The 56682-nt window shown below is 68.3% G+C and carries 52 protein-coding genes and 1 pseudogene (2 of these 53 cut by a window edge); 28 read left to right on the top strand and 25 right to left on the bottom strand.

From position 1 onward, the window contains the following. Nucleotides 1-592: the 3' portion of a helix-turn-helix domain-containing protein gene (locus SK854_RS23055; protein WP_319977839.1), read on the top strand. 92 nt of this gene lie to the left of the window's left edge; 592 of the gene's 684 nt are visible here — the last part of the coding sequence; the start codon falls outside the window, past its left edge; its stop codon occupies nucleotides 590-592. Nucleotides 593-599: 7 nt separating this feature from the next. On the opposite strand, the gene SK854_RS23050 is transcribed toward SK854_RS23055, so the two are convergent. Then, nucleotides 600-4103 carry a tetratricopeptide repeat protein gene (locus tag SK854_RS23050; RefSeq protein ID WP_319977161.1) on the bottom strand — a complete coding sequence of 1168 codons (3504 nt, stop codon included), beginning with the start codon at nucleotides 4101-4103 and terminating at the stop codon, nucleotides 600-602. A 99-nt stretch (nucleotides 4104-4202) separates the two neighbouring features. Here SK854_RS23050 and SK854_RS23045 point away from each other — a divergent pair, with 99 nt between their 5' ends. Next, nucleotides 4203-4694: a hypothetical protein gene (locus SK854_RS23045; RefSeq protein WP_319977160.1), complete on the top strand. Its 492-nt coding sequence runs from the start codon at nucleotides 4203-4205 to the stop codon at nucleotides 4692-4694. A gap of 135 nt (nucleotides 4695-4829) precedes the next feature. Beyond that, nucleotides 4830-5924, top strand: a complete 1095-nt coding sequence (locus SK854_RS23040) for a hypothetical protein (protein ID WP_319977159.1) — start codon at nucleotides 4830-4832, stop codon at nucleotides 5922-5924. A 28-nt stretch (nucleotides 5925-5952) separates the two neighbouring features. Here the strand turns inward: SK854_RS23040 and SK854_RS23035 are convergent. The 3 genes and pseudogenes from SK854_RS23035 to SK854_RS23025 all read right to left on the bottom strand — a co-directional run. Continuing rightward, nucleotides 5953-6071: pseudogene (locus tag SK854_RS23035) on the bottom strand (IS481 family transposase); the annotation flags it as partial. A gap of 23 nt (nucleotides 6072-6094) precedes the next feature. Continuing rightward, a complete protein-coding gene (locus SK854_RS23030; protein ID WP_319977158.1) occupies nucleotides 6095-6874 on the bottom strand; it encodes a DUF7662 domain-containing protein in 780 nt (259 codons plus the stop codon). A gap of 263 nt (nucleotides 6875-7137) precedes the next feature. Further along, entirely contained in the window at nucleotides 7138-7899 is a 762-nt protein-coding gene (locus SK854_RS23025) for a DUF2637 domain-containing protein (RefSeq protein WP_319977157.1), read from the bottom strand. Nucleotides 7900-8472: 573 nt separating this feature from the next. Here SK854_RS23025 and SK854_RS23020 point away from each other — a divergent pair. The 4 genes from SK854_RS23020 to SK854_RS23005 are packed head-to-tail and all read left to right on the top strand — an operon-like array spanning nucleotide 8473 to nucleotide 12254. Continuing rightward, nucleotides 8473-8949, top strand: coding sequence for a PTS system mannose/fructose/N-acetylgalactosamine-transporter subunit IIB (locus SK854_RS23020; protein ID WP_319977156.1), 477 nt, complete (start codon nucleotides 8473-8475; stop codon nucleotides 8947-8949). A gap of 6 nt (nucleotides 8950-8955) precedes the next feature. Then, nucleotides 8956-10563: a PTS system mannose/fructose/sorbose family transporter subunit IID gene (locus SK854_RS23015; protein ID WP_319977155.1), complete on the top strand. Its 1608-nt coding sequence runs from the start codon at nucleotides 8956-8958 to the stop codon at nucleotides 10561-10563. Nucleotides 10564-10572: 9 nt separating this feature from the next. Continuing rightward, complete coding sequence (locus SK854_RS23010; RefSeq protein WP_319977154.1) at nucleotides 10573-10959, top strand: PTS sugar transporter subunit IIA; 387 nt, start codon at nucleotides 10573-10575, stop codon at nucleotides 10957-10959. After that, on the top strand, nucleotides 10956-12254 hold the full coding sequence (locus tag SK854_RS23005; protein WP_319977153.1) for a hypothetical protein: 1299 nt from the start codon (nucleotides 10956-10958) through the stop codon (nucleotides 12252-12254). Before SK854_RS23010 ends, SK854_RS23005 begins: the two co-directional genes overlap by 4 nt. Here SK854_RS23005 and SK854_RS23000 read toward each other — a convergent pair. Then, the gene (locus SK854_RS23000) at nucleotides 12218-13057 is read right to left on the bottom strand and encodes a GntR family transcriptional regulator (RefSeq protein ID WP_319977152.1); all 840 of its coding nucleotides are present in this window, start codon (nucleotides 13055-13057) and stop codon (nucleotides 12218-12220) included. The two genes, SK854_RS23005 and SK854_RS23000, sit on opposite strands and share 37 nt — an antisense overlap. A gap of 79 nt (nucleotides 13058-13136) precedes the next feature. Here SK854_RS23000 and SK854_RS22995 point away from each other — a divergent pair, with 79 nt between their 5' ends. From SK854_RS22995 to SK854_RS22970, 6 genes are all read left to right on the top strand, one after another. After that, the gene (locus SK854_RS22995) at nucleotides 13137-14036 is read left to right on the top strand and encodes a cellulose-binding domain-containing protein (RefSeq protein WP_319977151.1); all 900 of its coding nucleotides are present in this window, start codon (nucleotides 13137-13139) and stop codon (nucleotides 14034-14036) included. 75 nt (nucleotides 14037-14111) lie between these two features. Beyond that, nucleotides 14112-14879 (top strand): hypothetical protein, encoded by a 768-nt coding sequence (locus tag SK854_RS22990; protein WP_319977150.1) that lies wholly within the window; start codon nucleotides 14112-14114, stop codon nucleotides 14877-14879. Then, nucleotides 14876-15781 carry a sugar kinase gene (locus tag SK854_RS22985; RefSeq protein WP_319977149.1) on the top strand — a complete coding sequence of 302 codons (906 nt, stop codon included), beginning with the start codon at nucleotides 14876-14878 and terminating at the stop codon, nucleotides 15779-15781. Before SK854_RS22990 ends, SK854_RS22985 begins: the two co-directional genes overlap by 4 nt. Continuing rightward, nucleotides 15778-16605 carry an SMP-30/gluconolactonase/LRE family protein gene (locus SK854_RS22980; RefSeq protein WP_319977148.1) on the top strand — a complete coding sequence of 276 codons (828 nt, stop codon included), beginning with the start codon at nucleotides 15778-15780 and terminating at the stop codon, nucleotides 16603-16605. The genes SK854_RS22985 and SK854_RS22980 overlap by 4 nt, the downstream gene beginning before the upstream one ends. Nucleotides 16606-16662: 57 nt before the next feature. Then, on the top strand, nucleotides 16663-17277 hold the full coding sequence (locus tag SK854_RS22975; protein WP_319977147.1) for a ClpP family protease: 615 nt from the start codon (nucleotides 16663-16665) through the stop codon (nucleotides 17275-17277). Beyond that, on the top strand, nucleotides 17274-17864 hold the full coding sequence (locus SK854_RS22970; protein WP_319977146.1) for a ClpP family protease: 591 nt from the start codon (nucleotides 17274-17276) through the stop codon (nucleotides 17862-17864). Before SK854_RS22975 ends, SK854_RS22970 begins: the two co-directional genes overlap by 4 nt. Here the strand turns inward: SK854_RS22970 and SK854_RS22965 are convergent. Continuing rightward, the gene (locus tag SK854_RS22965) at nucleotides 17861-18220 is read right to left on the bottom strand and encodes a helix-turn-helix domain-containing protein (protein WP_319977145.1); all 360 of its coding nucleotides are present in this window, start codon (nucleotides 18218-18220) and stop codon (nucleotides 17861-17863) included. The genes SK854_RS22970 and SK854_RS22965 overlap by 4 nt on opposite strands. Before the next feature lie 147 nt (nucleotides 18221-18367). Between SK854_RS22965 and SK854_RS22960 the strand changes: the two genes are divergently transcribed. Together SK854_RS22960 and SK854_RS22955 are read left to right on the top strand one after the other, a co-directional pair. Beyond that, entirely contained in the window at nucleotides 18368-19171 is an 804-nt protein-coding gene (locus SK854_RS22960; RefSeq protein ID WP_319977144.1) for a calcium-binding protein, read from the top strand. A gap of 99 nt (nucleotides 19172-19270) precedes the next feature. Next, a complete protein-coding gene (locus SK854_RS22955) occupies nucleotides 19271-20002 on the top strand; it encodes a hypothetical protein (protein WP_319977143.1) in 732 nt (243 codons plus the stop codon). Here SK854_RS22955 and SK854_RS22950 read toward each other — a convergent pair. Beyond that, entirely contained in the window at nucleotides 19974-22958 is a 2985-nt protein-coding gene (locus SK854_RS22950; protein ID WP_319977142.1) for a BTAD domain-containing putative transcriptional regulator, read from the bottom strand. The genes SK854_RS22955 and SK854_RS22950 overlap by 29 nt on opposite strands. Before the next feature lie 110 nt (nucleotides 22959-23068). Between SK854_RS22950 and SK854_RS22945 the strand changes: the two genes are divergently transcribed. Together SK854_RS22945 and SK854_RS22940 are read left to right on the top strand one after the other, a co-directional pair. Continuing rightward, nucleotides 23069-23860, top strand: a complete 792-nt coding sequence (locus SK854_RS22945; protein ID WP_319977141.1) for an SDR family NAD(P)-dependent oxidoreductase — start codon at nucleotides 23069-23071, stop codon at nucleotides 23858-23860. Nucleotides 23861-23870: 10 nt separating this feature from the next. Then, complete coding sequence (locus SK854_RS22940; protein WP_319977140.1) at nucleotides 23871-24461, top strand: TetR/AcrR family transcriptional regulator; 591 nt, start codon at nucleotides 23871-23873, stop codon at nucleotides 24459-24461. Here SK854_RS22940 and SK854_RS22935 read toward each other — a convergent pair. From SK854_RS22935 to SK854_RS22925, 3 genes are read right to left on the bottom strand one after another with little or no spacing between them, the layout of a single operon-like run. After that, nucleotides 24458-25954 carry a tripartite tricarboxylate transporter permease gene (locus tag SK854_RS22935; protein WP_319977139.1) on the bottom strand — a complete coding sequence of 499 codons (1497 nt, stop codon included), beginning with the start codon at nucleotides 25952-25954 and terminating at the stop codon, nucleotides 24458-24460. The genes SK854_RS22940 and SK854_RS22935 overlap by 4 nt on opposite strands. Beyond that, a complete protein-coding gene (locus SK854_RS22930; protein WP_319977138.1) occupies nucleotides 25947-26438 on the bottom strand; it encodes a tripartite tricarboxylate transporter TctB family protein in 492 nt (163 codons plus the stop codon). Before SK854_RS22930 ends, SK854_RS22935 begins: the two co-directional genes overlap by 8 nt. Beyond that, on the bottom strand, nucleotides 26435-27385 hold the full coding sequence (locus SK854_RS22925) for a Bug family tripartite tricarboxylate transporter substrate binding protein (protein ID WP_319977137.1): 951 nt from the start codon (nucleotides 27383-27385) through the stop codon (nucleotides 26435-26437). The genes SK854_RS22930 and SK854_RS22925 overlap by 4 nt, the downstream gene beginning before the upstream one ends. Before the next feature lie 181 nt (nucleotides 27386-27566). On the opposite strand from SK854_RS22925, the gene SK854_RS22920 reads away from it, so the two are divergent. After that, a complete protein-coding gene (locus SK854_RS22920; protein WP_319977136.1) occupies nucleotides 27567-29123 on the top strand; it encodes a sensor histidine kinase in 1557 nt (518 codons plus the stop codon). Beyond that, nucleotides 29120-29791 (top strand): response regulator, encoded by a 672-nt coding sequence (locus SK854_RS22915; RefSeq protein ID WP_319977135.1) that lies wholly within the window; start codon nucleotides 29120-29122, stop codon nucleotides 29789-29791. Before SK854_RS22920 ends, SK854_RS22915 begins: the two co-directional genes overlap by 4 nt. Here SK854_RS22915 and SK854_RS22910 read toward each other — a convergent pair. After that, a complete protein-coding gene (locus SK854_RS22910; RefSeq protein WP_319977134.1) occupies nucleotides 29776-30918 on the bottom strand; it encodes an FAD-dependent oxidoreductase in 1143 nt (380 codons plus the stop codon). The genes SK854_RS22915 and SK854_RS22910 overlap by 16 nt on opposite strands. Next, on the bottom strand, nucleotides 30918-31505 hold the full coding sequence (locus SK854_RS22905) for a PadR family transcriptional regulator (protein WP_319977133.1): 588 nt from the start codon (nucleotides 31503-31505) through the stop codon (nucleotides 30918-30920). Before SK854_RS22905 ends, SK854_RS22910 begins: the two co-directional genes overlap by 1 nt. Nucleotides 31506-31614: 109 nt before the next feature. On the opposite strand from SK854_RS22905, the gene SK854_RS22900 reads away from it, so the two are divergent. The 4 genes from SK854_RS22900 to SK854_RS22885 are packed head-to-tail and all read left to right on the top strand — an operon-like array spanning nucleotide 31615 to nucleotide 33910. Continuing rightward, complete coding sequence (locus SK854_RS22900; RefSeq protein WP_319977132.1) at nucleotides 31615-32145, top strand: DUF4232 domain-containing protein; 531 nt, start codon at nucleotides 31615-31617, stop codon at nucleotides 32143-32145. Beyond that, nucleotides 32145-32615 (top strand): GNAT family N-acetyltransferase, encoded by a 471-nt coding sequence (locus SK854_RS22895; RefSeq protein ID WP_319977131.1) that lies wholly within the window; start codon nucleotides 32145-32147, stop codon nucleotides 32613-32615. The genes SK854_RS22900 and SK854_RS22895 overlap by 1 nt, the downstream gene beginning before the upstream one ends. A 58-nt stretch (nucleotides 32616-32673) precedes the next feature. Then, the gene (locus tag SK854_RS22890; protein ID WP_319977130.1) at nucleotides 32674-33282 is read left to right on the top strand and encodes a LysE family translocator; all 609 of its coding nucleotides are present in this window, start codon (nucleotides 32674-32676) and stop codon (nucleotides 33280-33282) included. 19 nt (nucleotides 33283-33301) lie between these two features. Beyond that, the gene (locus tag SK854_RS22885) at nucleotides 33302-33910 is read left to right on the top strand and encodes a LysE family translocator (RefSeq protein WP_319977129.1); all 609 of its coding nucleotides are present in this window, start codon (nucleotides 33302-33304) and stop codon (nucleotides 33908-33910) included. Here the strand turns inward: SK854_RS22885 and SK854_RS22880 are convergent. The 4 genes from SK854_RS22880 to SK854_RS22865 form a co-directional block, all read right to left on the bottom strand. Further along, complete coding sequence (locus tag SK854_RS22880) at nucleotides 33907-36069, bottom strand: ATP-binding protein (protein WP_319977128.1); 2163 nt, start codon at nucleotides 36067-36069, stop codon at nucleotides 33907-33909. The genes SK854_RS22885 and SK854_RS22880 overlap by 4 nt on opposite strands. Before the next feature lie 64 nt (nucleotides 36070-36133). Further along, complete coding sequence (locus SK854_RS22875; RefSeq protein ID WP_319977127.1) at nucleotides 36134-38584, bottom strand: DUF2156 domain-containing protein; 2451 nt, start codon at nucleotides 38582-38584, stop codon at nucleotides 36134-36136. Then, complete coding sequence (locus tag SK854_RS22870) at nucleotides 38581-39873, bottom strand: alpha/beta hydrolase-fold protein (protein ID WP_319977126.1); 1293 nt, start codon at nucleotides 39871-39873, stop codon at nucleotides 38581-38583. The genes SK854_RS22875 and SK854_RS22870 overlap by 4 nt, the downstream gene beginning before the upstream one ends. Nucleotides 39874-39964: 91 nt before the next feature. Beyond that, complete coding sequence (locus SK854_RS22865; RefSeq protein ID WP_319977125.1) at nucleotides 39965-40903, bottom strand: maleylacetate reductase; 939 nt, start codon at nucleotides 40901-40903, stop codon at nucleotides 39965-39967. A 101-nt stretch (nucleotides 40904-41004) separates the two neighbouring features. On the opposite strand from SK854_RS22865, the gene SK854_RS22860 reads away from it, so the two are divergent. Continuing rightward, nucleotides 41005-42855, top strand: a complete 1851-nt coding sequence (locus SK854_RS22860) for a Xaa-Pro dipeptidyl-peptidase (protein WP_319977124.1) — start codon at nucleotides 41005-41007, stop codon at nucleotides 42853-42855. A gap of 39 nt (nucleotides 42856-42894) precedes the next feature. Further along, nucleotides 42895-44874, top strand: a complete 1980-nt coding sequence (gene recQ / locus SK854_RS22855; protein WP_319977123.1) for a DNA helicase RecQ — start codon at nucleotides 42895-42897, stop codon at nucleotides 44872-44874. 5 nt (nucleotides 44875-44879) lie between these two features. On the opposite strand, the gene SK854_RS22850 is transcribed toward recQ, so the two are convergent. From SK854_RS22850 to SK854_RS22840, 3 genes are all read right to left on the bottom strand, one after another. Beyond that, entirely contained in the window at nucleotides 44880-45578 is a 699-nt protein-coding gene (locus SK854_RS22850) for an RlpA-like double-psi beta-barrel domain-containing protein (protein ID WP_319977122.1), read from the bottom strand. A 52-nt stretch (nucleotides 45579-45630) separates the two neighbouring features. Continuing rightward, nucleotides 45631-47667, bottom strand: a complete 2037-nt coding sequence (locus tag SK854_RS22845; RefSeq protein WP_319977121.1) for an NACHT domain-containing protein — start codon at nucleotides 47665-47667, stop codon at nucleotides 45631-45633. Between the two features lie 98 nt (nucleotides 47668-47765). Beyond that, the gene (locus SK854_RS22840) at nucleotides 47766-47966 is read right to left on the bottom strand and encodes an antitoxin (RefSeq protein WP_319977120.1); all 201 of its coding nucleotides are present in this window, start codon (nucleotides 47964-47966) and stop codon (nucleotides 47766-47768) included. Between the two features lie 241 nt (nucleotides 47967-48207). Between SK854_RS22840 and SK854_RS22835 the strand changes: the two genes are divergently transcribed. After that, nucleotides 48208-48390, top strand: a complete 183-nt coding sequence (locus SK854_RS22835) for a hypothetical protein (protein ID WP_319977119.1) — start codon at nucleotides 48208-48210, stop codon at nucleotides 48388-48390. Nucleotides 48391-48449: 59 nt separating this feature from the next. Beyond that, complete coding sequence (locus SK854_RS22830; RefSeq protein ID WP_319977118.1) at nucleotides 48450-49145, top strand: peptidylprolyl isomerase; 696 nt, start codon at nucleotides 48450-48452, stop codon at nucleotides 49143-49145. Here the strand turns inward: SK854_RS22830 and SK854_RS22825 are convergent. From SK854_RS22825 to SK854_RS22800, 6 genes are all read right to left on the bottom strand, one after another. Beyond that, complete coding sequence (locus tag SK854_RS22825; protein WP_319977117.1) at nucleotides 49142-49684, bottom strand: TetR/AcrR family transcriptional regulator; 543 nt, start codon at nucleotides 49682-49684, stop codon at nucleotides 49142-49144. The two genes, SK854_RS22830 and SK854_RS22825, sit on opposite strands and share 4 nt — an antisense overlap. 103 nt (nucleotides 49685-49787) lie before the next feature. Beyond that, complete coding sequence (locus tag SK854_RS22820; RefSeq protein ID WP_319977116.1) at nucleotides 49788-50948, bottom strand: acyl-CoA dehydrogenase family protein; 1161 nt, start codon at nucleotides 50946-50948, stop codon at nucleotides 49788-49790. Between the two features lies 1 nt (nucleotide 50949). Then, nucleotides 50950-52035 carry a CaiB/BaiF CoA transferase family protein gene (locus SK854_RS22815; RefSeq protein ID WP_319977115.1) on the bottom strand — a complete coding sequence of 362 codons (1086 nt, stop codon included), beginning with the start codon at nucleotides 52033-52035 and terminating at the stop codon, nucleotides 50950-50952. Then, nucleotides 52032-53150, bottom strand: a complete 1119-nt coding sequence (locus tag SK854_RS22810) for a Glu/Leu/Phe/Val family dehydrogenase (RefSeq protein WP_319977114.1) — start codon at nucleotides 53148-53150, stop codon at nucleotides 52032-52034. The genes SK854_RS22815 and SK854_RS22810 overlap by 4 nt, the downstream gene beginning before the upstream one ends. 8 nt (nucleotides 53151-53158) lie before the next feature. Continuing rightward, nucleotides 53159-54256: an NAD(P)/FAD-dependent oxidoreductase gene (locus SK854_RS22805; RefSeq protein WP_406601830.1), complete on the bottom strand. Its 1098-nt coding sequence runs from the start codon at nucleotides 54254-54256 to the stop codon at nucleotides 53159-53161. A 43-nt stretch (nucleotides 54257-54299) separates the two neighbouring features. Continuing rightward, a complete protein-coding gene (locus SK854_RS22800) occupies nucleotides 54300-55784 on the bottom strand; it encodes an aldehyde dehydrogenase family protein (protein WP_319977112.1) in 1485 nt (494 codons plus the stop codon). An 81-nt stretch (nucleotides 55785-55865) separates the two neighbouring features. Between SK854_RS22800 and SK854_RS22795 the strand changes: the two genes are divergently transcribed. Further along, nucleotides 55866-56682, top strand: the 5' portion of a protein-coding gene (locus SK854_RS22795; RefSeq protein ID WP_319977111.1) for a LysR family transcriptional regulator. The gene runs 116 nt beyond the window's last position; 817 of the gene's 933 nt are visible here — the first part of the coding sequence; the start codon lies at nucleotides 55866-55868; the stop codon falls past the right edge of the window.

Below are 56682 nucleotides of genomic sequence, written 5' to 3'. Positions count from 1 at the left end.
TCACATCGCCGTAGTCGACCCGCTGCCGATGTTCCGGCAGGGGGCTGCCACTGTGCTGGCGGCAGCCGGACATGTGGTGGAGATGCCAGGCGATGTCGTCAAGTGGCTGGATCGAGCTGAGGTATCGCTCGTGTTGCTGAGCGTTGTGGACGAGCAGGACTGGGACCTCTTGGCGAGCCTTGCCGCCCCGGCTGCACGCCACCTGATCATTGCGCTGCTTGAGGACGAGTCACCGGTCCCGGGAATGCGAGCCTTACGTGCTGGGGCGAGATCGGTGCTGCCTAGAGATGTTGACGCGGCGACGCTGACGGTGACGGTGGAGGCGACTATCAAGGGCAGGGCTGTGCTGCCGTCGGTGGCTGTGGCCGCGCTGGTGGCGGGCGGTGGAGCACTCGCGCATCCTGTGCCGTCTGCCGATCAGCTGTCGTGGCTGCGCCGGCTGGCGGCAGGGGTGACCGTGGCGAAACTCGCCGACCAGGCCGGTTACTCGGAGCGTGCCATGTTCCGGATGCTGCAGGCGCTATACCGGCAGTTGGGCACGCACAACAGGATCGAGGCCATCCTGCACGCACAGGCGCGTGGCTGGCTGTGAGGCGTGCTCAGTCGAGCACTTCGAGCGCGGGTTTCAGTTTCTCGGCCTCGTTCAGCTGCGCGACCAGGAACCTGATTCGGCCGGCGAGCACTGCGGACGGCGGTGTCAGCGCCCGCCCCCTGCGGAACGATGCCACCGCTTCCTCGAGGCTGCCGGATCGGTGCAGATGCAGGCCGCAGATCGCCAGGCCGCGGAGGTTCCAGGCAGCGAAGTCGTCCGCGTCCGTGGTCGTCCGGGCAGTCGACTCGTCGAACAAGCGTTGGAAGCAGTCCGGTGCGGTCACGTTCTCCCTCTGATGGGCAGCCAGCGCGTGGAGAGCCAGAGCGAGCAGCGATCGATGTTTTCTGCGTAGCCTCTGCACGCTGTCGATCTCGCTCCAGGCCTCTTCGGGCTTGCTCAGCCTCAAGCAGATCATGGCCAACGTTGTCCGCGCCTGCAGCAGCACCGTCTCGTTGTGCACGTTCTCGGCCAGAGCCACGGCTCTCATCGCGACCTGTTCCGCTTCGTCGAACCGTTCACGGTCGAACAGCAGGTCTGCTTGGCCGTCAAGGCAAGAGGCCAGCAACCAGTCGTTCGGGCGTTCCGTCGTGATGGCCAGCGCGGCGTTGATCATGAGTTCGGCTTCGTCGGCCCTCCCGAGCTCGCCGTAGCACCGAGCAAGCCACAACGAGATCGCGACACGACGAGTGACCGCGAAGGTCTGTGCCCTGGGCGTGTCGGGGAAGCGCGGGTGCTCGGGGAGCGAGAGCGCGGGCTCCACGGTCTCAGCGGCCAGCTCGTGGTGGCCGCGGCGGCGCAGGCACTTGGCGACACCTTCCAAGGCGCCCATCAACGCCATCGGCTGATCGAGTTCCACGGCGAGTTCCTGCGCTCGCTCGAAGTGCCTGATCGCGTCATGGATGTTGTCCCTGACCCAGTACATCTCCGCGAGGTTCACGTAGATCTTGATGCTGTCCTCGTGCCGTCCGAGCCCGTCGGCCAGCCTCAGCGCAGTCAGGTACTCATCGGCGGCCCGAGAATCGTCGAGCCACAGGTAGATGTGTCCGAGTGCGTTGTGGTTCGACATTTCGTAGAGTTTGTTCTGGAGCTTGCCTTTCACCAGCTCGCGTTGGTCGAGCAGGAGATGTGCGCAGTTCCACCGCTTCAGGATGTCGTGCGTCAACTCGATCATCTCGTACGCGGTGCTGTGATGACCTGCGTTCAGCAGCGCGTCGAGCTCCGCGAAGTGCACTCGCAGATCCTTGACGCTGCGGGGATCCGGGTGGTGCAGCTCAGTGAGTTGGGTCGCTGCGAGGAAGTAGAGCGAGCGGGTGGCGTCCGAAACCGGCTCCAGAATCAGTCGCGCATCCTGGGGCGGCACACCGTACTTGTCCTTGCCGACCTTGTCGATGACTCCATGCTTGGCGAGAACTTCCAGCACTCTGGTCACCTGAGCCGGTGCCCTCTCTGGAACCAGACCGATCACCGCGGAGGCTTGGACGGGAGTGCCGAACGCCGCAAGCGCCCTGATGACCTGCTTGCTTACCTCGCTCAGGCCGGAGAACAACATACGGGTGAGAAAGTCGTGCACGTCCCTGTTCTTCAGCTTTTGCAGTCGACTGGTGAGTGACCGCAGGTCGAGGCCGGCTTCGCCGGTGCTGACTATGACGCTGGCGAGTCGGGCCAGCCGAGGGTTTCCTTGCAGCTTGCGGTAAAGCTCGTTCCACACGTCTTCGGGCAGCTCGTCCGGGTCGCAGGTGCCATTGTGGTCGATGCTCTTCATGTACTGCCTGAGGTCCGGAGAGCGGAACTTGGGCAGCCCGATGGACTCCTCCGCCGCGGGCCACGTGCCCTTCCCTGGAGATACCATCCGGTCGCTGCTCACCAGCAACACTGTCACTCGGTGATCGTCCTCGGTGGCGAGGATCTCCAGAGCCTCGTCCAGGTAGGGGTCAGTGAGCAGTCCCGTGGCCGGATCCAGGAGGTTCTCGGCACTGTCGACCGCGATCACGACCGGAACGTCACCGAGCGACTTCAGGGTGACCTGGAGCCTGACCAGGGCCGAGCCGTCGGTTGGTTCGTGCTCGGGAGGGTTGTCCTGCAGGTAGTCCACGAGAGTCTTCGCATCGAGCTTGCCTGCCATGTCCACGACGTGCCGATGGACCCGAGGCCGCTGCGGCGTGCGTACTCCTGCCTCGACCGCGTCGAGCGCGGCATGGACGAGTTTGGTCTTGCCGATGCCTCTGCTGCCGTTCAGCATCGTGACACCCCACGGCCCGTTAGTCAGCCTGGTGCGCAAGCCGAGCAGGTCCTCGTGACGATCGACCAGTTGGTGTTTCGCTCGCGCGTCCTCGACCGCATCTGTGCGTGCCACGTGTGCTTCGGGTGTGCTTGCCGTCTTGCCGAACTTGCGCACGTAGGTATCCGCCGCGTACGCCGCCAGGTAGAGGCACCACTCCTTGGCGTCCTGGTCGATGTTCCGGCCGAGGTGCAGCAGGCCTGCACCAGTTAGAGCGATCAGGCACTGCTCGTTCCATTGGTCGACAAGACCAGTGCCGCTCCGCGGTGCCGTGCTCTTGTGCACAGCGCTGCTCACCTGACGGAGATTCTCGTGGTAGGACTTGGCTTCGCCGCTCTCCGGATCGACGAGCACCTCGGCCAGCGCGGGCCAGAGTTTGGGGTCGTTGAGCTTCTTCCTTTCCTCCAAGGCGAGTGCGACCAGCAGGTGCATCGGGTCCCTGGCGAGAGGTGCCTCGGTGTCGAACCGGTCGTAGTCGATGAGGTGGTACGACACTTCGGCGGCAGAGCCGGCTTGGGGGACGAGGATGTTGCGTCCGTTCAGATCTCCGTGTGCCTTGCCGGTGATGAGCTGGCTGATCGGCAAAGCGGAGTGCCTGCCGGTGACGAGCGAGAAGGGGTTGGTCAGGTATCCGAACTTCAGGTCGGAGCTGATGGGCCCCTCGGAGCCGGAGATGTCGGCACCCCGCGCGGTCATCCAGTCGTTGACACCCGTGCGGCGTCGTTCCAGTAGCTTTTCGAGCAGGACCCCAACGGTCCTCGGTGACCCCTGTCGTGATTCGTTGTCGTTCCAGTCGTGGACGATCGATCCGGTGATCGAGCCGCACAGTGCGGGGAACTCAGGTTCGCCGCTGAGTACGCTGAGCTGCTTGACGCGGTGGAGGCTGTCGCCGGCCAGGACCATGAAGACCGCCCGCCAGCCGTCAAGGTCGTCTGTCCGCCCATCCAGCTCGGCGAGGTGGCGCCGGAAGTCGCGCGAGACACGCCATGCCTTCTCCACGTTGCTAATTCTCGGATGGGCGTCTGCGCCGAAGAACTTGATCACGGCTTGACTGGTGGAGTTGTCCTCGTACGTTCGCGCGACCCGCCCCACGGGTTCGCCACTCTTGCCGTCGCCGAACCACTCTTTGAGCTCCAGCACCTGTCCGGTCGGCTTCAGCCACTGGTCCAGCGCGGCCAGCACTGCCTCGTCCAGATGGGGTCTCCACTCGTCCTGGTTCCTGAGGCCTCCCATCTCGCCCTCCCCTTGTTGGCCGCTGATGAACCACTGTGAGGAATCTAGACTTCGTTCGTGATCAACTGAATCGGCCGCACGAGGCACAGGGGAGCAGGCATGTCAGACGAGTTGTCCGACGGGACCAAGGCCAGAAAAGATCTGCTTCTCGGTTTGTACGCGGATCTCCGGGCTCATGCGAGGCATGCAGAGACGCTGCGGTCGAACGTCGTCAACTACATGATTGTGCTTGCGGGAGCGCTGATCGCGGTCATCGCCAGCGACGCCAACGTCAACGGGAAAGATCTTGTGCTGGGCGTTGTCGTCATCTTCATAGGCCTGCTCGGGATGGCGTTCGCAACCACGTACACCGAGCTCTACGCGCGGAACTGGCGGCGTGCGATGACAGTTCGTGCTGCACTGGACGAGGAGTACTTTGCGGGCGGGGCAGTGACGATGACTGAACTCATCGACGATTCGGACCAACGTCATGAGGCCGGACGGCTCTACCGGTGGAGCAGGCGGCTCACAGGTACGGCGCACCGGTTCTGGTTTGCGCTGCCAACCCTGATCCTGATCGCGGGCGTGGTCGTGACCGTCATCGCCCTCTGAGCGGCCGATCTCGTTGACGGCAGTGGGCTCGCAGCGGTGCGGAGTTGATCATCGCGCGATGACTTCGCTAAAGGTGGTCGCTGTTGACCGCAGAGGTCTGCCTCACCGGGCAGTACTCGTCGTTACCATCTTCGAGTGAGCCCTGCGTCGGACGTCCGTCAGCTGCTGCGTGTTGCTCTTGACGAGTTCGATCGTCCCGGAAACACGGTCAGCGCTAGTGCCCGCCGGGCGGTCCGGATTGCTGCACTCCGCCGCGACCACGGCAACCAGCTCTGGCTCCAGTGGGAGCTGACCGACCTCAAAGCCGGCCGGATCCAGAAGCGGCAGGATCCTGCGATCTCGTGGGTCATGGCGCAACTCGATGCGCTTCTCGGAGCCGAGGAAGGAGGACGCGAGAGGAGGCGTGCGTTCCTCATGTTCGAACGCAACCGCACGTTCCTGGTTGACGGCGAGGAGAAGTTCCAGGGTGACTCGCTTGGCCAGATCGAGCAGAGACTGGCGATGTCGAGGCGTGCGTACGACGACCTGACCGTGCCGTCGAACCTCACAGCAGGAGATATGTACTTCGTTGCGAAGGACGTGGACTCCGCCAGGGCCAAGATCATTCCTGTGATCCAACAGCAAGAGCAGCTTATGGAGCGGATCAAATCCGCCATCCACTCGTTCTTGGTTACGACCGAGAGTGAACTCGATCAAGGCCAACAGGACGCGCCGCTCTTCCTGCGCGCCCAGGAGTACATCAACACTGCGCTTGCGAAGTACGCGCCGCTCGCACTCGAGAAGTTCGTGGCAGCTCAGGAGCGTCTGTACAGCGGCAAATCAGAGGACCTCGCCCACGCGCTGACTTCGTGTCGCCGCATGACCAAGGCCCTCGCCGATGCGCTTTACCCTTCAACGGACGAGGGTGTCACTGGCTCCGATGGTATCGAGCGCAAAATGACTGATGACGCTTACCGCAACCGCCTGCTGCAATACGTTCGCGAGCAGCTCGGCAAACGCACGCACGGCAGCGTGATCCAGAAGACCCTCGACAGCCTGGGAGCACGCCTGAAGTCGCTGGATTCCCTTGCTAGCAAGGGAGTGCATGATGAGGTGACAGCCGCCGAAGCTGAGACCTGCATCGTCTGGACCTATCTCTTGGCCGCTGACGTCGTGCGCATCGCAGACGGCAGTTCGGCGCTGCTGCTTCCTCAAGACGGCGACCGAGAAACGACCAAAACCGAAGTATGAAGGCCAGCGATGCAGATCCTCACACGACCTAGGTGTACTGACCTGGGAGGTTAGGAACGCGGCTGGCCGGTGGGAGGCTTGCGAGTGCGGTGTGGCCGCGGTGGAGATTGGGTGAGTTCTAAACTCGTCGCAACGACGCTGGTCAGCGTGCTCGCCAGCCGTTGACCGCGTCACTCCGCCCCTCGATCCGCATTCAGGATGTCCACTACATCGTTGACGTAGGCCAGGGCGAGCGCGGCGTGCTCTGCGAGAACGCGGGCCGTCTTGCGAGCCAGAGGCAACGCTGAGCGCTGTCCATTCGTCTCGATCTCCACTTCGATGGCCACGGACAGACTGACCGTGCCACCCGACGCCAGGTGGCGGACGAGTTCGTCGTGGAGCCGCTGACTCGTTTGCTGCGTCGGCCCTGGGTTGCGGTAGTTGCCAGCGCGGCGCCGGAGGTTGTTGGTCTCACCGATGTAGATCCGAGGCCTTCCAGCCGAGTTCGCGAAGGTCAAACGATAGATCGCGGCGACACGAGGCAAGCGCGGGAACACCAGCTTGTCGTTGGACAGTCCAACCTCGCCGCCGACACGCCAGACACAACGCACGCGCACGTCCAGAGCGGGAGTGCCGTCGTCAATGGGTAGTTCGATAGCCGTCGTGGCTGGCTGGCTCTCACCTGCGGTATCCAGCGGAGCGCCATGTCGAACGAACCGCACGTGGCGGCGCTCTATAGAGACGAAGTCGACCTGCCAACCGGCACGGTGCCACGCCGCCTGCTGGGACAGCAGGCCGTTGGCCCACCACGCCCGGTGCTCGTATGCCGACGCCGGCAGACCACCAACGAGGTCAGCGATCTCGGCAAACGACAGTTCAACAACCTGCCGACCGTCGCTGGTCGCGGCAGCGAGGTGTCCCGTCAGGGGTGCGTACTTGCCCGCCAATCGTGCTCCCATCACAGCGATCACGACCTGGATACTTGGCAGTATCCCCGGCAAGGCCGACAAATGTGCGCACTGAGCGCACCAACATCGGACAGCAGGCAAGGCGCGCCAGCACCTGCGGATGGAGGGCACCTGGACTTGCGTCATCAACAACGGCAGAGCGGCAGGGATCGAGGGAACCAGCCCTGTGCGCAGCCGAGTCGAGCGGTGTCGACATTCCACACTAAACCCGGAGGCTCACCCCTAGTTCCAAGATCATCCGACTACGTGCCGAACCGTTCGTAACCTCAGTGGTCAGTACACCTAGGCATCACAGCGGACCGACTCGGCTCGAACGCTGAGTCACGATCAACCGCTGTGCTGAAGTTCGACGGGTCTTGCTGGCGAGGTTGAGCGGCCGAGGAGGCTATGAGGCCCTTCTCGTGCCACAAGCGCAGCACCTTGCGGCCGTAGTTGTTGGTTCCTGCGGCACGGTCCAGCTCGGCGCCGGTGGGCAGTCGGCCGTGCGCGGCCTGCGCACGGAAGTAGGCCCACATCCGCTGCTCAGCGGTCGGCTCTGCCGACGGATGGGAATCGCCCGAGACTGCCGCGAGTCGCACCACGCCGGCGGTCTCGTCGCCATTCGCATCGTTCCCGATTCCAGTCTCGTTCGTGGTTTCGGCGCGTCGACGCTTCAGTGCGTGATTGAGCAGCTCGACCGCCAACAGCAGCGCGAGTGGCGGACACGCCGCGACCGCCACGGCGAACACGCTCAACTCCGGGGCTGCGGCCACATTGGCGCAAAGCGAGAGCACGATGCCGAACACGAACGCCAGCCAGGCCTTCCAACGCCCGCCACCTCGACCGGTCTTCCACAGTTCGACCGTCGCGGTGGTCAACAAGCCATCGACGATCAGCGGCCAGATCGCTGCAGTCTTCTCGTCCGCGCCGTAGCGAAGTGCAAACTCGCGCCCGTGCCGGTACGAGGCGTACGCCGCGCCGAGCGCGACAAGAGCCGTGCACGCGCACTGGACCCACAGCGAGCGATCGCGCCGAATAGTGGCGGTCATCGCGCACCGCCTACTTGACGCCCAGCTTCGATGGCCGCCATGGCTGACTCGGCGCATCCGTTGACGCACGCGTGAACCTGGGAGCCGGTCACCGAGCGACCAACAGGCACCGAAGCAACATGGACCTGCATGAAGTTCGCTGCGCAAACCGGACAGGCCAAGCCGTCAGCCTGCAGGTCAGTCAGGCCGTGGATGATCTCGTTCGGATTCATCATCCTTCACCGCCAGTGCGACGGCGGCGGCCACGTGGGACCTCCACGGTGGCGGAAACCTGCAGCTCACGGCGGGTGCGGGACTGTGTAGATATTGTACGAGGCGCGCCGGGGGCACGTACTTCGGGCGAGGTGTGTTCGCGAAAAGCGCGAACCTAACCTCGCCCGTGGTGTTTTCTGGGGGCCGAGCCCCCAGACCCCAGCCGGGGCGCTGCGCCCCCGGACCCCCGCATTGTGTCGGGCTCGGAACATCCACTGTGGAAACGACGGTCCTGTTGGGCCGGTTCGGTGCTGCCCGTTGACAGCCGATACTGGTTTGCACCAGTATCGGAGTCACGTCGGCTGACCAGGGGGAGTGGGCATGGCGGGAGTGCATCTGCGGGTCGACAACCGGTTGATCCACGGCCAGGTGACCGTCGCGTGGACCGGGGGGTTACGCGTACGGAAGCTGGTCGTGTGCAACGACGAGGTCGCCGGTGACGAACTGCAGCGGATGTTGCTCCCGCAGGCAGCGAGGGGGCTGCCCACCGAAGTGCTCACGGTCGCCGAGGTGGTGGAACGCGTCTGGGGAGAGGACGTGATGCTGATAGCGAAGCATCCGGCCGACGCGTTCCGGCTCGTCGAGGGCGGGGTGCGGCCAGGGGTGGTGAACGTCGGGAACGTCGCACCCCGCCCCGGCGAGCAGTACACGATGGTGACCAGGTCGATCGCGGTGACCGCGCAGGACGCGGAGGGGTACCGCCGGCTCGCCGCCGAGGGGATTCCCGTTGTCGCGCAGATGATGCCTCGGGACAAGGCCGCCGACTTCACCGCGTTGCTCGACAAGAAGGGGCTGTAGAAGCCGATGCTCGTGGCACTGGCTTTGACGCTGTGGGCTGTCATCTGCACCTACGACGTGCTCGGGCCCTTCCTCATCTTCGCGGGCCGGCCCCTGGTGGCGGGGTCGGTCGCCGGTCTCATCACCGGTGACCCGCTGCTCGGCATGGCGATCGGTGCGACGCTCGAACTGGTGGCTCTGGGGGTTTACCAGTACGGCGGCGCGACGATCCCGGACTACCAGACCGGGGCCATCGTCGGCACCGCGCTCGCGGGGAGCGCGGCAGGACCGCTGAGCGCGCAGGTGGCGGTCGGCATCGCGGTGGCGCTGCCCGCTGCCGTCCTGCTGTCCACTTTGGACCCGGTTGGCAAGATGATCACGACCGGGATGGTGCACCGCGCCGATCGCTACGCGGCCGCGGGGGACGCGCGCGGGCTGGCCAGGATTCACTGGCTCGGTCTCGTGCCGTGGTGCGGAGTTCGGGCGGTGCCGACGTTCCTCGCGGCGCTGACGGCGTCCAGTGGCGTGGTCGAGAACCTCACCAAGGGGATTCCCGCGGGCTTCGTGAACGGCATGACGCTCGCCGGGTCTTTGTTGCCCGCGGTGGGATTCGCGTTGCTGCTGTCGATGATGCAGCTGTCGAAGTACTGGTACCTGCTGCTCATCGGGTTCGTGGCGTTCGCATACATGAAGGTGCCGTTGCTGGGCATCGCGTTGCTGGGCGTCGCGATCGCGTTCCTGGTCGTCGGGCGGAGTGAACAGGTGGCGGTGCCCGCCGAACCGGCCGAGGAGTCCGATGTGGACCGTCGGCTCACGGACCAGGACCTCAAGAGGGCCTACCGGCGGTACTTCTGGTCCAGTCAGGTGTCGTGGAACTACGAGCGGATGCAGGGGCTCGGGTTCGCGTACGCCATGGAACCCGTGCTGCGCAGGCTTTACCCGGACGCGCACGACTACGCGCTGGGGCTGCAGCGGCACATGCAGTTCTTCAACACCTCGGTGCTGGTGGGCGGGCCGTTGATCCTCGGGTCGGCGATCGCGATGGAGGAGGCGCGCTCGCCGGAGTCCGCGGAGAGCACGAAAGTCGCGTTGATGGGGCCGCTGGCCGGCATCGGTGACACGCTCGTCTTCGCGCTCTACAACAGCATCGTCTTCACCATCGGCGCCTCGCTCGCGTTGCAGGGCAACTGGCTCGGGCCCGCGTTCGCGATGGTCATGGTGCTGGTTCCGTACGCGCTGGTGCGCCGCTGGCAGTTCCGCCTCGCCTACCGCGAGGGCAAGAGGCTGGTCGCCCGCTTCGCCGTCGGCACGCTGGACCGCCTCTCCCGGGGCGCGACCGTGCTCGGGTTCGTCGTGCTCGGCGGGTTCATCCCGTTGATCGTCAAGGTCGTCACCACGCTGACGTACCGGCAGACCACGACGGTCGACGGCGAGCAGGTCACCCAGACCGTGCCGATCCAGGACCGGCTCGACGACCTGCTGCCCCACCTGCTTCCCGTGCTCGTCACCGCCGCCGCGTACCTGCTGCTGACCAAGGCCAGGCTGAAGCCCGTGCTGGTCATCGGCATCTTCGTCGTGGTCGGCGTGGCCCTGGGCTGGCTCGGCTGGTTCGCGCCCGCCGCGCCCAAGAGTTAGGAACGACCGATGACCACACCCGTCCTGCTGGCCGGGCACGGCGCACTGCCGTCCGGTGCCGCCGACGCGGCCCAGCTCGTGGTCGGCCCGCAGTCCCGGCTCCTGGTTTGTGAGCTCGGCCCGGCGGAAAGCCCGGACTCGTACGGGGAACGGCTCGCGGACCTCGTCGGCGACGCGCCGGAGGTGCTCGTGCTGGCCGATCTTCCCGGTGGCACGCCCGCCAACGCCGCGAAGCTGCTGGCCGCACGCCGGGGTGGCGTGCGGATCGTGACCGGTCTCAACCTGCCGATGTTGCTGGAGGTGCTGGTGCGCGACGGTGACCTGGACGAACTGGCCGCGCTCGCACAGACGGCCGGCCGGGGCGGGGTCCTGACCGAACCGGTGCTGACTCGATGACGCTCCTGCTCGCGGCCGGCCGAACGGTGATCACGCCGGGCTCCGGCCACCCGATGGGCGGCTACCTGTCCAGGGAGGGCGTCGCCACCGGCGTGCACGACGACCTGGAGGCCACGCTGGTCTGGTTGTCGTCGCAGGACGATCCGGGCGTGGTGTGGGTGACGCTCGACGCGCTGGCCACGGACGTCTCGCTCACCCGCGCGTTGGCCACCGTGGTCGCGCAGGAGACCGGAGTTCCCGCGAACCGCGTGCTGGTCTGCGCCTCGCACACCCATTCCGGGCCGGACGGGTGGACCGGGGCGATCCATCCGGGGATGCCGGCACAGCGGGAACCCGAACTCGTCGAGCGGCTGATCGAACAGGTCGGGGCGGTGGCCTGCGGCATCCGTCCACATCGGACACCGGTGAGCGCTCGCTGGCACGAAGGCGCGGCGGCACGGGTCGGCGCCAACCGCAACCGGCAGGACGGGCCGCACGACGGATCGGTGGGCGTGCTGACGTTGCACCACCCGGACGGCACGGTGGCGGCGTTGCTCTTCGACTACGCCAGCCACCCGACCGTGCTGGGCGCCGACAACCTCGACTGGTCGGCGGACTGGCCGGGCGCCACCCGCAGGGAACTGGCCGGGCTCGCTCCGGTGGTCGCGTTCCTGCAGGGTGCGGCGGGCGACGCCAGTTCGCGGTTCGTCCGTCAGGGACGTGGTCACGCCGAGGTGTCCGCGCTCGGCGGCAGGCTCGCCGAGTCGATCACGGGACTGCTGTCGTCCGGTCAGCCCGTCGAGGAACCGATCCGGTTGACGCGGACCGTGCTGCGACTGCCCCACCGCGCGCTGCCGTCGCCCGCCGAATGCCGGCAACTGCGCGAGGGCGCCGAACGCGGGTGGCGGAAGATGTTGCCCGGCAAGGAGAACGACCCCGCCGTCCGCATCGCGCAGACCCGGTACGAGGGAACGCTGATGCTCAGCACCCTGGCCGCCGCGGGGTTACCCGGTGAGGCGGAGGTGCCGGTCACCGTCGTGTCGCTGGGCGAGGTCGCCTGGCTGCACACGCCCTTCGAGTTGTTCTCCTCGATCGCGTTGCGCATCAGGGCCGCCAGCCCGTTCGCGCACACCAGGGTGATCGGCTACACCGACGGGTACGCCGGCTACCTGCCTGACCACGACGCCTACCGCGAGGGGCTCTACGAGTCCTACATCGCGCTGGTGGAACAGGGTGCGGCGGACGTGCTGGTGGATCGCTGCGCCGAACTGCTACGCGCTCATCGTGATCGGCGCGCGGTGGTGAACACGGTGTAGCGGTCGGCCCGGTAGAGCGAACGCCCCGCCTCGATCACCCGGCCGTCCGCCGCGTGCAGCGTGCCCTTGAGCACGAGACACGGCTGGCTCGGCTCGATCCCCAGCAACGCGGCGTCCTGCGCCGGCGGCAGCACGGCGCTGATGGCCGTGTCATTCCAGTCCGGTACCACGCCGAACCGCTCGGTGAGCGTCTGGTGCAGTGAATTCGTCGACCAGTCGAATTCGTCGATACCGGGGAAATGGTCGAGCGAGAGGTTCGTGCGTTCCAGCGCGAACGGTTCGCCGTCGACCGAACGGAGCCTTTCCAGCCGGAAAATCGGCGCGCCCGGAGGAATGTTCAGGCGTCCGGCGATCTCGGTACCCGCGGATTCCACGAGAGCCAGCAGCACCTTCGCACCCGGCACCGAGCCACGCGCCTGGACGTCCTGGGTGAACGACGTCAACATGTCGATCTGCGTGGGAGGACGCTCCGCGGTGAAGGTGGCGTTGCCGTGCTGGCGGTACAGCAGCCCGTCCGCCACCAGTCGGTTGATCACCAACCGGACGGTGCTCCTGGAGATCTGATAATGCTCGGCCATGAATCTTTCCGACGGAATCAGCCTGCCCGGCCCCGCATCGGTCGCGACGGCCTCCAGAATCTCCCTGAGCTGGTCGCCTTTCGGGCGGTCCGGATCCAGCTCGGCGGGGAATTCCAGATCGTCCGCGGGAACATGCTTGGGGCGGGGCACATTGCCATTATGCCCCAGCGGGACGGTGAAACGCCGGGACGTCGACGCGGTGACGGCACTTCCGCGGTTGATCAAGGCCGAACGGCGGATGTGAGCAGGGCCGGGAGACCGCTACGGTCGTGCAGGTTTGCATGAACGCGCGCGGGAGTCCTTGGTGTTGCGGAAGTCCTTGTCCTTTCTCCTGGTCCTTTTGGCGTGCGCGTGCACGGTCGAGGGCCAGTCACGTCCCGTCGCCGACCCGGTGCAGGTGCGTCAGCCGACGTTGGTCAACGAGGCGACCGGTGACGTGTCCGCCCTCGTGCGTGCGGTGATCGACGGCCGCACGGTCGAACTCGACACCGGCCAGCGAGTCGAGGTCTCGTTGCTGGCGCCGCCCGCGGACTGCTGGGCCGCCGCCGCGCGCACGTTCGCCGAGAAGGCGTTGCTGGCCAAGCCTGTTCGCGTCAGCTCGCTCACGCCCGGCGAGGTGAACCTCCGGCTGGAGGACGGCACCGACTACGCGCTGCTCGCCGTGCGGGAGGGCGTGCTGAGGGCTCAGGCCGCCGCCGGTGCGCTCGCCGACGCCGAACTCGGTGCTGCGCGCGAGGACCGCGGCCTGTGGGGAGCGCCCTGCAACGGCATGGACGTCACGACAACGACTGCTGCTCCTCCTCCCGCACAGCGCGTCGAGTCGTCGAAGTCCTTGCCCACGACCACCCCTCCGCCTCCCGTGGTGACGACCACTCCGTCGCCGCCACCCTGTGCGGTCGCCTACCGGCTCGACGGCCAGTGGCAGGACGGGTTCCAGGGGAAGATCACCATCAGGAACACCGGCGGCGCCGCGATCAACGGCTGGACGCTGAAGTGGTCGTTCGCCGACGGGCAGACCGTGCGGCAGATGTGGAACGCGTCGGTGTCCCAGCGGGGTCCGGCCGTCACCGCGACCGGCGTCGAGTACACGAGGTCGATCTCGCCCCGCGGTGAGGTGGAGATCGGTTTCCTCGGCTCGGCCCGCGGCCGGAACACCGCGCCCGCGTCGTTCACGCTCAACGGGACGGCCTGCGCGACGAGCTGACTGTTGGTCCTGGCGGCAGCCCATGGCAAGATAAATTAGTAATTAACTGCTGATTGATCATGTCAGGGATGAACCGTGCAGGTCACCAGGGTTGTGCCGCTGTACGCCGAGGTCGATCAGAGCCTCGGCGGACGCTGGACCTCGCTGCGCACAGCCGACCGCGAGTGGCTGTGGCACCGGGCCGATCCCGCGCGTGCCGAGGTGACGCCGGGCTCCGCGTTCGTCGACGCGGGCGGCCTGGAGGAGTGCGTTCCGACGGTGCGCGGCCTGCCCGATCACGGCGACGCGTGGAGCAGGCCGTGGCATCGGACCGGTGTGGACTGTCCTGACTTCGCGTTCCGCCGCTCGATGTCGTCCGCCGGTGGTGCGGTCGTCGCCGACTACGAGCTGATCGCCGAGCCCGGCTACCGGTTCGTGTGGGCCGCGCACGCCCTGCTCGACGTCAGCCCCGATGCCCGATTGGACGCTCCGACCGGCACCTCCGTGCTGATCACCGATCCGGTTCCGGAGCTGCACGAGTGGCCCGCCGGCCTGGACTCGCTGGGGCCCGACGACGGCACGGCGACCGGCGCGGTGCTCGATCGCGGCCAGATTCACGTGATCGACGGAGACCAGCGGCTCGACCTGCGCGTCGACTGCGCCGGCCAGCCCGTCTCCATCGCGTTGTGGCGCAACCTGAAGGGCTGGCCGGAAGGCGATCCGTACCGCAGCGTCGGCGTGGAACCCATGCTCGGCCGCACCTTCGACCGTCACGACACCACCCGTCCGGTGGCGGTCGTGCCCGCCTCGGGTTCGGTGCGCTGGCGCCTGACGATCACCGCTCGTGCGGGAGGAACGGCATGACCGACGTGCTCACCCTGGGCGAGACCATGGGTGCGTTCCGCGCCGCCGGCCCGTTCCGGCTGGGAGGAACGGCGGAACTCACCGTCGCCGGCGCCGAGTCGAACGTGGCCATCGGTCTCGCCCGCCTCGGCCACGCGGTGCGCTGGACCGGCGTGAACGGCGCCGACGAGATCGGCTCGCTCGTCCGCCGCACGCTGCTGGCCGAACAGGTGGACATCGCTGCCGCTCGGATCACACCGGACGCCACCACCGGCCTGATCCTCTTCGAACCGCGAACCGCCGACATCACGCGCGTTCTCTACTACCGCGGCGGCTCAGCGGGATCGCGCCTGTCCACAGAGGACGTTCGTCGATCGTTCGACTTCGGCGTGCCGCGAATCGTGCACGTCACCGGCATCACGCCCGCGCTGAGCGAGTCCGCGCTCGCCGCCGTCACGGAGGCGATCCACCTGGGCCACGAGGCAGGCAGCACAGTCAGTTTCGACATCAACTTCCGGTCGAAGCTGTGGTCTCACGAGGAAGCGAGCAAGGTGATCCAGCCGCTCCTCGCGCGGGTGGACGTGCTGATCGCCTCCGACGACGAACTCCCGATCGCCGGAGACCACCGGGTACCCGAGGTCGTGCTGAAGCACGGCGCGGACGGCGCCACCGTGCGAACTCCGGACGGGACCTGGTCCACCGCCGCCCATCGCGTCACCGTCGCCGACACCACCGGCGCGGGCGACGCGTTCGTCGCGGGCTACCTCTCCGGCCACCTCGACGGTCTGGACCCGGAAGCCCGGCTTCGGCGCGGCAACGCCGTGGCCGCGTTCGCCGTCGCCACCCCTGGCGACTGGCAGGGCCTGCCCACCCGGGCCGACCTGGAACTGCTGGACCTGCAAGCAGGGAGCACCGTCCGATGACGCTGACGCAGTGGAACTTCGAACAGCTCGAACTCGGCGAAGGCGCTCGGTGGATCAACGGCAGGCTGGTCGTCGTGGATCTCCTGGCCGGCCGCGTCCTGGAGACCCGCGGAGACGTTCCCGCGCCGTTCAAGGAGATCGCCACCCTCCCGGTGCCCGTCGGCGCCGTGGCACCAGTGCGGGACAGCGACGAACTGATGGCCGCGTTCGGCACCGGCGCGGGCCTGCTGAACGGCCCGCAGCGGGAAACCTTCGCGGACGAGGGCATGCGCGTCAACGACGCCGTGGCCGACCCCGCCGGCCGGTTCTGGGTCACGACCACGGCCTACGACACCGAACCCGGCACCGGCGCCCTGCACCGCCTGGGATCGCCCTCGCCCGTCCTCAAAGGACTGACGATCCCGAACGGCCCGGCGTTCTCCCACGACGGCAGGCACCTGTACCTGGCCGACAGCGCACGGGGAGTGGTCCACCGCTTCGACGTGGGCCACGGCGGCGAACTGGGCGCCCGCCGCGTCTTCCTGCACACCCCGCACCAGACCCCGGACGGCATGACCACCGACGTGGCGGGCAACGTGTGGATCGCCTTCTGGGGAGCGTCCGCAGTACGCCGCTACCGCCCGGACGGCCGCCTGGACCGGGAGATCACCCTCCCCGCACGCCAGCCCACGAGCGTCTGCCTCGGCGGTCCGGACCTGGCCCGCCTGTTCATCACCACCGCCAAGTACGGCCTGCGCCGCCCCTCGCTGCACGACGGCGCGGTGTTCGCGATCGACGTCGACGTGCCGGGCCGTCCGGCGGACGAATGGGCTGCTGTGAGCTGATCTGCCCACAGCAGAGAAAGAAGCGGACCGGTCGCACGGCCCGGCATCGTCGGTGCCATGACGAACAGCGAGAAGCTCTTCAGCCCAGGGCTGCGGGAACGGTTCTTCGGTCAGCGGGTGCTGATTCTCGACGGCGCGCTCGACGACGACAACGGCACGGTGCTCGCTACGCAGATGTTGTCGCTGGCGAGTGATGATCCGCGGCAGGACATCGCGTTGTGGATCAACTCGCCGGGTGGTTCGGTGCCGTCGATGCTGGCCATTCGTGACGTGATGCGGCTGGTGCCGTGTGACGTGGCGACGCTGGCGCTGGGATTGGCTTGCAGCGCCGGGCAGTTCCTGTTGTCCGCCGGGACGCCGGGCAAGCGGTTCGCGTTGCCGCACGCGCGGATCCTCATGCACCAGGGGAGTGCGGGCATCGGTGGGTCGGCGGTCGAGGTGGAGGTGCAGGCGGACGACCTGCGGCACACCCGTGACACCGTGCTCGGGCTGATCGCGGAGGACACCGGGCAGCCGTTCGACCGGATCTTCACCGACTCGCTGCACGACCGGTGGTTCACCACGGCGCAGGCGCTGGAGTACGGGTTCATCGATCACATCGTCAGCGACCTGGGTCAGGTCGTCCCCGTCCGCACGCACAAGCTGGGACTGCACTCGGGAGCCGTCGCATGAGCACCTACACCATTCCCAACGTCATCACGCGGGACGCTCGCGGCGAACGGGTCATGGACGTCTACTCGCACCTGCTGTCCGAGCGGATCGTGTACCTGGGCACCGGAATCGACTCCGGTGTCGCCAACGCGTTGATCGCGCAGCTGTTCCACCTCGAAGCCGACAACCCCGACATGGAGATCAACCTCTACATCAACTGCGAGGGCGGCGACCCGTCGGCGATGCTCGCGCTCTACGACACCATGCGCTACATCAAGGCGCCGGTCGCCACGACCTGTGTGGGGCAAGCGGTTGCGGCGGGTGCGGTCTTGCTGGCCGCGGGCGCGGAAGGGCGGCGGTCGGTCCTGCCGCACTCCAGGGTGGTGCTGCACCAGCCGGCGGCGCAGGGGCGGGGCACGATCCCGGACCTCATCCTCGCGGCGGACGAGGTCGTGCGGGTGCGCACGCAGCTGGAGGCGATCTTGGCCCGGCACACCGGCCGGACGGTGGCCGAACTGCGCCACGACACCGACCGGGACCGCGTGTTCGACGCGGCGGGCGCGGTCGAGTACGGGCTGGTCGACCGCGTGCTGGACCAGCGGGTTTAGGCGGCGAAGGCCATCGCCACGGGACCGGAGGGGCGGCCCGTCGGGCGTGAGGTGTGGAAGTGGCTTCCGCTCTGGAACGGGCCGGTGGCGCGGAGGTTGCGGACCTGGCCGGCGATGCCGATCAGCAGATCGGCCAGGTCGATGCCGAGCGCTCCGGCGACCGCCGCGATCATCTCGCTCGACGGCTCCTTGCGGCCGCGTTCGATCTCGGACAGGTACTGCACCGAGATGCCCGCCCGTTCGGCCACGTCGACCAGCCGGTCGCCGCGCTCCTCCCTGGTCTCGCGAAGCTTCCGGCCCAGGGCTTCCCGCCACAGGGGCTCCGGGGTGCGCTTGAAGTCCAGGATCTCCGCCATGTCGTCATGGTGACAGCATCGGGACGGCCGCAAAGGGCCGTTCTGCTACCAGCAGAAAGACGGCCCTAAATCGACCCGAAGGTGACCGAAAGAGCGCTGAGCAGGCTGTTCCCCGCAAGGCAACGACCACCAAGGGGAGAACACAGCATGAGAACGCTCATCGGTCTGGGCGCCGCCGCTCTCGCCGCGATCGCGATGCCCGCCGTCGCGCACGCCGCACCGCACACCACTGTCTACGTGCAGAACAACGTGCTGATCGTCGAGGCGGAGCCCGGCAAGACGAACAACATCACGGTCGGCCTGGACACCGCGCTGCACCGCCTCACCATCACCGACTCCGGTGACCTGCTGGCCGTCGGCGCAGGCTGCACGCTCAGCGGTGCCAACGTGAACTGCGTCTACGAGTCCGGCGCCACGAAGCTGATCACGTCGATCCAGATCCGGGCGAACGACCTCAACGACCGGGTCAACGTCGCCTACGACAACACCAACGCCGACGCGATGCCCGCCCACGTGTACGGCGAGGCGGGCAACGACGTCATCGAGACCCGTGCCAAGGGCACGATCAGCGGCGGCGACGGTGTCGACCACCTGCGGCCCAAGCGCGGGGGCGTGAACGTCTACGGCGGCACCGGCATCGACCGCGTCGACTACAGCGTCGGCAGCTCGCTGCACCCGAATTCCGGCGTCTCGGTCACCATCGGCTCCGGCACCGACGACGGCTACGACACGCTGGCGCTCAAGGACTACGTCGCGAGCGACGTGGAGAACCTGACCGGCACCAACTTCGTCGACCACCTCGTCGGCAACGCGCTGGCGAACAGCATCACGGCGTTGAACGGCAACGACCTCATCTGGGGCGCGGCCGGCAACGACACGCTCAACGGCGGCCTCGGCGTGGACACCTGCCTCGACGCCACCGACGGCGACGTCCTGGTCAGCTGTCCCTGAAAGTCGACGGCCTTAAGACGGCTTTAAGCGAGCGCGGCATCCTTCGGGTCCGCGGGCTGACCAGGCCCGCGGACCCGAAGGGGGATGAACGTGAAGGTGATGAGCACGGCCCTGCTCGTGCTGGCTCTGGCGAGTCCGGGCGTGGCGAACGCGAGCACGGAGGTCGTGACGGTGCAGGCCACCAGCGCGCCCACGTCGGCGGGCAAGACGGTCTCGGTCAACTGCCCCAACGGCACGAAGGTCGTCGGCACGGGCGGCGCGGTGACCGGCGAGCGGACGACGATCACGCGCGTGCGGCCGAGCGACGACCTCACGAGCGCCGAGGTCACGGCGGTCGAGCACGGTGCGGGGACCGTGCAGCCGTGGACGGTGACGGTGCGGGCGACCTGTGCGCCCGGTGAGTTCACGCTGGTGTCCAAGAGCGGCACGAACAACGCCGAGGCGTCCTGCCCCGGCACCAAGAAGGCGCTCGGTGTCGGGGGCGAGACCTCCGGCGGGCACTTCACGAAGATGGCGCCCAAGAGCAACCTCAAGAGCGGACTGGTCGAGACGTCCGGCGGCGACGTCACGGCGCACGCGATCTGCGGCACGCGGGCGGGACTGGTCCTGCGCGGCGGCACTCCCACGGTCGTGGTCACCAAGACCGCCTCGAAGTCCGTTGCCTGTCAAGGTGACGAGCAGGTCGTCAGTGCCGGCGGCGCGGTCGGCGGCGGGATCATCGAGGACGTCACCCCGGCCGGTGCCGGCGCGACCGTCACCGGTGAGGGAACGGACGCGCAGGGCCAGGCCATCCGCTGGTCGATCACGCCCTACGTCGTGTGCTCCCACTGAAGACCCCGGGGTACGGATGCGGGTCGACCTCGATCTCCCGCATCCGCGTGACGTAGGTCTGGTAGCTCCTCCGAGCCTCGCCATGACTCCCTGCCGCGGCGAGGACGCGCACCAGCATCAGGTGCGCCGGCTCGTCGTACGGGTCGCGTTCGAGCACGCGCAGGCAGTACCTGCTTGCCAGTGCGTGCTCCCCACTCGACTCGGCCCGTGCGGCGAGCACCGCCACCACCTGCAGGTAGATCAGCCGGGCCTCCTCGCGCAACCGGGCCGCCCAGTCCTCGTACGGGTCCTCCTCCAGGAAGTCGCCGTGGTACGCGGACTCGGCGGCCGCGAGCAGTGACTGCGCCTCGGACGAGTTCCGTTGTGCCGCAGCGAGTCCGGCCCGCGCGTCGGCCAGGAACGAGGCCACGTCGACGGGCAGGACGTCCGGGTCGAGCCGGATCGCGTCACCCTCGGCCACGATGCCCGTGCCGGCCCGCAACACGCTGCGGGCCGTGGACAACGCCACCGCGAGCCGGTTCGCGACCTTCTCGGGTTCCTCGTCCGGCCACAGCAGGTTTCCCAGCGCCTCACGGGTGATCGGCCGCCCGCGCCGCGCGATGAGGATCTTCACCAGGTCCCTGGCCTTGCGCGACTGCCAGGCGGCGGGCGGCAGCGGTTCGCCGTCGCGCAGCACCCGGAACCCGCCCAGCGTCTGGATGAACAACGCCGGTCTGGCCGCTTTCCGGCACGTCTCGGCGACACCTGCGGCGGCTTCGGCGAGCACCCGCGCACCGAGATCCGCGGCCTGCTGCCGTGCCTCCAGGGCCAGCTGTTCTCCCGCCGCACCACCGATCAGCGCCGCCTGAGCCGTGCGCACCCGGACCTCGCCGAGCGGGTTGCCGATCTCGCGCCACAACGTCAGTGCCTGGTCGAGCAGCACCGGGTCGCGTTCCAGCACTCCCCGCAGCCGCAACGACCGCGCGAACCCTGCCCGGTCACCTCGCCGGGTCGCGATCTCCGCCGCCTCCTGGCACAGCCCCTTGTCGTGGTCGAGCCACCCCAGCACGAGCAGCGCCGCCACGCTTTCTCCCAGCTCCAACGCCTTGCGGGCGTGCTCACGAGCCAGGTCGGGGTCGTCGCCGGAGAACAGCTCGGCGAGCCCCACATGAGCGAGGACCAGATGTGGCACGGTGTTCTTGGCCGCCGCGAGCCTGAGTGCCTCGTGCAACGCGAACGCCGCCAGCGCGCGGTCGCCACGCAGCCGGTGCACCTCGCCCAGGTAGACCAGCGGTGCCGCCGCGAGCCAGCTCCCGGCCTGGTCGAAGACCTTCTGCGCCGCGTGGAAATCGGCCGCCGCCTCGTCCAGCCTGCCGAGGCCGAGCAACGCCTCGCCGCGGTTGTGCAGCCCGATCGCCCGGTAGGTGGCGAACCCGGTGACGTCCGCGAGCGGCAGCATCTCCTCGATCTCCCGCAACGCCGCCCCGTGCTCACCCGCCTCGACGTGGTGCGACGCGCGGTTCGAGCGGATGCGGATGACACCGAGCACGTCGCCGGCCTTCTGCGCGTGGTCGAGCGCGATGTCGTAGTGCTCTGTCAGTTCGTCACGTTTTCCTTGTGCCGCGGCGACCATCGCGAGAACGGTGTGGGCGGTGCCCATGCCACCGTCGCTCGTGGCGATCTCCAACGCGGCAACAGCCTTCCCCGCAGCCGAATCCAGATCTCCCAACGCCCAGTGCGCACTCGCGGCGGTGCTCAGCAGCATCGACTCCGCCTCGGGATCGGCGCCGTCCGGCACGTACTCGTCGCAGATCTTCAGCGCGTCCTGCGGCCCGCCGCGCAGGTGCTGGATCCACGCCATGCGCCAGGCCAGTTCGGCGGTGAGGCCGTCCGCGGTGGCCTGGGCGAACCGGTCCGCCGCCGGCAGCCACTCGCCGCGCAACTGGTGCGCGACGCCTTCGAGCTGCCAGACCTCGGCCGTGCGTTCTTCTTCTGGCACAAGGCTTGTCGCGGTCAGCACGGCGTCCGCGCCGCGCGTTCGCAGCACGTCGCCGAGCAACGCCGTGACGCCGGGCCAGTCTTCCAGCGCCGCAAGGGAATCCACCGCGCGGACGTACTCACCCCGTGAGGTGAACCAGCGCGCCGCCGCCGCGTGCACTCCTGCCTCAGGTTCCAGGAACTCCCGCGCCAGCGGAACGAGCGCGAACCATCCCGGTTCGGCGCGGACGTGTTCCACGAACAGCCCGCGCCGGGCCAGATCGGGCAGGATCACCGCGGCCTTCGCATGTCCCAGCGACGTCAGCAGATCGATGGTGAACCGGTCGAACGCGGCCGCGGTCCTGAGCAGCTCACGGGTCTGTTGTGGTTCTCTGCCCACGACTTCGTCCACCAGGTCGCCGAGCTCCTCGACCGTTCCCGTCTCCGCCACCAGCCGCACCGCGATCGGCCAGCCGCCGGTGACGTCGTGCACGTCGTTCCCGGCGACCACAGCGGTTTCCTCCGTCGTGAACGCGAGCTGTGCCGCGGTGATCTCGGTCAGTTCGCCGTCGACCTTCAGACGTCGCAACGAGAACGGCGCCGGCGTCCGTCCGGACAGCACCAGCCGAGCACTCGGCGGCAGCTGCAGGCAGAGCGCCTCCAGCAGCTGAACGGCCGAATCTTCCTGTCTCAGCACGTGAATGTCGTCCAGAACGATCAGCACGTCCTCCGGCCAGGCGTCGGCCAGCAGCCCGGCGAGGGCGTGCGCGCGTCCGGCCTCGTCCTCCCCGGACACCGACGGCACGCTGGTCCACCCGGCTGCCAGGGCGGACGCCATCGGCTGCACCAGCCGTTGGCCTTCCTGGCAGGTGTGCCACACGACCGGACGGTCGGTGTGCGCTTGTGTCAGAAGTGTCGTCTTGCCGTACCCGGCGGGGGCGACGAGCGTCGTGAGCCTCGTCGCGCAGAGCAGCCCTTCGAGCCGGGGCCGCCGGATCACCGTTGTCCTCCCACGCCCCAAGATCGTCGCTCCTCCGGCAACGTTACGGACGTATTCGGGCAGAAAAAGACAGGTTGGCAGTGACTGCCAACCAGGCGTACGCTGTCGGCATGGGAGTCGACTTCAGGAAGCAGACGGTGCTGGTCACCGGGGCGAGTTCAGGCATCGGCGCGGAGTTCGCGCGGCGGCTGGCGGCACGGGGATCGAGCCTCGTGCTGGTCGCGCGCCGCAAGGACAGGCTGGAGGAACTGGCCGAACAGCTGCGGGCGGCGCACGGCGTGACCGTGCACGTCGTGGCCGCGGACCTCGCCCAGCCGGGCATCGGCGAACGGCTGGCGGCGGAGGTCGCCGAGTTCGGCGTCACCAGCGTCATCAACAACGCCGGGTTCGGGAACTTCGGGGCGTTCCACGAGGAGGAGCCCGAACGGTTGCGGCAGGAGGTCGCGGTCGACGTCAACGCCGTCGTCGAGATCAGCAGGGCGTTCATCGAGTCGTTGCGCGCCAACGGTCACGGCTTCCTCGTGAACGTGGCGAGCATGGCGGCCTACCAGGCGACGCCCTGGTCGTCGGTCTACGGCGCGACGAAGGCGTTCGTGGTGAGCTTCACCGAGGGCCTGTGGGTCGAGTCGCGCGGCACGGGCCTGCGCGTCATGGTCCTGTCACCCGGCGCGACCCGCACCGAGTTCTTCGAGGTCTCCGGCAGCGAGGACATGACGGGAGGCCTGCGGATGCAGACCTCCGGCGAGGTCGTCGAGACCGCGTTGCGCGCGCTGGACCGCCGGGTCACGCCGGTCGGTGTCATCTCGGGCCGGATGAACCGGGTGCTGGCGTTCGCCGGCCGCCACCTGACCTCCCGTGCGATGGGCGCGCGGATGATCGGGCGGATGGTGCAACGCGGATAGAGTGGGGTTCATGGAGAAGTCGTCGACGCTGTGGGACCGGTCGCGTCAGGCCGTGGTCGCCGAGATCGTCGACACGGCGCTGACCCTGTTCGCGGAGCAGGGGTACGAGGCGACCACCATGGCCCAGGTCGCCACGAGGGCGGGCGTGTCGCAGCGCTCGCTGTTCCGGTACTTCGGTACCAAGGAAGACCTCGTCTGCGGCGAGCAGGACGCGCTGGGCGAGTTGCTGGTCGCCACGGTCGAGGCGCAGGATCCCGGGATGTCCACCTGGGACGCTCTGCGGGCCGGGTTCACCACGCTGCTCACCGCGGGCAACCACACCCCGCAGCGGGTGCTGGAGATCTCCGGGCTGATCTTCACCAACCCGTCGCTGCACTCCAGGTACCTGGAGAAGCGGCTGAGGTGGCAGCGTTCGCTCGTGCCCGTGATCGAGAAGCGGATGGGCATCGAGTCCGGCGAGATCCCGGACGCCCGCGCGATGGGCGTCATCGCGACGGTGTTCGCGTGCGTCGACACCGCGTCGGAGCTGTGGGTCCGCCACGGCGGCAAGGCTGATGCGTTCGAACTGTACGAACAAGCGCTTGCCGCCGTGCGGGACTAGACCGTCACGTCGGTCTTCTTGCGGCGCAACCGAAGCACCACCGCGACCGCGAGCAGCACGACCAGGATGCTGTAGGCGACCGCCGCGAACGGGCTGGTCACCAACGCGCTGAGGTCGCCCTCGCTGATCTGCAGCGTGCGCCGGACCTGTTCCTCCGCCATCGGCCCGAGGATCAGGCCGACGACCAGCGGTGCGACCGGATAACCGTGGCGCCGCATGAAGAAGCCGATCACACCGATCACCAGCAGCACGATCAGGTCGTCCACGACGAAGTTCACCGCGTAGGTGCCCAGCGCCGCGAACAGCAGGATGCCCGCGTAGAGGTACGGCCGCGGGATCTGCAGCACCTTCACCCAGATCTTCACCAGCGGCAGGTTCAGCACGAGCAGCATCACGTTGCCGATGTACAGCGACGCGATCAACGCCCAGACCATCGGGCCGTTGTTGGTGAACAGCAACGGTCCCGGCTGGATGCCGTAGCTCTGGAACGCCGCCACGATCACCGCGGCCGTCGCGGTCGTGGGAAGCCCGAGAGTCAGCAACGGCACCAGAACGCCTGCCGCGGCGGCGTTGTTGGCCGCCTCCGGACCTGCCACGCCCTCGATCGCGCCCTTGCCGAACTCCTCCGGCCGTTTCGCGAGCTTCTTCTCCGCCGCGTACGACAGGAACGTCGACACGTCCGCGCCACCGGCCGGCACGGTGCCGATCGGGAAGCCGATGAACGTGCCGCGCAGCCACGGTTTCCACGAGCGCGCCCAGAACTCGCGCGTCATCCACTTGCCGCCGATCGGGATGACCTCGATCGGCCCGTGCCGCAGCCGCGACGCCACGTACAGCGCCTCGCCGACCGCGAACACACCGACCGCCACCACGACCACGTCGATCCCGTCGGCCATCGTCGCCACCCCGAGGGTGAAGCGCTGCTGACCGGACAACGTGTCGGTGCCGACGAGACCGATGAACAGGCCGAGCCCCAGCGACGCGAGGCCGCGCACGGGGGAGGACCCGAGCAGTGCCGCCACGGTCGTGAACGCCACCACCATCAACGCCACGTAGTCGGCGGGGCCGAGCTGCACCGCGACGTCCGCGATGGCGGGCGCCAGCAGGGTGAGCAGCACCGTGGCGATCGTGCCCGCCACGAACGACCCGATCGCCGCCGTCGCCAGAGCCGCCGCGCCCCGGCCGGCTTTCGCCATCTTGTTGCCCTCTAGGGCGGTGACGATGGACGCCGACTCTCCGGGGGTGTTGAGCAGGATCGACGTCGTCGAGCCGCCGTACATGCCGCCGTAGTAGATGCCCGCGAAGATGATCAGCGCGGCGGTCGGTTCCAGCGTGTACGTCAGCGGTAGCAGCAACGCCACCGTCATCGCCGGTCCGATGCCGGGGAGCACGCCGACGGCCGTGCCGAGCGTGACGCCCAGCAGCGCGTACAGCAGGTACTCGGGCTGCGCGGCGGTCGCGAAACCCTCCAGCAGCATGGTGATGCTATCCATCGAGGAACGGCACCCCTTCGAAGATCCCGGCCGGCAGCGAGAGGCCCAGGCCGTACGCGAACACCACCTGCACGACGAGAGCCAACACGATCGCTATCGGCAGTGCCTTCCACCAGATCGCGCCCAGAGACCAGGCCGCGCCGAAGAACAGCAGCGCCGCCGCGACCGGCCAGCCGATCAGGTCGATCAGCACCAGGTGCGCGATCAGCACGGCCACCAGCTTGCCCACGGTGACCCAGTCGGTGCGGACGTTCTCGTCGACGTCCTCACCCTCCTCGGCCTGGCCGAGCTTTCCGCGGGCGGTCGCGATGATGGCCGCGATGCCCGTCGCGACGAGCAGAATCCCCACGGCGTAAGGGAACGCGCGTGGTCCTACGGCGTTGTCGTCGCGCGCGGCGATCGTGCCCGCGTCGATCAGGGTGAAGACCCCGATCGACGCGACCAGACCGCCGAACGCGTACTCCTCGATTTTTGCGGCAATCACTTGACGAGCCCGATGTCCTGCAGTGCGGGCTTGACGCGGCCGATCTCCTTGGCCATGAACGTGGAGAACTCGGAGCCGGTCAGGAACGTGTCCGTCCAGCCCTTCTTGGCCAGCTCGTCCTTCCACTGCTGGCTCGCGTGCATGTCGGTGACGAGCTTGGTGAGGCGGGTCTTGGCCTCGGCCGTGATCGACGCGGGCGCCACGACGCCGCGCCAGTTGATCAGCTCGACACCCAGGTCCTTGAACGTCGGCACGTTCAGGTCGGGGACCGGGTTCGGGCCGGACGTGCCGAGCGCGCGCAGCTTGCCCGCCTTGATCTGCTCCTTGTACTCGCCGATGCCGGAGATGCCCGCGTCGACCTTCTTGCCCAGCAACGCCGCCAGCGACTCGCCACCGCCGGAGTACGGCACGTAGTTCAGCTTGGACGGGTCGATGTTCTTCGCCTTGAGCAGCATCCCGGCGAGGATGTGGTCGGTGCCGCCGGCCGAACCGCCGGTGATCGAGACTCCCTTGCCCTTCTCGTTGACCGCGGCCAGCAGGTCGTCGATCGTCTTGTGCGGCGAGTCGGCGGGCACCACGACGACCTCGTCCTCGGCCGTCAGCCGCGCGATCGGAGTGGTCTCCTCCAGCCGGGCCTGCGACGCGTTGGTCTCCACCGCGCCGACCATGACCAGGCCGGTGATCATCAGGAACGACTCGGAACGCTCGTTGAGGAGCTTCTGCAGGCCGACCGTGCCGCCCGCGCCGCCGACGTTCGTGACCTGCACGGAGTTCGCGAGCTTGGCGCCGCTCACCGCCGACTGCATCGCCCGTGCCGTCTGATCCCAGCCACCACCGGGGTCGGCGGGCGCCATGATCTCCAGCTTCGCGATGGAGTCACCGCCGCTCGCGCTCTTCGCCCCCTGACCGCATCCCGCGAGCACCAGTCCGGCGGCAGCGACCGCCACCGCTCGTCTCCATGCCGTACCCATCGAGTTACTCCTCGCTTCGTTGCGAACGTTGGGCGGGGACGCTAGGTAACTGGCGGGTGCCTCGTAAGGGTTAGGTCGTAAGTTCCGTATTGGTCGTTTAGTTCGTGACCTGTTTCACAGCTGATGCGTCAGAATTCCATCCATGTTCCGTCGGTCTGTGTCGTTTGGAGCCTTGCTGCTGGCATTGCAGGTGGTCATCGTGCTGATGACGACCTGTGCCGCCGGCCTGCTCGCGGCCAAACTGCAGAGCGACCGGATTCGCGACTCCTACAAGGACCGGATGTTGTCCGTCGCGGAGAGCGTGGCGCGGCTACCCACGGTCATCGAGGCGTTCGATTCCGTTGACCCACCCGCGACGATCCAGCCGTTGGCCGAACTGATCCGCAAGGCGTCCAACGTGACGTACGTGGTGGTCACCGACCACAACGGCGTCCGCTACGCCCACCCCGACCCGAAGCGCATCGGCGAGCGCGTCTCGACCGACCCGAGCACGCCGCTGTCCGGTGAGGTCTTCGTCGGCACGGAGACGGGCACGCTCGGCACGTCGTTGCGCGCCAAGGTGCCGGTGCGCGCGGCGGACGGCCGGATCATCGGCATCGCGTCGGTCGGCATCCTGGAGAGCCAGCTGTCCGCCGACCTCGCCGAGGACCTGCCGGAGCTGATCGGCTGGCTCGCCGCGGCCGCGCTGGTCGGCGTGCTCGGCGCCGCGTTGATCACGCAGCACGTGCGCCGGCGGACGTTCCGGCTCGAACCCGCCGAGATCGCGCAGCTGCTGAAGACCAGGGACGCGATGCTGCACGGCATCCGCGAAGGCGTTGTCGCCGTGGACGACCAGGAGAAGCTGGTGCTGGTCAACGACGAGGCGATGCGGCTGCTGGGCCTCGCGGAGAACCCGAGCGGGCAACCGGCGGCGGAGGTGCTCGACGACGGCCTGCTCGACCTGGCGCGAGGGGACGACGACGTCGCGGACCGGCTGGTGCTGGCGGGCGAACGGGTTCTGGTCGCGAACCGGATGACGGCCAAGACGGACGACCGCGCGGTCGGCGTCGTGCTGACGTTGCGCGATCGGACCGAACTGCACGACGCGTTGCGCGAGCTGGACGGCCAGCGCACCGTCACCGAGGTGCTGCGGGCGCAGGCCCACGAGTTCTCGAACCACCTGCACGTCATCGGTGGTCTGCTGGATCTCGACCGCGGCCCCGACGCCGTCGCCTACATCGAACGGGTCGGTGGCGCCGGGTCGGTCACGGCCGACATCATCGACGGAGCGAACGCGGACCCTGCCCTCGCGGCGCTGTTGCTGGCAAAATCCTCCACCGCGCACGAACGAGGTGTGGAGCTCCGGCTCGATCCCGGCAGCTCCGTCGACATTCGTGCGGGCGACGACGCGTTGACCGTGCTGGGAAACCTGGTCGACAACGCGGTCGACGCCGTGGAGACCGGTGGAACCGTGCGGGTGCTGGTGCGCTCGTCGGTGAGCGGAGTGCGGGTGGTCGTGGACGACGACGGGCCGGGAGTGGCGGAGTCGCAACGCGGCCGCATCTTCGACCTGGGTGTCAGCTCGAAGGACGTCCAGGGCGCGCACGGCAGAGGAATAGGTCTTGCATTGGTGTCGAGGGTGGTGACCCGGCGCAGCGGCCGGGTCGCGATCACCGACTCGGAACTCGGCGGCGCGTCGTTCGACGTGTGGCTGCCGGAAACGGGGAACCGATGAGCGTGCGAACGCTCGTTGTCGATGATGATTTCGCCGTGGCCGCGATCCACCGCGGGTTCCTGGAGGCGATGCCCGAGTTCGAGGTCGTCGGTGAGGCGCACCGCGGCGGTGAGGCGTTGCGGGCCGTGGAGGCGTTGCGGCCCGATCTGGTGCTGCTCGACATCCACCTGCCCGACATGTCCGGGCTCGAGGTGCTGTCACGGCTGCGCGCTCGCGGTGGGCCGCCGGTCGACGTCATCGCCGTCACGGCCGCCCGCGAACGGGAGACCGTGCGGCAGGCCATGTCCCGCGGCGTGGACAACTACCTGGTGAAGCCGTTCACGCGCACCGCGTTCCTCGATCGGATGCGGGAGTACCTCGCCCAGCGCATCGAGGTGCAGCGGCTGGGGCAGGTGCTGGACCAGGACGAGGTCGACTCGCTGATGCACCACCGGCCGCGCGCCCTGGCCATGCCCAAGGGGTTGTCCGCGGTGACGTTGCGGCTGGTGACGGAAGCGTTGCGGGACAGCAAGAACGATCTCTCGGCGCAGGAGGTCGGGGATCGGGCCGGGCTGTCGCGCGTGAGCGCGCGCCGTTATCTGGAGCACCTGGTGACCATGGGCAAGGCGGAGGTGCAGCCGCGGTACGGCATGGCGAACCGCCCGGCGCACGGCTATCGGCTGACCTGAGCGTCCCAGTCGATGCGGTAGTTCTGGTCCTTCGTGAACGCCTTGGCCCCGAAGGCCTTCATCATGATCGGCATGAGCAGCCGGGTGATCGGGCCGATGCCGCGCTTGTTGCTGTTGGTGCGTGCCGCGCGTGCTGCGATCCGTTCGACCCTGGGACGCCGGAGCCGTTCGTAGGTCGCGAAAGCCTCGGTCAGATCAGGGATGTCGCGCAGGCAGCGGGCCAGCTGCACCGCCGACTCGGCCGCCAGTGACGCGCCCTGACCGGAACTGGCGCTCGGGGCGTGAGCGGAGTCCCCCACCAGCACCAGGCGGTCGCGGCGCCAGCGCGGCACGCTCGGCATGATCTCCAGCGGGCCTGCGCCGATCACCGTCTCGCTGTGCGCGAGGAGTTGCTTGGCGGGCAGGTCGTCGCCGTAGGCCTCGCGCAGCCGTGCCATCCAGGTCTCGGCCGGGACCGCGGCGATCTCGGCCGTCGTCATCGGTTGCGGGACCGCGAGGTTGTTGAACCACGCGATGGTGCCGTCCGGTAGTTCCCAGTAGCCGAGGAACGAGCTGCCGAACACGAAGTACATCGTCTCCGGATCGCCGTGCACGCCGCTGTTCTCCGCGTACGAGCCGAATCCCAGCAGGCCGACGTACTCGGGTTCCGGAGCGTCGGGATCGATGATGCCGCGGACCACTGAGCGGATGCCGTCGGCACCGACCAGCAGGTCACCCGATTCGCTGGTGCCGTCCGAGAACGTCGCCGTGACACCGTTTTCGTGGCTCTCCACGTCCACGAGACGCTTGCCGTACTCCACCTTGATCCGTTGGGCGACCGTCAGCTCGCGCAGCCGCTGGTACAGCTCGGCCCGCGTCACGACCCGGCTGGTGCCCCCGGTGATGCGCCCCAGCGTCCTGCCCTGTGCGTCGGCCATCACCATGTGGCGCAAGGGATCGCCGAAGTCCGAACCCAGACCCGCGATCTTCAGCGCCGCCAGTCCGTTGGGCGCCACGGTCAACATGCCGCCCACGCCGTCCGCGGTCGTGTCGTACGCCTCGAAGACCACCGCGTCGATACCGGCCTTCCGCAAGGCGAGCGCGGTGACCGGGCCCGCTATGCCGCCCCCGATGACCAAAGCCTTCATCATTCCCTCCCGAAGAATTCCCGCCACTGGTGCTGGTACTCGGCTTTCGACAGTTCCCCCGTGAGCTTCTCGACCAGCCGCAGTTCGGCCTCCACCAACGACATCCGGTACTCCTCCTCGACGAGGAAGATCCACTGGACGCCGTCGGCGGTCGCCTTGCCGACCATCGCGCGCGTCTCGTCGAGGTCCTTCGTCAGCGCGTCGGCACGGGCTTTCAGCAACTCGACGGACTCCACCGGGTCCAGCACCGAGATGAGCGACAACGCCACGCCGAACTGCGGGTACTCGTGCGCCGGGTCGCGGACGAGCTCGCGCATCCAGTCGTGCAGCTCGTCGCGCCCGGTGTCGGTCAGCGCGTAGATCGTGCGTTCGGGCCGCTGGGTGTCCTTGACGGTCTCCTGCTCGGCGACGAACCCGGCCTTCCGCAGCTGCTCGACGACCATGTAGAGCGAGCCGCGGTTGAACTTGATGTTGCGGTCCTTGCCGGTGTCCTTGAGCTGTTTGCCCAGCTCGTAGGGGTGCATGGGGCCCATCACGAGATGTGCCAGCACCGCCAGCGCCAGCGGGTTCGACACCTTGCGCCGCATGCGTCCTCCTTGGTTGATGTCGACTATCCGACTCTAACTAGTTGATGTCAACCATTTGAGTTGTGAAGGTTTCGGCGGACCATCTCCGGTCTGTGGCAGCATCGGCCGCATGAGATCTGGGGGCAGAATTCTGGTCGTCTTCGCCGCGCTCGTCGGCCTGGTCGCGTGCGGAACGGGTGCGCAGGCGACGGAAACTCCGTCGTGCGACACCGGTCTGCGGTTCGTCACGAACGTCACGGACGCGGCCATGGGCCTGCGCGTGATGTCCGTCGAAGCGGTCAACTGCGGTGCGGAACCGTTGCAGCTCAACGGGTATCCACAGGTCAAGCTGTTCGGCGAGGAGCGCGAGCCGTTGGACGTCGAGATCCTCGACGGTTCGGGCGGCATCGCGTCGCTCGAAGGCTTCGACGACGCGCCGCAGCCGATCACCGTGCAGCCTGGTGAGAGGGCGAAAAGCGCGTTCGTGTGGCGGAACACGCACGCGTCGGCCGACCCGCCGCAGGTCGGCAAGCACGTCGACATGGCGGCCGCGCCGGGTGGCGCGTGGCAGCCGTTGGTCGCGACGACGCCGCAGGGGCGCATCCTCGTCGACCTCGGCAGCACCGGGCGCCTGGGCGTTCGCGCCTGGTACCGCCAGTGATGGAGATCAGGCGCGCCACCTCGGACGACGCCGCCGCGGTGGCCCGGATCTGGTATCCGGGCTGGTGCGACGCGCACCTCGGCAACGTGCCGCAGCGGCTCGTCGACGCACGGCCGGAGGAGACCTTCGAGCCACGCGCGCTGGAGCACGTCGACCACACCACGGTCGCGACGGTGAACGGCGAGGTCGCCGGGTTCGTGATGGTGATCGGGGACGAGGTCGAACAGGTCTACGTCTCGGCCGGCCATCGTGGATCCGGTGTCGCGCAGGCACTTCTGGCCGCCGCGGAGAGCGAGGTGGCGGCGAACGGGCACGCCCGCGTGTGGCTGGCCGTCGTCGCCGGGAACGCGCGGGCACGGCGGTTCTACGAACGGCAGGGCTGGACCGACGAAGGCCTGTTCGACCACCAGGCACCGCATCCGGACGGGCCGATCCCGGTTCCGGCGCACCGCTACACAAAGCCCGTGTGATCGTGTCCGGTGTGTTAAATGTTCTGGTGGCGCTCGACTTCCGTGTTCTCATGACGGCATGTCGACCACCGCGCTCCTGAGCTTCACCTTCGTCGCGCTGCTGACCGTCGTCACGCCGGGCCTGGAGACCCTGCTGGTGCTGCGGACGGCGTTGCTGGTCGGCCGCCGGGCCGCCATGGCGGTCGTGGTGGGCAGCACGCTGGGCTGCCTGGTGTGGGCGACCGCGGGTCTGGTCGGCCTGACGGCGTTGCTGCAGGCGTCCGAACTGGCCTACGACGTCGTGCGCTGGCTCGGTGCCGGGTACCTGATCTACCTGGGCGTCAAGGCGTTGTGGAACTCGAGGCGGCCGGTCGAGATCGACGAACCCGCACCGGTGCCGTCGGTGCGCACGGCGATCCGGGTCGGGCTGCTGACGAACCTGCTCAACCCCAAGCCGGGCGTCTTCTACATCTCGTTGCTGCCCCAGTTCCTGCCCGTCGGCCAGCCCGCGTGGGGCGGCGTGCTCGTGGCCATCCACCTCGGCCTCGGGCTGGTGTGGTTCCCGATCCTGATCACGGCGGCCGGTCGTGCCCGCGCTTTCCTGCTGCGGCAACGGCTTCTGCTGGACCGCCTGTCCGCTTCAGCGCTGATCGCGTTCGGCTTGAAGACCGCTGTCGACGCGCGCTGACGTGTGATCTCATGGCGGCATGTCGACCGCCGCACTCCTGAGCTTCACGCTCGTCGCGCTGCTGACCGTCCTCACGCCCGGCCTGGACACGGTGATGGTGTTGCGCACGGCGTTGCTGAGCGGCAAACGCGCGGCGATGGGCGTGGTTCTGGGCATCACGCTCGGGTGCCTGGTCTGGGGCGTGGCGAGTCTGGCGGGCCTGACGGCCCTGCTGCGGGCGTCCGAACTGGCCTACGACGTCGTGCGCTGGCTCGGCGCCGGGTACCTGATCTACTTGGGTGCCAAGGCGTTGTGGAACTCGCGCAAGGCGGCGTCGCTGGAGGACTCGCGTCCGGTGCCGGGCGCCGGGGCGTCGTTGCGAGTGGGACTGCTGACGAACCTGCTCAACCCCAAGGTCGGCGTGTTCTACCTGTCGTTGCTGCCGCAGTTCATGCCCGCCGGTCAACCGGCGTGGGGAGCGGCACTCGTCGCGATCCACCTCGGACTCGGCCTGGTGTGGCTGCCGATCCTGATCGCGGTGGCCGGTCGTGCCCGTGCTTTCCTTTTGCGCCAGCAGCTTCTGCTGGACCGGCTGACGGCGTCGGTGTTCGTCGCGCTGGGTCTGAAGCTGGCGTTCGAGGCGCGCTAACGCTCGCCGGAGGTTGAACGGTGCCAGGCCGCGAGCGCCATCCTGTTCGGCAGCCCCAGCTTCACGCGGATGTTGACCACGTGCCGGTCCGCCGTCCGCGGCGAGATGTACAGCCGTGCGGCGATCTGCTTCGACGTGAACCCGTCCGCGACCAGCCCGGCGATGGTGAACTCCTGCCTGCTCAGGCCGCCGGGCAGCAGCGGCTTCACCGGCCGGCGTTCGGAGTCCGGCACCGGTTCGAGCGCGAACGCCATCACCTGCTCGGGGCGCAGGTCGGCGCCGAGCGTCGTGATCACCTGGTAGTCGTCGCCGAGCGAGCGGCGGACGGTGCGATCGGCGCGGTCCAGCAGCCGGCGGAACGGGCTCATGCCGCTGAACGAGATCCGAGAGATCCGTTCCTGCGACCGCAGCGCGCCGAGCAGCCGTGCCGCACGGTCGTTCGCTCCGAGCTCGGCGCACGTGCAGGCGAGCAGCCACAGGCTGAACGGGGCGCTCCAGCTGTCGCCGAGCGTCAGCTGGATCCGCAACGCCTGGATCGCCAGCGGATGCACCTGCGCCGGGTCGCCGTGCAGCAGTTCGTAGAGGCCGCGGTGCCACAGACCCCAGGCGTGCGCCCAGCTCACGCCGTTGCTCTCCGCCTGCCTCGCCAGCGCCGTCGTGGCCTTGTCCGCGGACTCGGCGTCCAGCAGGAAGCACGAGGCCATCGCGTGCATCAGTTCGGTGATGTAGGTGTCACCCGGCGACGAGTGCTCCCTGCACAGCTCCACGACGTGCGCGTACAACGGCACGCAGTCCGGTGAGCCCTCCACGAAGAAGAGATGCGTTGCCTCGGCGAGAACCAGGTGCACGTCGGTGATCGGCAGCCGCGGTAACGCGCGTGCCTCGTTCATCAACGGGAACGCCAGCGCCGAGTCGCCCCGCACCTGAGCCATGTACGCGCAGTGCGCCAGCAGCGATGTCCGCAGCGGGGCCTCGGTGATCACCTCGCGGGCGGCCATGAGCAGGTCCCACGCCTGGCCGAGCATGCCCGCGAACGACGTGAAACGCACTCGCTGCACGTTCATCGCCACGGCCGCGCCGGCCGCGGCCAGATCAGGGGTACGCAGCGCGTGCCCGACCGCCGCACGGATGTTCGGCCACTCCTCCCACAGCCTGCCCATCCACCGTGCTTCGCCGGGCGAGAACCACGAGCGGGCAGCCTCTGCCACGAACCCGCTGTAGTGCACCGCGTGGCGACGTAACGGCTCGTCCGCGTTCGTCAGCAGGCGGGCACCGAACTGCGACACGGTGTCCAGCAACCGATAGCGGGTCTCCCCGGTGACCGGGCTCGTCGCCGTCGTCACGATCGATCTGAGCACCAACGCGGACAACGGTTTCAGCACGTCCGCGTCCGCCACCGCCTCGGCCGCGGCGAGGTCGAAGTCCGCGGGGAACACTGACAACTGCGCCCACAAGCGGCGTTCCTCGTCCGTGCACTGCCGCGCCGACCATTCGAGCACCTGCTCCAGCGTGGCGGGTTCAGCGTGCTGGAGCACCTCGGACCGCACGCCGCCCGGCTGCGCGGCCAGGAGTTCGACCGCGAGCGGCAGCCCGTCCACCCCCTCGCACAACGCGGTGACGTCGGTCAGGTTTGTCGCCACCTCCGCCCGTTCCTCGAACAGCAGCACCGCGTCGTCCAGGCCCAGTGCCGGAACCCGCAGCAGATGTTCGCCGTAGACGCCGAGGGGCTCCCGCGAGGTCGCGAGGATCGTCAGTCCCTCGCAGTCGCGCAACAGGTGGTGCACGAGATGCCGGACCGCCTCCAGCAGGTGCTCGCAGTTGTCCAGGACGAGCAGCAAGTGCTTGTCGTACAACGATTCCACGAGTCGGCCGAGCCCGGCCTCCGGCGCGTTGTCGACGATCCGCAGCTGGGTCGCGACCGTGCGGGCCAGCGCCGCCGGGTCGTTGAGGTCACCGAGCCGCACCCGCCAGGCCCCGTGCTGGAACGCCTGAGCCAGCGCACGCCCGGTCTCCACGGCGATCCGGGTCTTGCCCACCCCGCCCGGTCCCGCCAGCGTGACCAGCCGTGCCCGGCCGAGGAGCGCCTCGGTGTCGGCGAGCACGGCCCGGCGGCCGATGAACGTCGTGGTCTGGGCAGGCAGATTGCCCCGCACGGTCATCGGCGCATCTTCGCCTAGCTGCGTGGAAGTGTGACGAAGAGGATCTCCTCACCACCCTTTCGGGCTAGCGAGTTCGACCAGGCGTGGCCACGCGCTCGCGGGTCCGGATGATCATCTTGCTCGCGAGCCGAAGTCCCTGCCGTGCGTTGAGATGCGGGAGGTACGCGCGGCTCACCGCGTTCGCGATGCGCGGCAGTGCCGCCGAGTCCGGATACGCCATGAACATCGGCTGGTAGGTCGGCTGGAACTTCGCCTTGAACGCGAACAGCGAGCGGAACCCGTACACCGGCTCCAGCACCTGCCCGGTGAAGTCCAGGACGCGCTGCAACGCCCGCGGGCGCTCACCCCGGTCCAGCCGGGCGAGCGGAGCCCCGGACAGGCTCAGGAACCGCGCCCCCTCGGCCTGGAGCTGTTGTGCCGCCGAGGCGATCAGGAACTCCATCGAGCCGCGGAAGCCGTGCGTGCGGCGGCGCATGAAATCGAGCGTCCACCCGACGACCTCGCCGTCCGCGTACACCGGCAGCCAGCTCGTGATGCCGTGCACCGTGCGGTCGCCGTCCACCGCCAGCAGGCAGCGCACACCGTCACCGGCCAGCTCCTCCAAGCCTCCCAGCGTGAAACCCATCTCCGGCAGGCCCTTGTCCGCCACCCACTCCGCCGAGATCGAGCGGATCTGGTCCGTGATCGCGTACGGCGCGTCGGCGTACGTGCACCACTCGGCGGTGATGCCGGCCTTGGCGGCCTTGTTCAACGCCGTGCGCACGTCCTGCCACTTCTTGCCGGTGAAGCTCAGCTGGTCCAGTTCGATCATGGTGTCCTCGGCGACCTGCACCGCGGACCACCCGAGGCTCTCCACCGCGGCCCGCGTCTCGGCGCCCACGCTGTAGAGACACGGTGTCCAGCCGTTCTGCGCGCAGAACTCGGCGAACCCGCGCACGGCGTCCACCCGTGCCGGACCGATCGGATCGCCGACCGTCAGCGCGATGGTCGCCACGACGCGGTACGCGATGGCCGTCTCGCCGTCGGGCGTGAACCAGTACTGGTTGCCACGCCACGTCGTCATGTACGACAACGACGAGCCGCCGTGGCGCTGCATCAGTTCACGGGCGTGCGTCGCCGCTTCCTCGCACGACGACGGCCACGTCCGCCACGACGCCATCAGCAGACCGGCCAGCACGATCAGCCAGAACACCACGCCCGTGTACTCGAACAGCAGCGCGCCGACGAACCCTTCGGCGGAGAACTGCAGCGGCACCAGGTCGAGGTAGCCGGGCGGCAGGAACCGCGTCGGCAGGTCCGCGAGCAGCGCGCCGAACCCCGGCTCCGGCGTGAACTGGTCGCGGACCAGGTACCCGCCGAAGACGTACAGCGCCGACAGCAACGCGACGCTGATCGCCGTGAACCGCCAGAACTTCACGACGGCATGCCGAGGTAGACGCACGTCGAAGTGCTTGCGCGTCAACAACAACACCACGATGATCGCGAGCGGTGCCAGCATCGGCACACCGAACGAGACCGACAGCTCCAGCAGACTGGCGTCCGGGAACTGCGCGACGTACACGACGTACGAACCGATGAACGCCGCGAACGCCACGTTGAACACGAGCGCCGACCGCCACGCGAACCGCCGTCCTCGCCGCAGCCCTTCCGCCAGCACGAGCAGCAGCAACGCCGGCAGCAGCGACATCACGAGCGCGGGGAACCGGCCGTACGACAGCTGGACCACCATCGTCCGGCACAGCTCGACCGCGTCCGAGGAGCACACCGCGTCGACGTCCTCCTGCGACGGCTGAGCGACCGCCACGACGTCCGCGAACCACCACAGCGGTCCGTTCGGGTACGGCGACATCATCGACACCACCGGCCCGAGCGCCGACGCCGCGAGCAACAGCGCCACCAGCACCCGCGTCTCCTGCAGCGAGCGCGCCTTCTGCACCGGCCCGCTCTTCAGGAACAGCACCCCGATCAGCAACCCGGCCACGCCACCGGACAGTCGGAGCAGGTCTTCGAGCCAACCTGACCACAGCGTAAGCACCAGCACCGACAAGATCATCATGAGCCGGACGCGGCGCCTCCACAGCGGCGGCATCCGGAACGTCAGCGCGAGCACGAGCCCGACCCCGCCGATCGACGGCCCCGCCGCGACCTCGCCCACGAGCGACTCGAGCCAGTCGAAGTGCAGGTCGCGCCCGATCAGCACCAGCCCGAGCCCCAGGAACGAGCCGAGCACGTGCGTGGCCAGGAAGATCGCCGCGGTCCGCGCCGCGCCGAACGAGCGTTCGGCCAGAGGCCCGGCGACGAGCAGCAGCACGGTGGTCGCGGCGTAGCCCAGCAGGTCCATCGACCACAGCGCCGAGCTCAGGACGGTCCACAACGGACTCCCGGTGCCGAACCCGGTGAGCGCCAGCAGGTCGTCGCTCGCGTCGGCGATCGCACCGGTCAGCGCGCCGACCGTCCAGAAGACGATGAGGAACGCGCAGGTCAGCGGTGCGGCGCGGAACAGTCTGGCGATCATCTGACCAGCCCTGTCCGCTGCGCGAGCCACGGCAGAGTGCCGTAGAGGCCCGGCCGCCACACGTTCCAGTCGTGTCCTCCCGGTAGTTCCTTCCACTGCACGTCCATTCCGGCCCTGCGACAGGCCTCGAACACCTCGATTCCCGCCGGGCGGTACTGACCGTCGTCCTTGCCGGCGACGATCACGCCCGAGAGCTGCGGAAACTGGTGCTTGGCGAGGATGTCCAGCGGGTTGACGCGGACGAATGCCGCCTCGTCACCGCCGAACGCGGCTTTGACCGTCTCGGCGCGCGTGCCGAGCGTGGGCTCGCGCTGGCCGGACAGGTCGATGAAGTTGCCGTACACGTCAGGCGCGCGCACTGCGAGCTGCAGAGAGCACGTGCCGCCGTGCGAGAGGCCCGCGACCGTCCACGCTTCACGGCGTTCGTCGACCGTGAGGCGTTCTTTGATCCACTTGGGCACGTCGCGGGTCAGGTACGTCTCCGCCTGGCCCAGCTTCGAGTCGAGGCACAGCGGATTCGCCGTGAGAGAGCCGATGGAGTCCGGCATGACGACGATCGGCGCGAGACCCTGGTGGGCGCGCGCGAACTCGTCCATGTTGTCGGAGATCCGGCCGGCGTCGTACCAGTCGCGAGGGGAGCCGGGCTGACCTGCCAGCAGGACCAGCACCGGCAGGCGCGGACGGGGTTTCGCGGCGTACGCGGGCGGCAGGTAGATCCACGCCGGACGCGTCTTCATCGCGCCGGGGATCTCGATCTCGGACAGCGTGCCCTTGTCCGGCACGCCGGCGCCGGTCCAGACGTCGGCCAGCTTCTTGCCGGCGGGCAGGTCGAGCACGTCCGCGACCGGAACGCTGTCCGGCAGGTCGACGCTCGGGTTGTGGAACACCTCCAGCGCGGCCCGTGACGTCGGGTACAGCCCGTAGTGCGCGTTCGTGGCCGTCAGTGCGCTTGAGATGACGACCACAGCGGCGACGATGGTGAACACACGTCCGTACCACCGCGACCGCCGTAGCCTCGCCACGGCGAGACTCACGGCCACGAGCGCCGCGCCCAGCCACACCATCAGGATGATCGGCATCGGCTCCGGCCACGGTTTCCACACGTTGTTGATCACGAGCGTCAGCCCGGTCACCACGAGCGCGCACGTCAGCACGACGATCGGCAGCACACGGACCCACCACGTCCGGTTCTTCCGAATTGCCAGGTAGGTGAGAGCGAGCGCGGCCGCGACCGTGGCGGCCTTGGGGATCGGTCCGTTTATCAGGGACAGATCCAACGGGCTGAGCATGCTCCAGATACTTCAGGAAGTCTTCAGGAAGCACATCGGAGATTCGTCTGAGTTCAGAGCTGTGAACATCAGCCTTAAGAATGACAACCCGTCAGTCGGATGATGCGTCGCGCCAGGCGTTCGTCAGGACCCGCAGGGCGTCCGGATGCTCGGCGATCTCCGCGGCGCGGGACAAATCGGACTCCGCCATCCCCAGTTCGCGCAACGAGGTCGCCGCACCGAACCGCGTGGCCGTGTCGTGGATGCGACCGGCCAGATCGGACGGTGCCGTGTGAGGCAGCAACGCCGTGTGCGTCGCGGCGTGCGGCAATCCGAACGAACCACCTAAAACGTGCGCGAGCTTGTGATGCAGTCCCATGGGGACGGACGCGAGGCACGTGCCCGCGAGCCACGCCGAGGACAGCAGCTCGGTCCGCGCATCCACAGTGGACGGGTTTCCGCTCAAAGCGTGCAAAACACCCTCGATCGCCTTGGCCGCGATGGCGTCGATCAACGGGTTCTCGTTGCCTCGGGCGGCGACGGCGTGCGCGAGAGAGTTGAGCGCGCTTGTCACCGTGACGTCGAGTGGCAGATCCAGTGTGAGGTCGACGTCGTAGATGACGGTGCCGGGCTGGATCGCCGCGTCCCGGCGCGTCCTCTTCAGCCCCTCGGTCGTCTCACCGAGCACCTGCGTGACTTCGGAGCCCGCGTAGGTCGTCGGGATGATGATCTGCGGCACGCCCGCGCGTACCGAGAGCGCCTTCGACAGCCCTGTGCTCGATCCGCCGCCGACCGACACGATGCAGTCCGCGCCGTGCTCGCGCAACGACACGAGCGCGCGCTCCGTGACCTCGACCGGCGTGTGCATGGCCGCGCCCGTGAACCGGGTGACGAGCAACGGGCCGAGTTCGGCCGCCACCTTGTCGCCGCCGTGCCGGGCGATCAGCAGCACCCGCGTCGCGCCGAGCCGTTCGACCTCGGCGCGCACCGAGGTGACGGTGCCGCGGCCGAAGACGACGCGGGTGCGGCCGGGTTCGAAGGTGAAGCTCACGAAGAACGAATATTCGTGAGGGGAGTGCCGGGCGCAACAGCAGAGGGTCAAGCCTTTCGGCTCTGACGGGGCGACTTCGTCACTCCTTAGCGTGAATCTTCATGAAGCGTGTTCGTGTTGTAGTGGCGTTAGCAGGGGTCCTGACCCTGACGCCAATCCCTGCCACAGCGGCGACACCAGCGTTCAGCCTCTCCGGCGGCGTGTCCGCGCCGATCCACTCGATGGCCGACGCGGTCCGGGAGACGGTCTACGTCGACTCCGGGCTCGACCTCGACGGCGACGGCACCCGTGACCGGGTGACCGCCGACATCATCAGGCCGTCCACGACCGGGCGCGTGCCCGTGATCATGGACGCCAGTCCCTACTACCAGAGCGCCGGACGCGGCAACGAGAGCGAGGTCAAGACCTACGACTCCGCCGGGCTGCCGGTGAAGTTCCCGCTCTTCTACGACAACTACTTCGTCCCGCGCGGCTACGCCGTCGTGCTGGTCGACTTCCTCGGCACGAACCGGTCGCGCGGCTGCGTCGACGTCGGCGGCCAGTCGGAGATCGCGTCCGGCACCGCCGTGATCGACTGGCTCAACGGCCGCCGCACCGGCTACTCGACCCTGACCGGCGCCACCACGAAGACCGCATCCTGGTCGACCGGTGCCGTCGGCATGATCGGCAAGTCGTGGGACGGCTCGATCGCGAACGGCGTCGCGTCGACCGGGATCGACGGGCTCAAGACCATCGTGCCGATCGCGGCCATCAGTTCCTGGTACGACTGGTTCCGTTCGGACGGCGTCGCGTACCCCGGTTACAGCTCGCCGACCGGACTGGGTTCGCAGTTCGAGAACTCCAACGCGCGCTCACGGTGTGGTGCGGTGCGCACGCAGATGACGAACGGTTCTCCCGCCAACGGCGACTACACGGCGATGTGGCAGACACGAGACTTCGTGCGCAACGCGTCGAACGTGAAGGCGTCCATCTTCGCGATCCACGGCCTGAACGACCTCAACGTGAAGACGTTGCAGTACGGCCAGTTCTGGGACGCGGTGCCCGCCTCGGTGCCGAAGAAGCTCTGGTTCTCGCAGACCGCGCACGTCGACCCGTTCGACTTCCGGCGCAGCGAGTGGGTCCCGACGCTGCACCGGTGGTTCGACCGCTGGCTGCTGAACGTGCAGAACGGGATCGAGAACGAACCGCAGGTCTCCTCGGAACGTGCGCCCAACCAGTGGGTGGACGACCAGACGTGGCCGCCTTCGGGCACCGTCAGCACCGTGCTGCGTCCTTCTTCTTCGGGACTCGGCACGGCGCCCGGCACCGGTACGGCCGCATTCACCGACAACGGCAACGCGACACCGTCGACCTGGCTCTCCGGCTCGAACACCGGCCGGGTGCTCTACTCGACGGCCGCGCTGACCTCTGACCTGCGCGTAGCGGGTACGTCGTCGATCACGGTGGGGGTGTCGTCTTCGACGCCGACGGCGCACCTCACGGCGTACCTCGTCGACTACGGACCGGCGACGGTGCGTACGGGCGAGGGCATCCGGACCCTGAGCACGGAGTCGTGCTGGGGCGAGAGCCGTACGGGCGATGACGCCTGTTACCGCAACACGGAGGCCACCACGGGCAACGTCGACGCGCAGATCATCGCGCGCGGCTGGGCGGACCTCGCCAACTACCAGTCGCTCTCGACCCCGCGCACGATCACGCCGGGAACCAAGTACCGCATGACGTTCCGACTGTCCACAACGGACCACGTGATCCCGGCGGGGCACCGGCTGGGCCTGCTCATCGGCGGCACCGACTCGAGCGCGATCGTGCGCCCGAGCCAGCTGCCGAGGCTGACCGTCGACCTGGCGGACACCTCGGTGCGGATCCCCTTGCGGGGCTCGGTGCCGGCCGCCTCCACGGCTCCGCTGATCGCCGGCAGCGTTTCCGCTGGTACGAAGAGCGAGCTGGGCTAGCACACCGGACTGTCGGTGCTGCTCGCTAGCATCGGCGCCATGGGTTCAACCGACCACGGAGATGCGCTGCAGGTCCTGCAGCGCATCTTCGGGTACCCCGAGTTCCGCGGCGATCAGGCCGCCATCGTCGAGCACGTGGTCGCGGGTGGTGACGCGCTCGTGCTCATGCCGACCGGCGGCGGCAAGTCCCTCTGCTATCAGGTGCCCGCCCTGGTGCGGCCCGGCACGGGCGTGGTGATCTCCCCGCTCATCGCGCTGATGCAGGACCAGGTGGAGGCGTTGCGCGCCCTGGGCGTGCGCGCGGGCTTCCTGAACTCCTCGCTGTCCTGGGACGAACGCCGGATGGTCGAGGCCGAGTTCGTCAACGGCGAGCTCGACCTGCTCTACCTCGCGCCGGAGCGGCTGACGTCCGAGGCGACCCTGCGCCTGCTCGACCAGGGCGAGATCGCGCTGTTCGCGATCGACGAGGCGCACTGCGTCTCCCAGTGGGGTCACGACTTCCGGCCCGACTACCTCTCGCTCACGCACCTGCACGAACGCTGGCCGAAGGTGCCGCGGATCGCGCTCACCGCCACCGCGACGGAGGCGACGCGCAAGGAGATCCTCACGCGCCTGGAGCTGAACGAGGGGCGTCAGTTCGTCTCCAGCTTCGACCGGCCGAACATCCAGTACCGCATCGTCGGCAAGAAGGAGCCGAAGAAGCAGCTGCTGGACCTGTTGCGCAGCGAGCACCAGGGCGACGCCGGCATCGTCTACTGCCTGTCCCGCGCGTCGGTGGAGAAGACGGCGGAGTTCCTGGTGGCCAACGGCATTCCCGCGCTGCCGTACCACGCGGGCCTCGACTCGTCGGTCCGTCAGCGCAACCAGGCCCGGTTCCTGCGGGAGGACGGCCTGGTCATGGTCGCGACGATCGCGTTCGGCATGGGCATCGACAAGCCGGACGTCCGCTTCGTGGCCCACCTCGACCTCCCGAAGTCGGTCGAGGGCTACTACCAGGAGACGGGCCGCGCGGGCCGCGACGGTCTGCCGTCCACGGCGTGGCTCGCCTACGGTCTGCAGGACGTGGTGCAGCAGCGCAAGATGATCGAGTCCTCGGAAGGTGATCTCGCGTTCCGCCGCCGGTCACAGGCGCACCTCGACGCGATGCTCGCCCTCTGCGAGACCATCACGTGCCGCCGCACCAGGATCCTCGAGTACTTCAACGAGTCCGGTGTGCCGTGCGGCAACTGCGACACCTGCCTCACGCCGCCCGAGTCGTGGGACGGCACGGTTGCCGCGCAGAAGGTCCTCTCGACGGTCTACCGGCTGCGCAAGGAGCGCAATCAGAAGTTCGGCGCCGGTCAGATCATCGACATCCTGCTGGGCCGCAAGACCGCCAAGGTCATCCAGTTCGACCACGACCAGCTCAGCACGTTCGGCATCGGCGAGGATCTGAACGAGAGCGAGTGGCGCGGCGTGGTCCGCCAGCTCCTCGCCCAGGGCCTGCTGGCCGTCGAGGGCGAGTACTCGACGCTGGTGCTCACCGAGGCGAGCACCGAGGTCCTCGGCCGCAAGCGCGAAGTCAAGATGCGCAAGGACCCGACGCCTGCCCGCTCGACGACGCGCACGGCGTCCTCCTCCGGCGCGGCCAAGGTGAAGGTGGACCTGCCGGCCGACGCGGGCCCGCTCTTCGAGGCGCTGCGCGAGTGGCGGGCTCAGCAGGCCCGCGAGCAGAGCGTCCCCGCCTACGTGATCTTCCACGACGCCACGCTGAAGTCCATCGCGGCGTCACGTCCCGGCTCGCTCGCCTCGCTGGGCGCGGTGAGCGGCGTCGGCCAGGCCAAGCTCACGAAGTACGGCGAGCAGATCCTGGAGGTCGTGGCGGCCGGCGGACCCGCACCCGCCGCGGCCGCGCCTGCCGCCCAGCCTCCCAAGGCCAAGCCGAAGACCACGACCACCGGCGGGGCGGCGTGGGGCTCTGGCGACGCCGTGGACGAGTGGCCGGAACCGGAGGAGCCCGACGAGCCGATGGACTGGTGATCGGGTCAGGTCACCCTCTCGATCTGGGCGCGCTTGATCACGTTCTTCCCCGATTCCCCGACCAGGTCGAAAGCCGCGCTGTTCAGCACGACGCAGCCCGTTCCGACACCGATGATCAGCACGGTCGTCTGCTTTCCGTTGTCCAGATTGGTCACCCGCACCGAAGTCCCCACCGGAAGCTGTGACGAGAACGCCCCGGGAGCCCCGCCGACGGCCGACAACCCGACGGTCGCACCGTCACAGACGACCTGGCCCACGGTTCCGGAAGCCCGCACGCGGGAAGTGGGAGTCCGGGTGGTGGGTGTCGGAGCCGGCGCGTTTCCGACGATCTCCACCCGAATGCGCCGGAGAACGCTGTCCACTCCGTTCTGACCTGTTTCGGCGGACCAGAGTGAATCGAACGCCGCGGTGTTCAGCACCGCGCAGCCGGTCGACGTCCCGGTGACCGAGACGGTGATAGCCCGCCCGTTGACGGGATTCGAGAGCCGCACCAACGTCCCGACCGGGAACTGGTCCGACAGCACACCGGCCGGCCCTTTTGAGTTCGCCGTTCTCACCTGCTGCCCGGAACACACTTCTTTGCCCGCCACCCCCGACTGCGACGTGGAGCCGCCGGATCCGGCAAGGGCGAAGGCCGTACCTCCGATCGCCGCGACGACCGAAAAGACCCCGGCCCCCGCGATCCAGCCCTTCGACCAGCGCATGCGCAACACCCGACCTCTCTGTCAGGCCGTACGGCCCGCAGATGGTGAAGGTTCAACGACGTGTGGCTCGAAGCAGCGCCGTCGGGTCGCACGACGCCAAATGGTCGCGCAGGGCGACGTGTGCGAAGCGGTACTCGCCGTCGACGCGGGTGAGCAGCAGCCGGTCCTGTGCGAGGTGAAGCAAAGCCTTGCGGCGGAAGGACAACTCGCCCAGTGAGAGGGGGCGCGTGACACCCTCCGCGGCGACCTCGGCGAGCGCGTCGAACGGCCAGACGTAGTCGCGGGCGGCGGTCGGGGTCACCAGCAATCCCAGTGCTACTCCCAGTGCGGTTCCCCAGGACCCCACCGCGCCGATCCCGCCCAGCAGACCGACCATGCCGAGGACCGGGACAGCCGGCTGCACCCACCACGGGCGCCCCAGCCGCATGCGTTGCTGTTGCACCGGGCGCACCGTGCTCCACACACGTCCGACGGCTGCGGCGAAAACTCCGCCTGCCACGCCTGCGGAGAAGCCGACGCCCATGCCCGCGAGCACCACGTACGGGCCGATCCAGATCATCGAGACACCCGGAGCGGCGGCGATCAGCACCGCCCACGGCACAGGAGCGGAACCCGGCACAAAACCCAGCGCCAAGAAGAATGACGCCACCACCACGAACACGTACGCCACGAGGTACGGCCACGGCGTGCCGATTCCACCCAGCCACAAACCAGCGAGCCCGACCAGCAATCCCGCGAACACCCCGGCCAGGAATCCGAGTGCGGCAGTCAGAATGCCGTGCGCGCGTCCAGGCGGGTGGAAGACGTGCGGCAGCTTGTTGACCAATACGAGCAACGAAGACGCGGCCACCACGAACACCAATGCGGGCCACAACCCAAGGCGCAGGCCCGTCATGAACGCAACGGCGCACACACCACCGGCATATGCGGCAGGCACCGCGCGCACGAACAGCAACCACAACGGACGTGTCGGCAGCAGCGGAAGCCACGCACGGCGGTGAGGCATGTGCACGGGCGCACCGAGGTCCGGCCGCCCCAACCGTGCGAGGAGCTTCAATGCGCGAATGGTGGGGCCCGCGCCGCGCTGGCTGGAAAGCCTTTCCACGACGAACGAACCCACGAAGTCGATGCCGATCGCGTCGACCTGCTTGTCCAGGTGTGTCAGCGCCAGCAGGTTCAGCGCCAGCGGCGAGTCCAGCCGCTCCCAGATCGCCGGGGTGAGCGCTGCTTCCAGGCTGTCGAGCCGAGGGCTGACCGAAGCGATGTACGCGAGAACCTGACCGCGAGACAGCGGCTCGACGAACACCGAGGGCAGGTTCTCGATCGGCTCCGTCGAGGTCACGACCGAGGCGAACGGCGCGAGTTCGGACTCGCAGTGCGCGCGATCGACGCGCGGCACCTCGTCCAGGCCGTCGATGAGCACGGCCACCCGCTCGCGGCGCAGCCAGATCGTGCCAGCCGAGCGGCTGATGCCGTAACGGCGGTTCAGTTCCTTCAGCAACCACGCGGTGAACTCCGTGGGCTTGCGAGTGCCGTACGCACGCCACGTCGCCAAGTCCACGACCACGGGAATCGGCGCCTCGGGGTCGTTGCGCGCCCGCTCGACCAACGCCAGACACAGTTCGCGCAACAACGTCGACCGCCCGCTGCCGACCGGTCCGATCAAAACCATGCTGTGGCCGAGGCGGTCGTAGACGGCTTCCAGGTCCGGTGACGAGACTTCTTCGCCCTCGACCCGCACGGAGAGCTTGGGCTGCTGCAGAACACCGAGCTTGATCTGCGTCTGGGCGGCCAGCGAGGCCGCGAGCAGCGTCTTCACCCGCGACTCGACCCGGTCGAGCGCGGCGGCGCGGTTGCTGGTCTCGTGACCGCGGACACGTTCCCAGAGCGCGAGACCGACCGCGACGAGCACCATTGCGCCCACCGCGGGCCACAACCACCGGCCGAACTCGCCGAAGAACCCCGGAACGGGCCCGCCAGTGCTCACGCTGATGGCCGCCGGGAGCAGAAGAACAACGGTGACCAGGCACAACGCGGCCAACGCCGTCAGCCGTGCCGCCCTCGTCACCCCGCTCGGATCCACCGTCACCTCCGCGATCCCGGCGAACGACGGTAACCGGGTCGCCGGGATCGCGGAAGTGATTCCAATCCGGCGTAACTCACACGCGAACCACCCTGCTCGCGTGACTACTGCTGTTGCTGCTGCTCGCCGCCGAAGTTCCGGAGGCCTTCCTTGAGCTTGTCCTCGCCCTTGTCGATGTGCTCGCTGTGCTTGCCGCCGGTCTTGTCGTCAGCGAACTGGCCCGCACGCTCGACACCCTGATCGACCTTGTCACCGTGCTGGCCGATGAGGTCCTTGGCCTTGTTCTTCAACTCGTCGAATCCCATGACTGCATTACCTCCCTATGCAGTTCGGGTACCCGGTCTCGGATCCGGTACACGTCGCTGGATCGAGTGAAGTGCGGCCACCACGTCGACCGGCACGCCCTCCACATCAGACGAGTGCGGCAACGCGCTGCCGAGCGGCACTCCACCGAACAACGTCGCCGCCACGGTCAGTCGGCCATCGACGGTGATCTCCAGGTCGGCCGGGTCAGGCGCTCGCCGGTGGCGCGTCCGGTCCGAGACCGTGGACCTGCCGGTGAAGGACCGCGCCATGCTCGCCAACGCGCTCGGCAGGATCACGCTCACGGTGAAGCCACAGACCGGCCAGGCGACGTGCAAGCTTCGGACGGAGAAGGAAAAAGAGATCACGAACGCCGGCGTGGAAGCGAAGTGCGAATACGGGATCACCGAATCCACGAACAACTGAACCGGCCGTGTGATCCGTTAAAACTTGCCCGGCCACCACTGCTGCACTAGGAAACGCGCATGAGGCGAATCGCAGCTGGACTGGCAGTGGCGGCGCTGGCCGTTGGTTTCATCACGACGGGCACCGCGTCCGCCGAGGTTCAGACGGCCCGGCCCGACTGCGGCTACACCGCGACACCGGAGGAGCCCGCGGCTCGCCCGGTGTCGATCCCGCACGACCCGTGGTTCACCAAGGGCAAGGTCCTGGTGAAGGTGAAGACCAGTCAGGGCGACATCCCGCTGGTGCTCGACCGCGCCAAGGCTGCGTGCACCGCGCACAGCTTCATCCACCTGGCGCACCGCGGTTTCTACAACCAGACCGAGTGTCACCGGCTCACCGCCTACCCGACGCTCAAGGTGCTGCAGTGCGGCGACCCGTCCAACACGGGCGAGGGCGGCCCCGGCTACAAGTACAAGGACGAGCTGCCGACCGACCTGCAGCCCGCGCCGAACGACCCGACCGGCCTGCGCCGCATCTACCCGCGGGGCACGCTCGCGATGGCGAACGCCGGTCCCGACACGAACGGCTCGCAGTTCTTCCTGGTGCAGTCGGACTCGATCCTGCGTCCGAACTACACGGTGTTCGGCCAGATCCTGCCCGAGGGTCTGAAGACCCTGGACAAGATCGCGGCCGGTGGCATCGCCGGTGAGGACCCGCTCGACGGCCGTCCGAACGTCAAGTCCGAGCTGAAGTGGGTGCTCCCGCTCGGGATCTAGTGCGAGGCCCAGCCCGTGAGCGCGCCGTAGAACGTGTCGGAGAGCCGCCGGACCACCTGCTCGTCAGGTAGTCCGGCGGTTTTCGTCAGGTCGAGGATCTCTCGCGGGGCGAACAACGCGTTGTGCAGAAACCGTGCCACGTTCAACAAAGCGTCCGGCAGCGCCAGGTCGATCAGCACACCGCGCAACGCCTGGTCCCACGCGCTGCACGACAACGCCGCCGCGGCCTCGCCGCACTGCAGCCGTTCCAGAAAACCTCGCTGCGACGAGAACCGCGCTATCACCGGGCCGTGCAGGTTCTGCAGCTTCACCCAGCGCGTGACTTGGTGTTCGAACAGTTCCTTGCCGGTCTTGCGAGACCGTTCGCCGTGTTCGACCAACGACGCCATGACGTCTTCGTGGTAGGCCACCACGAGCGCTTCCACGGATGGAAAGTGCCGATATGCCGTCGCTTGCGAAAGCGCGGCCTTGCGCGCGATCGACTGCATCGTCGCCGTTGCTGGTTCAGCCCGCAGGACGTGCGTCGCGGCATCCAGCAATCGCTTGCGGTTGCGACGCGCGTCACTGCGGCTGTTTGTCTCCTCCGGCAGAACGTCCTCCCACCCGCGAACCCCGTTGCGGAGTGCAGGATAGGGCGAAAGATCAACGAAATGATGCGATTCCGGTCAACGCGTGGCCGATGGATAGCAGGTGGATGTCGGAAGTGCCCTCGTAAGTAAGTACGGATTCCAGGTTGTTCGCGTGACGCAAGGGCGAGTACTCCAACGAGATGCCGTTCGCGCCGAGGATGGTCCGGCTTTCCCGCGCGATCGCGATGGCCGACTCGACGTTGTTGTACTTGCCGACGCTGATCTGCTCGGGCTTGAGCGTGCCGGCCTCCTTGAGCCTCGCGAGGTGCAACGCCAGCAGCATCGAGTTGCTGACCTGCACCGTCATGCTCGCGAGCTTGCGCTGGGTGAGCTGGAACGCGGCGATCGGCTGGTCGAACTGGATGCGCGTGCCGGCGTAGCGCAGCGCCGCCTGCAGCGAATCCCGCGCTGCGCCGACAGCGCCGAACACGATCCCGAACCGCGCCTCGTTCAGACATGTGAGCGGCGCGCGCAAGGAAGTCGCGAGCGGCAGCCGGGCGCTTTCCGGCAGCCGCACGTCCTCCATGATCAACTCGGAAGTGACGGATGCTCGCATTGACAGCTTCTGCTTGATGTCCCGCGTCGAGAATCCCGGGGTGCCGCGAGGAACGAGGAATCCTCGAATTCCGTCCTCGGTCCGCGCCCACACCGTCGCCACGTCCGCGAGACCACCGTTGGTGATCCACATCTTGGTGCCGTTGAGCACCCAGTCCGCGCCGTCGCGCACGGCCCGTGTGCGCATGCCGGACGGGTTCGAGCCGAAGTCCGGTTCGGTCAGCCCGAAGCACCCGATCGCCTCGCCGGCGGCCAGACGGGGCAGCCACTCCTGCTTCTGCTCCTCCGACCCGTACTTCCAGATCGAGTACATCGACAGTGAACCCTGCACGGACACGAAGCTGCGGATGCCACTGTCCACCGCCTCCAGTTCCAGGCACGCGAGCCCGTACGCGAGCGCCGACGTCCCCGCGCACCCGTAACCCTCCAGGTGCATGCCCAGCACGCCGAGCTTGCCGAGTTCCCGCGCGAGCTCGCGCGGCAGGATGCCCTCCTCGAACCACGAGGCGATGTGCGGCCGGACGTGGTCGGTCAGGTACTGCGCGACGGTGGCCTGGATGTCGCGCTCCTCGTCGCCCAGCAACGACGGGATGTCCAGCAACTGCAACGGGTCCTGCACTTCACTGCTCCAGCTTCGGCGGGCGCAGCCGGTAGGTCACCGGCGTGCGCGACAGGCGGATGGGGTTCGCGACGAGCGTCATGTCGTCGATCGTCGCGGTCGGGGCGAGGTCCAGCGACTCCGCCAGCGCGAACGCGCGCGCGACATCGTTGACAGGACCGCACGGAACGCCCAGTGGTGTCAGCGTCTCGAACCAGTGCTGCGCCGGGCGCGCCCGCAGCCGTGCCGCGAGCACCTCGAACAGCTCGTCCACGTGCTTCACCCGATCGGAGTTCGTGACGAACCGCGAGTCCGTGGCCAGCTCCGGCACGTCCAGCACCGAGCACAACCGGCGGAACTGCCGGTCGTTGCCCACCGCGAGCGCGATCGGCTGGTCGGCCGTCGGGAACACCTCGTACGGCGCGATCGACGGATGCCGGTTGCCCATCGGCTTCGGCACCGAGCCGGCCAGTGTGAAGCCCGCGCTCTGGTTCACCATGCTCGACAACAGCACCGTCAGCAGGTCCAGCTCGACGAGCTGGCCCAGCCCCGTCGCCTCCCGGTGCCGCAACGCCGCCAGGATTCCGACGCACGCGTGCAATCCGGTCAGCACGTCGACCAGCGCCACCCCGGTCTTCACCGGCTCGTACGGACCGGGCCCGGTCACGCTCATCAACCCGCCCACGGCCTGCACGAGCAGGTCGTAGCCGGGCAGGTCCGCGCCCTTGCCCGCACCGAACCCCGAGATCGAGCAGTAGACGAGGTCGTCCCGCCCGAGGGACTCGTAGTCCAGCCCGAACTTCTTCATCGTGCCCGGCTTGAAGTTCTCGACCACGACGTCCGCCCGCGCGATCAGCTCGCGCGCCTGCTCCCGGCCCGCCTCCGTCGACAGGTCGATCTGCAGCGAGGTCTTGTTCCTGTTGACGGACAGGAAGTACGTCGCCTCGTCCTGGTAGTGCGGCGGACCCCAAGTGCGGGTCTCGTCGCCCCTGCCGGGCCGCTCGACCTTGACGACCTCGGCACCGAGGTCGCCCAGCATCATCGTCGCGTACGGAGCCGCCAGCACCCGGCTGAAGTCCGCGATCACCACGCCTTCGAGCGAGCTCATGCGACCCGCCCCCGCAGCCTCATCGCGGCCAGCACGCGTTCCTGCGCCAGCTCGCGCGCCGCCACATGTGTTGTGGTGCCACGACTTCTCGCCTCGACGATGACGTTCGCCGCGTTCGCCCTCAGCTTTGAGGACACGGCCTCCAGCACCGTCGCGGGGTTCACCGGGAACGGCGAGTACCGCGCGTCCATGGCGAACGCCGCCGCGACCACGCCGCCGGCGTTCGCGATGAAGTCCGGCACGACCGCGATCCCGCGCTCCGCGAGAACCTCCTGCGCAGCAACGGAAGTCGGCAGGTTCGCGCCCTCGACCACCAGGGTGGTGTCGAGCTCGCCCGCGAGTTCCGCGTCGATCACGTCCTGCAGCGCCGCCGGCACGAGCACGTCGCACGGCACGCGAAGCTCGGCGCCGAGTTCGCGGACATCGCCGTACTCCTTGACCGCGAGATCACCGAACTCGTCCCGCAGCTTCAGCAGTCGTGTGACGTCCAGACCGCCGGCATCGACCAGCGCTCCGTGCACCGAGGACACGGCGACGACGACCGCGCCGAGTTCGGCGAACCGCTTCGCCGCCGCGGCGCCGACCGCGCCAAAACCCTGCACCGCCACGCGTTTACCGCGCAGCTCCATCAGTTCGTCCGCCACCTCGGCCACGCCGTACCCGGTGACGCCCAGCTCGTCGTACGGCAGACCGCCGAGTTGAGCCGGTGCGCCCATCATAGCGCCGCGGTCCGACAGTTCGTCCTGGACGATCGCGGCATCCCGTTCGGTGAGGCCCATGTCGAGCCCGAGCACGTACTCGCGCGGCACCTCGTTGGAGAGCTTGCGCGCGAACGCCCGCAGCGCCGCTTCCTTGCCAGGAGAGGAAGGATCGAACACGATCCCCGCCTTCGCACCGCCGAAGAACAGGTCGACCCCGGCCCACTTCCACGTCATCACGCGCGCGAGCCGGGCGATCTCCGCGACCGTCACGTTCGGGGTCATCCGCGTGCCGCCCTTGCCCATGCCGCGCGCGGTGTTGTCGATGACGAGCACGCCTTTCATGCCGGTGCGCCGGTCGGACACGCAGACGACCTTCTCCGGCCCCCACTCGTCCATGAGCTCGAGTACGTCCATCACAGTCCTCACACGCAGTTGAGTTCCGGCCGTGCCTGGTCGGCGGCGAATCTGGAGGCGTCCAAACTGGACACGTCGACGAAGGGCTCGCGGCCGAGCACGAGGTCGCGCACGACCTCGCCGACCGCGGGGCCCTGCAGGAAACCGTGCCCGGAAAAGCCCGTGGCGTAGAAGAACCGCCCTGCCGAGCCGATCAGCGCGTTGTGGTCCGGCGTCACCTCGTACAGCCCGGCCCACCCGTCGCGCACGCCCACGTCCAGCAATCTCGGCGCGCGCCTGCCGATCGCCTCGGTGAGCCTGGGCAGCCACGCGTCGGACATGTCCAGCTTGAAGCCCGGTGTCTCGTCCGGGTCGGACATGCCGAACAGCAGCCCCCGGCCCTCGCGGTGGAAGTAGAAGGTGCTGCCGAAGTCGATGGTGAACGGCGTCACCCGATCGTGTAGCTCCGGCATGGCCTCGGTGAACATGATCTGTCGCCGGAGCGGAGAAACCGGCAGGTCAACGCCCACCATCTCGCCGATCTCCCGCGACCACGCGCCGGCCGCGCAGACCAGATTCGGCGTCGAAACGGTGCCGCGGTCGGTTTCGACGCGAAAAGTGTCAGACCCCGTTCCTACGATCGATCTCACGGTGGTTCTGGTGTGCAGACGGGCACCGAATCGGCGGGCCGCGGTGGCATAACCGAGGACGACTGACTCAGGCGTGCAGTGCCCGTCGTCCGGGGAGAAGGTCGCCGCGAGCAGGCCGTCCGTCTCGATCAGCGGAGACATCCGCCGGGCTTCCTCGACAGTCAGCATTCGACTGCGCACGCCGAGGGAGTTCTGGAGGTCGACGTTGCGCTCGAACGCCGTCACGTCATCGTCGGAGGAGAGGAGGAACAGGTAGCCGACCTGGTGCAGGTCGATCTCCTGCCCGGGGCGCTGCGGAAAGCGCTGGAACAGTTCGATGGATCGAGCTCCGAGCCTGATGTTCAGTTCGTCGGAGAACTGGGCGCGCACTCCACCCGCTGCCTTGCAGGTGGAGCCGGACCCCAGGTCATCCCGCTCCACGACCACGACATCCCGGACTCCTGCCTCGGCGAGGTGAAAGGCGATGGATGTGCCCATCACCCCGCCGCCGATGACGACGACCTCCGCTTGAGCAGGCAGCTCAGGCGAGGCGGTAGTCAAGGTTCGCCTCGATCGCGAGAGTGTCCATCTGCGCCTTCTGCAGCTTCCCCGAGTAGTCCCAGTTCATGGACTGCCAGCGGGTGAACTGATCGAGCACCCACACGCCCGACTGCCGGGAGCCGTTGCCGCTCTTGCCGTTACCGCCGAACGGCAGGTGCGCCTCGGCCCCGGACGTCGAGTTGTTGACGCTCACCATTCCGGCGGAGATGCCGGCGCGGAACCGGAAGGCCTTGTTCGGGTCCGTGGTGTAGATCGAGCACGACAGGCCGTAGCCCGGCTTGTTGCCGAGCTCGATCGCCTCGTCCAGGTCCGAGTACCTCATGACGCCGACGAGCGGCCCGAACGTCTCCTGCAGGAACAGTTCGTCGTCGTCGCGCACACCGGAAACGATTGCGGGGTGGTAGAAGAAGCCGTTCTCACCAGCGAAGCCGTCGCGCGGGCTGGCAGCCGAGATGCGGCCGGTCGGGCCGTGCACCGTGTGGTGCTCGCCGATCCAGCCGAGGTACTTCTCGTACGCCAGCGCGAACTTCTCGTCCAGCAACGGTCCATAGAGGACATCGGTGGCCGGGTCGCCCACAGCGGCGCCGGCGACGGCCTCGACGAACCGGGTCAGGAACTCGTCGTACACCGACTCGTGCACGATCGCCGTGCCGAGCGAGGTGCAGCGCTGGCCCGCGGAACCGAAGCCGGCGAACAGCGCGCCCTGCACGGCCAGGTCGAGGTCCGCGTCCTCGGTGACGACCATCGGGTTCTTGCCGCCCAGTTCCAGGCACGGCGTCTGGAGGTGGCGACCGCACAGCTCGCCGATGCGCACACCGACCTCGCTGGACCCGGTGAAGCCGACCTTGTCGACGAGGCCCTGTCGCAGTGACTGTTCAAGGCCGTCGAACGTCTCCGAGCCCTCGGCGAAGACGATCTCGAACACGCCGGCCGGAATGCCGGCGGCCTGGAACACGTCGTAGAAGGCCTGGGCCGACGCGGCGGAGTACTCGGCGGGCTTCCACACGACCGAGTTGCCGCACAGCAACGCCGGGATGATGTACCAGGACGGCACGGCGACCGGGAAGTTGCCGGCGGTGATGATCGCCGCGACGCCGACCGGGTTGCGGAACGTGAAGAGCTGCTTGTCCGGCATCTCCGAAGGGACCGTCTGCCCGTAGAGGCGCCGGCCCTCGCCGACGAAGAAGTTGGCGGTGTCGACGATCTCCTGCACCTCGCCGCGGGCCTCCGCGATCGGCTTGCCGATCTCGCGGGTCACGAGCTGGGAGAGGGGTTCGAAGTTCGCTTCGACCAGGCGGCCGATGTTGCCGATGACCTGGCCGCGCACGGGCGCGGGCACGCGTGCCCAGGCGCGTTGTGCGGCCTTGGCGCGTTGTGCGGCGGCCACGAAGTCGCGGCTGGTCCCGAGCTCGATCTCGGTGACCACGTCGGAGGTGTTCGACGGGTTCGTGGAGACGTAGGGCATGCCTCCACCCTGGTAGGTGCCGGCGGAATCCGCCAGAGGTTGCAGAATGAAACCTCGCGACGTCGAGCGTAAGCTGCGCTGGTGCTCAATCCGGTTCATCTGCGCACGCTCGTCGAGGTCGTGAGGACGGGTTCCTTCGCGGAGGCCGCGCGCAACCTCGGTTACACGTCGTCGGCCGTGTCGCAGCAGATCTCGGCGTTCGAGCGGGCGGTCGGTGTGACGCTCTTCGAGCGCGAGGCGCATTCGATCAGGCCTGCCAGCACCGCGTTGCTGATCGCCGACCGCGGCGGCGAACTGCTGGCCGCGTTCGACGGGTTCGAGCACGAGGTGAAGGCGATGGTGCAGGGCCTGCGCGGGCGCCTGCGGATCGGCACGTTCCCGACGGCGAGTTCGCGGGTCATGCCGAAGGTGCTGGCAAGACTGCAGGCGGACCTGCCAGGAGCCGAGATCCGCCTGGACGAGGCGGAGCCGGACGACGTGCTGCCGCTCGTGCTGGCCGGTGAGCTCGACCTCGCGCTGGTGTACTTGTACGACCTCGTGCCGCGAACGTGGCCGGAAGAACTGACCGTGGTGCCGTTGCTGGACGAATCCCTCCTGGTGATGGTTCCGGCGGGCCATCCGGCCGCGAAGAACAACGTCAAACTCGAAGACCTCAAGGACGAACGCTGGATCGCCTCACGCGACGGAACCTCCGGCGCGGTCTGTCTCACCCGCCTCTGCGCGGCGGCGGGCTTCGGGCCCAAGATCGCGTTCCGAAGCAACGACTACGAGGTCGTGCAATCGCTCGTGGCGGCCGGTGTGGGCGTCGCGCTCGTGCCCGCGCTCGGCTACCGGGAGCTGGCAGGCACGCACGTGATGCCATTGCGCCACAAGCCGTTGCGCAGGCACGTGCACGTGG

This window comes from Lentzea sokolovensis, from assembly GCF_033949975.1.
GTDB lineage: Bacteria > Actinomycetota > Actinomycetes > Mycobacteriales > Pseudonocardiaceae > Lentzea > Lentzea sokolovensis.
Note: the sequence above shows the minus strand (reverse complement) of the source record. Positions and strands in the feature narration are given on the sequence as shown.

Excerpts from the sequence above, each read along its gene's own strand:
- SK854_RS23050 (WP_319977161.1), bottom strand. The coding sequence starts at position 4,103 with ATGGGAGGCCTCAGGAACCAGGACGAGTGGAGACCCCATCTGGACGAG.
- SK854_RS23045 (WP_319977160.1), top strand. The coding sequence starts at position 4,203 with ATGTCAGACGAGTTGTCCGACGGGACCAAGGCCAGAAAAGATCTGCTT.
- SK854_RS23025 (WP_319977157.1), bottom strand. The coding sequence starts at position 7,899 with ATGACCGCCACTATTCGGCGCGATCGCTCGCTGTGGGTCCAGTGCGCG.
- SK854_RS23020 (WP_319977156.1), top strand. The coding sequence starts at position 8,473 with ATGGCGGGAGTGCATCTGCGGGTCGACAACCGGTTGATCCACGGCCAG.
- SK854_RS23015 (WP_319977155.1), top strand. The coding sequence starts at position 8,956 with ATGCTCGTGGCACTGGCTTTGACGCTGTGGGCTGTCATCTGCACCTAC.
- SK854_RS23010 (WP_319977154.1), top strand. The coding sequence starts at position 10,573 with ATGACCACACCCGTCCTGCTGGCCGGGCACGGCGCACTGCCGTCCGGT.
- SK854_RS23005 (WP_319977153.1), top strand. The coding sequence starts at position 10,956 with ATGACGCTCCTGCTCGCGGCCGGCCGAACGGTGATCACGCCGGGCTCC.
- SK854_RS22985 (WP_319977149.1), top strand. The coding sequence starts at position 14,876 with ATGACCGACGTGCTCACCCTGGGCGAGACCATGGGTGCGTTCCGCGCC.
- SK854_RS22980 (WP_319977148.1), top strand. The coding sequence starts at position 15,778 with ATGACGCTGACGCAGTGGAACTTCGAACAGCTCGAACTCGGCGAAGGC.
- SK854_RS22975 (WP_319977147.1), top strand. The coding sequence starts at position 16,663 with ATGACGAACAGCGAGAAGCTCTTCAGCCCAGGGCTGCGGGAACGGTTC.
- SK854_RS22970 (WP_319977146.1), top strand. The coding sequence starts at position 17,274 with ATGAGCACCTACACCATTCCCAACGTCATCACGCGGGACGCTCGCGGC.
- SK854_RS22965 (WP_319977145.1), bottom strand. The coding sequence starts at position 18,220 with ATGGCGGAGATCCTGGACTTCAAGCGCACCCCGGAGCCCCTGTGGCGG.
- SK854_RS22960 (WP_319977144.1), top strand. The coding sequence starts at position 18,368 with ATGAGAACGCTCATCGGTCTGGGCGCCGCCGCTCTCGCCGCGATCGCG.
- SK854_RS22955 (WP_319977143.1), top strand. The coding sequence starts at position 19,271 with ATGAGCACGGCCCTGCTCGTGCTGGCTCTGGCGAGTCCGGGCGTGGCG.
- SK854_RS22945 (WP_319977141.1), top strand. The coding sequence starts at position 23,069 with ATGGGAGTCGACTTCAGGAAGCAGACGGTGCTGGTCACCGGGGCGAGT.
- SK854_RS22940 (WP_319977140.1), top strand. The coding sequence starts at position 23,871 with ATGGAGAAGTCGTCGACGCTGTGGGACCGGTCGCGTCAGGCCGTGGTC.
- SK854_RS22935 (WP_319977139.1), bottom strand. The coding sequence starts at position 25,954 with ATGGATAGCATCACCATGCTGCTGGAGGGTTTCGCGACCGCCGCGCAG.
- SK854_RS22915 (WP_319977135.1), top strand. The coding sequence starts at position 29,120 with ATGAGCGTGCGAACGCTCGTTGTCGATGATGATTTCGCCGTGGCCGCG.
- SK854_RS22910 (WP_319977134.1), bottom strand. The coding sequence starts at position 30,918 with ATGAAGGCTTTGGTCATCGGGGGCGGCATAGCGGGCCCGGTCACCGCG.
- SK854_RS22905 (WP_319977133.1), bottom strand. The coding sequence starts at position 31,505 with ATGCGGCGCAAGGTGTCGAACCCGCTGGCGCTGGCGGTGCTGGCACAT.
- SK854_RS22900 (WP_319977132.1), top strand. The coding sequence starts at position 31,615 with ATGAGATCTGGGGGCAGAATTCTGGTCGTCTTCGCCGCGCTCGTCGGC.
- SK854_RS22895 (WP_319977131.1), top strand. The coding sequence starts at position 32,145 with ATGGAGATCAGGCGCGCCACCTCGGACGACGCCGCCGCGGTGGCCCGG.
- SK854_RS22890 (WP_319977130.1), top strand. The coding sequence starts at position 32,674 with ATGTCGACCACCGCGCTCCTGAGCTTCACCTTCGTCGCGCTGCTGACC.
- SK854_RS22885 (WP_319977129.1), top strand. The coding sequence starts at position 33,302 with ATGTCGACCGCCGCACTCCTGAGCTTCACGCTCGTCGCGCTGCTGACC.
- SK854_RS22880 (WP_319977128.1), bottom strand. The coding sequence starts at position 36,069 with ATGACCGTGCGGGGCAATCTGCCTGCCCAGACCACGACGTTCATCGGC.
- SK854_RS22875 (WP_319977127.1), bottom strand. The coding sequence starts at position 38,584 with ATGATCGCCAGACTGTTCCGCGCCGCACCGCTGACCTGCGCGTTCCTC.
- SK854_RS22870 (WP_319977126.1), bottom strand. The coding sequence starts at position 39,873 with ATGCTCAGCCCGTTGGATCTGTCCCTGATAAACGGACCGATCCCCAAG.
- SK854_RS22860 (WP_319977124.1), top strand. The coding sequence starts at position 41,005 with ATGAAGCGTGTTCGTGTTGTAGTGGCGTTAGCAGGGGTCCTGACCCTG.
- recQ (WP_319977123.1), top strand. The coding sequence starts at position 42,895 with ATGGGTTCAACCGACCACGGAGATGCGCTGCAGGTCCTGCAGCGCATC.
- SK854_RS22850 (WP_319977122.1), bottom strand. The coding sequence starts at position 45,578 with ATGCGCTGGTCGAAGGGCTGGATCGCGGGGGCCGGGGTCTTTTCGGTC.
- SK854_RS22840 (WP_319977120.1), bottom strand. The coding sequence starts at position 47,966 with ATGGGATTCGACGAGTTGAAGAACAAGGCCAAGGACCTCATCGGCCAG.
- SK854_RS22830 (WP_319977118.1), top strand. The coding sequence starts at position 48,450 with ATGAGGCGAATCGCAGCTGGACTGGCAGTGGCGGCGCTGGCCGTTGGT.
- SK854_RS22815 (WP_319977115.1), bottom strand. The coding sequence starts at position 52,035 with ATGAGCTCGCTCGAAGGCGTGGTGATCGCGGACTTCAGCCGGGTGCTG.
- SK854_RS22810 (WP_319977114.1), bottom strand. The coding sequence starts at position 53,150 with ATGGACGTACTCGAGCTCATGGACGAGTGGGGGCCGGAGAAGGTCGTC.
- SK854_RS22805 (WP_406601830.1), bottom strand. The coding sequence starts at position 54,256 with ATGGGCACATCCATCGCCTTTCACCTCGCCGAGGCAGGAGTCCGGGAT.
- SK854_RS22800 (WP_319977112.1), bottom strand. The coding sequence starts at position 55,784 with ATGCCCTACGTCTCCACGAACCCGTCGAACACCTCCGACGTGGTCACC.